At 63.2% G+C, this 57,093-nt stretch carries 48 protein-coding genes, 1 pseudogene and 2 riboswitches (1 of these 51 only partly in view); of the genes and pseudogenes, 32 read left to right on the top strand and 17 right to left on the bottom strand.

The features are described from left to right. The 6 genes from AABB87_RS15815 to AABB87_RS15790 all read left to right on the top strand — a co-directional run. Nucleotides 1–599, top strand: the 3' portion of a protein-coding gene (locus AABB87_RS15815) for an MBL fold metallo-hydrolase (RefSeq protein ID WP_341972147.1). 532 nt of this gene lie to the left of the window's left edge; 599 of the gene's 1,131 nt are visible here — the last part of the coding sequence; the start codon falls outside the window, past its left edge; it ends in the stop codon at nt 597–599. Nucleotides 600–612: 13 nt separating this feature from the next. Then, nucleotides 613–1,803: an acyl-CoA dehydrogenase family protein gene (locus AABB87_RS15810; RefSeq protein ID WP_341972146.1), complete on the top strand. Its 1,191-nt coding sequence runs from the start codon at nt 613–615 to the stop codon at nt 1,801–1,803. Nucleotides 1,804–1,823: 20 nt separating this feature from the next. Then, complete coding sequence (locus AABB87_RS15805; RefSeq protein ID WP_341972145.1) at nt 1,824–2,963, top strand: acyl-CoA dehydrogenase family protein; 1,140 nt, start codon at nt 1,824–1,826, stop codon at nt 2,961–2,963. A gap of 3 nt (nt 2,964–2,966) precedes the next feature. After that, nucleotides 2,967–4,694: a class I adenylate-forming enzyme family protein gene (locus AABB87_RS15800; protein WP_341972144.1), complete on the top strand. Its 1,728-nt coding sequence runs from the start codon at nt 2,967–2,969 to the stop codon at nt 4,692–4,694. A 409-nt stretch (nt 4,695–5,103) separates the two neighbouring features. Beyond that, complete coding sequence (locus AABB87_RS15795) at nt 5,104–6,480, top strand: DUF1329 domain-containing protein (protein WP_341972143.1); 1,377 nt, start codon at nt 5,104–5,106, stop codon at nt 6,478–6,480. Between the two features lie 22 nt (nt 6,481–6,502). Beyond that, the gene (locus AABB87_RS15790; protein ID WP_341972142.1) at nt 6,503–8,224 is read left to right on the top strand and encodes a DUF1302 domain-containing protein; all 1,722 of its coding nucleotides are present in this window, start codon (nt 6,503–6,505) and stop codon (nt 8,222–8,224) included. On the opposite strand, the gene AABB87_RS15785 is transcribed toward AABB87_RS15790, so the two are convergent. Beyond that, nucleotides 8,221–8,571: a hypothetical protein gene (locus AABB87_RS15785; protein ID WP_341972141.1), complete on the bottom strand. Its 351-nt coding sequence runs from the start codon at nt 8,569–8,571 to the stop codon at nt 8,221–8,223. The two genes, AABB87_RS15790 and AABB87_RS15785, sit on opposite strands and share 4 nt — an antisense overlap. A 22-nt stretch (nt 8,572–8,593) precedes the next feature. Here AABB87_RS15785 and AABB87_RS23110 point away from each other — a divergent pair. The 16 genes and pseudogenes from AABB87_RS23110 to cobA form a co-directional block, all read left to right on the top strand. Next, nucleotides 8,594–8,993, top strand: a pseudogene (locus AABB87_RS23110) (transposase); the annotation flags it as partial. A gap of 234 nt (nt 8,994–9,227) precedes the next feature. After that, entirely contained in the window at nt 9,228–11,105 is a 1,878-nt protein-coding gene (locus AABB87_RS15775; protein ID WP_341972139.1) for a bifunctional diguanylate cyclase/phosphodiesterase, read from the top strand. A gap of 264 nt (nt 11,106–11,369) precedes the next feature. After that, nucleotides 11,370–11,617, top strand: a riboswitch (cobalamin riboswitch). A 276-nt stretch (nt 11,618–11,893) separates the two neighbouring features. Continuing rightward, nucleotides 11,894–12,562: an energy-coupling factor ABC transporter permease gene (locus tag AABB87_RS15770; RefSeq protein WP_341972138.1), complete on the top strand. Its 669-nt coding sequence runs from the start codon at nt 11,894–11,896 to the stop codon at nt 12,560–12,562. After that, a complete protein-coding gene (gene cobM / locus AABB87_RS15765) occupies nt 12,559–13,386 on the top strand; it encodes a precorrin-4 C(11)-methyltransferase (protein WP_341972137.1) in 828 nt (275 codons plus the stop codon). Before AABB87_RS15770 ends, cobM begins: the two co-directional genes overlap by 4 nt. Beyond that, nucleotides 13,383–14,387: a sirohydrochlorin chelatase gene (locus tag AABB87_RS15760; protein ID WP_341972136.1), complete on the top strand. Its 1,005-nt coding sequence runs from the start codon at nt 13,383–13,385 to the stop codon at nt 14,385–14,387. Before cobM ends, AABB87_RS15760 begins: the two co-directional genes overlap by 4 nt. Continuing rightward, nucleotides 14,384–15,088 carry a precorrin-8X methylmutase gene (locus AABB87_RS15755; protein WP_445944879.1) on the top strand — a complete coding sequence of 235 codons (705 nt, stop codon included), beginning with the start codon at nt 14,384–14,386 and terminating at the stop codon, nt 15,086–15,088. Before AABB87_RS15760 ends, AABB87_RS15755 begins: the two co-directional genes overlap by 4 nt. Next, nucleotides 15,085–16,185: a cobalt-precorrin-5B (C(1))-methyltransferase gene (locus AABB87_RS15750; protein ID WP_341972135.1), complete on the top strand. Its 1,101-nt coding sequence runs from the start codon at nt 15,085–15,087 to the stop codon at nt 16,183–16,185. The genes AABB87_RS15755 and AABB87_RS15750 overlap by 4 nt, the downstream gene beginning before the upstream one ends. Nucleotides 16,186–16,207: 22 nt before the next feature. Continuing rightward, a complete protein-coding gene (gene cbiE, locus AABB87_RS15745) occupies nt 16,208–17,560 on the top strand; it encodes a precorrin-6y C5,15-methyltransferase (decarboxylating) subunit CbiE (protein WP_341972134.1) in 1,353 nt (450 codons plus the stop codon). Then, nucleotides 17,557–18,372, top strand: coding sequence for a precorrin-2 C(20)-methyltransferase (gene cobI / locus AABB87_RS15740; protein WP_341972133.1), 816 nt, complete (start codon nt 17,557–17,559; stop codon nt 18,370–18,372). The genes cbiE and cobI overlap by 4 nt, the downstream gene beginning before the upstream one ends. 15 nt (nt 18,373–18,387) lie before the next feature. After that, nucleotides 18,388–19,125 carry a cobalamin biosynthesis central domain-containing protein gene (locus AABB87_RS15735; protein ID WP_341972132.1) on the top strand — a complete coding sequence of 246 codons (738 nt, stop codon included), beginning with the start codon at nt 18,388–18,390 and terminating at the stop codon, nt 19,123–19,125. After that, nucleotides 19,122–19,535: a cobalamin biosynthesis protein gene (locus AABB87_RS15730; protein WP_341972131.1), complete on the top strand. Its 414-nt coding sequence runs from the start codon at nt 19,122–19,124 to the stop codon at nt 19,533–19,535. The genes AABB87_RS15735 and AABB87_RS15730 overlap by 4 nt, the downstream gene beginning before the upstream one ends. Nucleotides 19,536–19,539: 4 nt before the next feature. Continuing rightward, entirely contained in the window at nt 19,540–20,544 is a 1,005-nt protein-coding gene (gene cobJ / locus AABB87_RS15725; protein WP_341972130.1) for a precorrin-3B C(17)-methyltransferase, read from the top strand. Nucleotides 20,545–20,553: 9 nt separating this feature from the next. Next, nucleotides 20,554–20,790: riboswitch (cobalamin riboswitch) on the top strand. A 157-nt stretch (nt 20,791–20,947) separates the two neighbouring features. Then, nucleotides 20,948–23,062, top strand: a complete 2,115-nt coding sequence (locus AABB87_RS15720) for a TonB-dependent receptor (protein WP_341972129.1) — start codon at nt 20,948–20,950, stop codon at nt 23,060–23,062. A gap of 10 nt (nt 23,063–23,072) precedes the next feature. Continuing rightward, the gene (locus AABB87_RS15715) at nt 23,073–24,548 is read left to right on the top strand and encodes a PepSY domain-containing protein (protein WP_341972128.1); all 1,476 of its coding nucleotides are present in this window, start codon (nt 23,073–23,075) and stop codon (nt 24,546–24,548) included. Further along, nucleotides 24,545–24,919: a (2Fe-2S) ferredoxin domain-containing protein gene (locus AABB87_RS15710; protein WP_341972127.1), complete on the top strand. Its 375-nt coding sequence runs from the start codon at nt 24,545–24,547 to the stop codon at nt 24,917–24,919. Before AABB87_RS15715 ends, AABB87_RS15710 begins: the two co-directional genes overlap by 4 nt. Beyond that, entirely contained in the window at nt 24,916–25,656 is a 741-nt protein-coding gene (cobA, locus tag AABB87_RS15705; protein ID WP_341972126.1) for a uroporphyrinogen-III C-methyltransferase, read from the top strand. The genes AABB87_RS15710 and cobA overlap by 4 nt, the downstream gene beginning before the upstream one ends. A 553-nt stretch (nt 25,657–26,209) precedes the next feature. Here cobA and AABB87_RS15700 read toward each other — a convergent pair. From AABB87_RS15700 to AABB87_RS15645, 12 genes are all read right to left on the bottom strand, one after another. Continuing rightward, entirely contained in the window at nt 26,210–27,118 is a 909-nt protein-coding gene (locus tag AABB87_RS15700; RefSeq protein WP_341972125.1) for an alpha/beta hydrolase, read from the bottom strand. A 174-nt stretch (nt 27,119–27,292) separates the two neighbouring features. Continuing rightward, complete coding sequence (gene nagA, locus AABB87_RS15695) at nt 27,293–28,438, bottom strand: N-acetylglucosamine-6-phosphate deacetylase (protein WP_341972124.1); 1,146 nt, start codon at nt 28,436–28,438, stop codon at nt 27,293–27,295. Next, a complete protein-coding gene (locus tag AABB87_RS15690) occupies nt 28,435–29,325 on the bottom strand; it encodes an ROK family protein (RefSeq protein ID WP_341972371.1) in 891 nt (296 codons plus the stop codon). The genes nagA and AABB87_RS15690 overlap by 4 nt, the downstream gene beginning before the upstream one ends. Beyond that, nucleotides 29,325–30,026, bottom strand: a complete 702-nt coding sequence (locus AABB87_RS15685; RefSeq protein ID WP_341972123.1) for an N-acetylmannosamine-6-phosphate 2-epimerase — start codon at nt 30,024–30,026, stop codon at nt 29,325–29,327. The genes AABB87_RS15690 and AABB87_RS15685 overlap by 1 nt, the downstream gene beginning before the upstream one ends. Next, nucleotides 30,023–31,027, bottom strand: coding sequence for an ABC transporter ATP-binding protein (locus tag AABB87_RS15680; RefSeq protein WP_341972122.1), 1,005 nt, complete (start codon nt 31,025–31,027; stop codon nt 30,023–30,025). The genes AABB87_RS15685 and AABB87_RS15680 overlap by 4 nt, the downstream gene beginning before the upstream one ends. Beyond that, nucleotides 31,024–32,013, bottom strand: coding sequence for an ABC transporter ATP-binding protein (locus AABB87_RS15675; RefSeq protein ID WP_341972121.1), 990 nt, complete (start codon nt 32,011–32,013; stop codon nt 31,024–31,026). Before AABB87_RS15675 ends, AABB87_RS15680 begins: the two co-directional genes overlap by 4 nt. 19 nt (nt 32,014–32,032) lie before the next feature. Continuing rightward, nucleotides 32,033–32,956, bottom strand: a complete 924-nt coding sequence (locus AABB87_RS15670; protein ID WP_341972120.1) for a dihydrodipicolinate synthase family protein — start codon at nt 32,954–32,956, stop codon at nt 32,033–32,035. An 8-nt stretch (nt 32,957–32,964) separates the two neighbouring features. Next, nucleotides 32,965–33,825, bottom strand: coding sequence for an ABC transporter permease (locus AABB87_RS15665; RefSeq protein ID WP_341972119.1), 861 nt, complete (start codon nt 33,823–33,825; stop codon nt 32,965–32,967). 4 nt (nt 33,826–33,829) lie between these two features. Continuing rightward, nucleotides 33,830–34,783, bottom strand: a complete 954-nt coding sequence (locus tag AABB87_RS15660; RefSeq protein WP_341972118.1) for an ABC transporter permease — start codon at nt 34,781–34,783, stop codon at nt 33,830–33,832. A 75-nt stretch (nt 34,784–34,858) separates the two neighbouring features. Then, nucleotides 34,859–36,415 (bottom strand): ABC transporter substrate-binding protein, encoded by a 1,557-nt coding sequence (locus tag AABB87_RS15655; RefSeq protein ID WP_341972117.1) that lies wholly within the window; start codon nt 36,413–36,415, stop codon nt 34,859–34,861. Nucleotides 36,416–36,440: 25 nt separating this feature from the next. Continuing rightward, a complete protein-coding gene (locus tag AABB87_RS15650; protein WP_341972116.1) occupies nt 36,441–37,226 on the bottom strand; it encodes a FadR/GntR family transcriptional regulator in 786 nt (261 codons plus the stop codon). A 97-nt stretch (nt 37,227–37,323) separates the two neighbouring features. Beyond that, nucleotides 37,324–38,445, bottom strand: a complete 1,122-nt coding sequence (locus AABB87_RS15645; protein ID WP_341972115.1) for a YjhT family mutarotase — start codon at nt 38,443–38,445, stop codon at nt 37,324–37,326. A 678-nt stretch (nt 38,446–39,123) separates the two neighbouring features. Here AABB87_RS15645 and AABB87_RS15640 point away from each other — a divergent pair. After that, nucleotides 39,124–40,275, top strand: coding sequence for an N-acetylneuraminate epimerase (locus tag AABB87_RS15640; RefSeq protein ID WP_341972114.1), 1,152 nt, complete (start codon nt 39,124–39,126; stop codon nt 40,273–40,275). A 118-nt stretch (nt 40,276–40,393) separates the two neighbouring features. Here the strand turns inward: AABB87_RS15640 and AABB87_RS15635 are convergent, their stop codons facing one another. Beyond that, a complete protein-coding gene (locus tag AABB87_RS15635) occupies nt 40,394–41,179 on the bottom strand; it encodes a FadR/GntR family transcriptional regulator (protein WP_341972113.1) in 786 nt (261 codons plus the stop codon). A gap of 575 nt (nt 41,180–41,754) precedes the next feature. On the opposite strand from AABB87_RS15635, the gene AABB87_RS15630 reads away from it, so the two are divergent. Together AABB87_RS15630 and AABB87_RS15625 are read left to right on the top strand one after the other, a co-directional pair. Next, nucleotides 41,755–44,733 carry a TonB-dependent receptor domain-containing protein gene (locus AABB87_RS15630; protein ID WP_341972112.1) on the top strand — a complete coding sequence of 993 codons (2,979 nt, stop codon included), beginning with the start codon at nt 41,755–41,757 and terminating at the stop codon, nt 44,731–44,733. Between the two features lie 157 nt (nt 44,734–44,890). Continuing rightward, nucleotides 44,891–45,400, top strand: coding sequence for a PfkB family carbohydrate kinase (locus tag AABB87_RS15625; protein ID WP_445944878.1), 510 nt, complete (start codon nt 44,891–44,893; stop codon nt 45,398–45,400). Nucleotides 45,401–45,604: 204 nt separating this feature from the next. Here the strand turns inward: AABB87_RS15625 and AABB87_RS15620 are convergent, their stop codons facing one another. Continuing rightward, nucleotides 45,605–46,597, bottom strand: coding sequence for a helix-turn-helix transcriptional regulator (locus AABB87_RS15620; protein WP_341972111.1), 993 nt, complete (start codon nt 46,595–46,597; stop codon nt 45,605–45,607). Nucleotides 46,598–46,639: 42 nt separating this feature from the next. On the opposite strand from AABB87_RS15620, the gene AABB87_RS15615 reads away from it, so the two are divergent. The 7 genes from AABB87_RS15615 (at nt 46,640) to AABB87_RS15585 (ending at nt 55,598) form a co-directional block, all read left to right on the top strand. Next, nucleotides 46,640–48,640 carry a TonB-dependent receptor domain-containing protein gene (locus AABB87_RS15615; protein WP_341972110.1) on the top strand — a complete coding sequence of 667 codons (2,001 nt, stop codon included), beginning with the start codon at nt 46,640–46,642 and terminating at the stop codon, nt 48,638–48,640. Then, nucleotides 48,640–50,223, top strand: a complete 1,584-nt coding sequence (fes, locus tag AABB87_RS15610; RefSeq protein WP_341972109.1) for an enterochelin esterase — start codon at nt 48,640–48,642, stop codon at nt 50,221–50,223. Before AABB87_RS15615 ends, fes begins: the two co-directional genes overlap by 1 nt. Continuing rightward, nucleotides 50,220–51,032 carry a siderophore-interacting protein gene (locus AABB87_RS15605; protein ID WP_341972108.1) on the top strand — a complete coding sequence of 271 codons (813 nt, stop codon included), beginning with the start codon at nt 50,220–50,222 and terminating at the stop codon, nt 51,030–51,032. Before fes ends, AABB87_RS15605 begins: the two co-directional genes overlap by 4 nt. After that, entirely contained in the window at nt 51,016–52,128 is a 1,113-nt protein-coding gene (locus tag AABB87_RS15600) for an ABC transporter substrate-binding protein (RefSeq protein WP_341972107.1), read from the top strand. Before AABB87_RS15605 ends, AABB87_RS15600 begins: the two co-directional genes overlap by 17 nt. Beyond that, nucleotides 52,125–53,147: a FecCD family ABC transporter permease gene (locus AABB87_RS15595; protein ID WP_341972106.1), complete on the top strand. Its 1,023-nt coding sequence runs from the start codon at nt 52,125–52,127 to the stop codon at nt 53,145–53,147. The genes AABB87_RS15600 and AABB87_RS15595 overlap by 4 nt, the downstream gene beginning before the upstream one ends. Beyond that, the gene (locus tag AABB87_RS15590; protein WP_341972105.1) at nt 53,144–53,917 is read left to right on the top strand and encodes an ABC transporter ATP-binding protein; all 774 of its coding nucleotides are present in this window, start codon (nt 53,144–53,146) and stop codon (nt 53,915–53,917) included. The genes AABB87_RS15595 and AABB87_RS15590 overlap by 4 nt, the downstream gene beginning before the upstream one ends. Nucleotides 53,918–54,455: 538 nt before the next feature. Continuing rightward, nucleotides 54,456–55,598 (top strand): GGDEF domain-containing protein, encoded by a 1,143-nt coding sequence (locus AABB87_RS15585; protein WP_341972104.1) that lies wholly within the window; start codon nt 54,456–54,458, stop codon nt 55,596–55,598. A 778-nt stretch (nt 55,599–56,376) separates the two neighbouring features. Here the strand turns inward: AABB87_RS15585 and AABB87_RS15580 are convergent. Both AABB87_RS15580 and AABB87_RS15575 read right to left on the bottom strand, forming a co-directional pair. After that, nucleotides 56,377–56,763 carry a hypothetical protein gene (locus AABB87_RS15580; protein ID WP_341972102.1) on the bottom strand — a complete coding sequence of 129 codons (387 nt, stop codon included), beginning with the start codon at nt 56,761–56,763 and terminating at the stop codon, nt 56,377–56,379. Nucleotides 56,764–56,979: 216 nt separating this feature from the next. Then, the coding region (locus AABB87_RS15575) for an agmatine deiminase family protein (RefSeq protein WP_341972369.1) at nt 56,980–57,093 on the bottom strand (114 nt) is incomplete at its 5' end.

Genomic DNA, 57,093 nt, shown 5'->3' with positions numbered 1-57,093 from the left:
TGGCGCGCATGTTCGAAGCGCTGCGCCGTGACCCCTTCATGCCCGAGGTGCCGCCGAGTTTTGAGCGCATCCGCGAAGGTGAGCTGATCCGCATTGGCAGTCGCGACTGGCGAGTCGTGATCGGTGAGGGGCACTCGCCCGAGCATGCATGCCTGTATTGCGAGGATGAGCGCATCTTGCTGGCAGGCGACCAACTGCTGCCGCGCATCACCTCGAATGTTCTGGTCTCGCCCATCGAGCCCGAGGCCGACCCTTTGCGCCTGTGGCTGGCCTCGCTAGATCGTTTGGATCAGTTAGCGCCTGACACCTTGGTGCTGCCCTCTCATCAGGGTGTCTTTCGAGGCTTGCATGCCAGGGTGGAGGAGTTGCACGCCCACCACCAGCAGCAGTTTGAGCTGCTCTTGGCGGCGCTGGATGAACTGGGTGCCGCCACGGCCTATGAGTTGATGCTGCGCCAGTTCCCCAAGCGTCGCCATCCGGTCGATGACTTGATGGCGCTGGGCGAGACAATCGCGCACCTGTCCTGCCTGCGCTACCAGGGCAGCTTGCGCCGAGTTCTAGAAGAAGATGGATGCCATCGGTTCAGCCGCTTGGTCTGAGGAGACATATTCAGTGAGTGAGATCGAGAATTTCCGCGTCGACATCCGGCAATGGCTGGAGACGAACTGCCCGGCCAGCATGCGCAAGCCCATCGTGCCGGATGAGATGGTCTGGGGCGGTAGCCGCTTGGCTTTCAATAGCGAGGAGCAACGCCTGTGGTTCGAGCGCTGCCGCGAACGCGGCTTCTTCGCACCCGGCTGGCCTGCAATCTATGGCGGCGCTGGGTTCAGCCCCAAGGAGGAGCGCGTCTACGAGCAGGAACTGGCGCGCATCGGCGGGCGCCAGCCACAGTACAACCTGGGCGTGTGGATGTTGGGCCCGGTGCTGCTGGAGTTGGGCACGCCGGAGCAAAAGCTGGAGCATCTGCGCCCCATGATGCGCGGTGAGCGGCGCTGGTGTCAGGGCTTTTCCGAGCCGAATGCGGGCTCCGATCTTGCGAGCCTGAAGACGGCCGCCAAGCTGGACGCAGACGGCACGCACTACGTGATCAACGGCGGCAAGATCTGGACCTCGGACGGCGACAAGGCCGACTGGATGTACGCCCTGGTGCGCACCGACAGCAGCGCACGCAAACAAGACGGCATCAGCTTCGTTTTGATCGACATGCAGGACCCCGGTGTCAGCGTCAAACCAATCGAGCTGATCAGCGGAAAGTCTCACTTCTGCCAGGTCTTCTTCGACAACGTGCGGGTGCCTGTGCGCAATCTGGTGGGCAAGCCGGGCGAGGGCTGGGCCGTGGCTAAGAAGCTGCTGCAGCATGAACGTGCGGCGATGGCCAAATTTGCCGAGGGCGGGGCGCCTTCGCACGACGCGCTGGAAGTGGGGCGGCCCTATCTCTACGCGGCGGATGGAGCGCTGCGTGAGCCCGCCTTGCGCGATCGGCTGGCTCAGGTACTGATGGATGCGCAGGCCTTCGCCTTGACCAGCCAGCGTATGAAGGAGCAAATGATGGCGCGCCAAGACGTCAGCGGCCTGGCTGCCATCATGAAGCTGGTGCAGACCGAGCAAGAGGTCGCCAAGTACGAATTGCTCCAGCAAGCCATGGGCTTGCGTGGCCTGGGCTGGGAAGGGGATGACTTCAGCGCCGATGAGCTCGCGGTGTGCCGCGCCTGGCTCAATACCAAGACCTACACCATCGGTGGCGGCACCTCGGAAGTGCAGCTCAACATCATTGCCAAGCGCGTGCTTGGGCTGCCAGGCTGAGAGATCGAGGGAAACTGACCATGACGATGTTGTTGAACGAAGAGCAGACCATGTTGCGCGACAGCGCACATGATTTTTTGCAAGCGCAGTCGCCACCGAGCTTGCAGCGCAAGCTGCGCGATGAGGGTGCTGACCTGGGCTTTGATCCCGCGCTGTGGCAGCAGGCGGTCGAGCTGGGCTGGACGGCGGCCGTGATCCCGGAGGCCCAGGGTGGCTTGGGCGTCGGCTTTGCCGGGCTGGCGGCTGTGTTTGAGCAGATGGGGCGAAGCCTGGCGGCCTTGCCGCTGCTGTCGCATGTGGTGCTGGGTGGCGGCTTGCTCTTGGCCGCGGGTGACGCGACGCAACAGGCGCGCTGGCTGGGCGCGGTGCTGGACGGAAGTGAACGCTTTGCCTTGGCCCTGGATGAACACAGCGGCCGCCACGCTCCGCAAACCATCGACACCGTCGCCCGGCGTGAGGTGGGTGGCTGGGTGTTGGACGGCGACAAGTGGTTTGTGGCCGATGGCATCGGCGCGCGCTGGTTGATTGTGGCGGCGCAGCAAGTGGACGCCGCTGGCCAAGATGAAGGCCTTGGCCTCTTCGTGGTGGAGCGGGCACGGCCGGGCGTGGACTTAAGCCCCTTGCATTTGGCCGACAGCCGCAACCACGCCCGCTTGCAGCTGCGTGGCGTTCGCCTGGCCGAAGACATGCGCTTGGCCCAGGGCGATGCAGGGCAGGTGCTGGAACAGGTGCTGGACCGCGCCCGTATCCTGCTGGCCGCTGAGACTCTGGGGCTGCTGCGCCAGGTCTTCGAGTCGACCTTGGCGTACTTGAAGGAGCGCATGCAGTTCGATGTGGTGATCGGATCCTTCCAGGCCTTGCAACATCGCATGGCCCGCTTGTTCACCGAACTGGAGTTGCTTGAAAGTGCCGTGCGGGGCGCAGCCGCCGCGATTGATCAATCCGCAGCCGACTTGCCCTTGCTGGCCAGCCTGGCCAAGGCCCGTGCGGCCGACCTTGCGGAGAAGCTGTGCAATGAGGCCATTCAATTGCACGGCGGCATCGGTGTGACCGACGAGCTTGATCTTGGCTTGTTCGTGAAGCGTGCACGGGTGCTGCAGCACAGCCTGGGCGACGCCCATTTCCATCGCTCGCGTTATGCCGCATTGAAGGGTTTCTGAGTCATGAGCAATAGCAATATGCAGGCCACCACCACCTCATTGGCGGCTCAGGCGGCGGGCATGCGCGCGCAGCTGACGGGGCCCGGCGCCCCCTTCGAACTGCAGCAACTGGATGTCGCGGGCCAGCGCTTTTCCGTCTACAAGAATGCGTTCACCGATTTGCCCGCATTGATCCAAGCCGGTCGTGCACATGCCGCGCGTGAGTTCATCGTCTATGAGGGCGAGCGTTGGACTTTTGAGCGCTTCTTCGCTGCCGCCGATGCACTGGCTGCCCGACTTCAGCAGCAAGGTCTGGTGCCTGGGGCGCGTGTGGCCATTGCCATGCGCAATCGTCCCGAGTGGGCGGTGGCTTTTGTGGCCACAGTGCTGGCCGGTGCGGTGCCTGCGCCGCTCAATAGCTTTGGTCTGCGCGATGAGTTGTTGGCGAATCTGCGTGATGTGCAGCCCGCTTGGCTCATCTGCGATGCCGAGCGCCACGCCCATGTGGGCGCGGACCTGGCTGCACTGCGTTGCCGTGCCTTGGTGGTGGATGCACCCGCCGCTTCGGCAGCGGCCGGTGCGACCGACTGGCAGCTGATGACGGCCGCTGCCAATGCGCCCGCCTTGCAGCCGGTTGCGGTCCAGCCCGATGACTTGGCCTTGATCTTGTTCACCTCGGGGGCTTCCAGCCAGGCCAAGGGTGTCTTGTCCAGCCACCGCTCGGTCTGCCAAGCTCTTTTCAATATTGATTACATCGGTGCCATTTCCGCCATGACCTCGCCCGAGATCGTGGCGAAGGTGATGGCCCGAGGCCTGCAGCCAACCACCCTGACGGCCGTGCCCTTGTTCCACGTCAGCGGCTTGCATGCGCAGTTGCTGACCGCGCTGCGACACGGGCGGCGCTTGGTCTTCATGCGGCGCTGGGAGCCAGTCAGCGCGCTGGCCCTGATGCAGGCGGAAAAGATTACGCAGTTCAATGGCGCGCCGGCCATGGTGGGGCAGCTGCTGGCTCAGCCGAGCTTTGCCGAAGTGGCCCGGGACGGCTGCTTGGGCGGCGTGGGCTTTGGCGGCGCCGGCTTGCCGCAGTCGCTGATCGATGCGGTGCTGTCTTTGCAGCGCGACTCCATGTCCGGCATTGGCTTTGGCATGACGGAAAGCAATGGTGTTGGGTCCGCTGCTTCGGGTCGTTTGTTTGCGGCCCGCCCTGAGGCTTCCGGCCTGGTTTCGCCCATCATTGATGTGCGCATTGCAGACTTCGATGGCCAGCCTATGCCTGTTGGGGAGCCGGGCGAGATCTGGCTGCGCGGCGTGAGCGTGATGCAGGGTTATTTGAATCAGCCTGAAGGTGCTGAGGCCGCGCTGCGCGGCGGCTGGCTGCGCACGGGGGACATCGGTGTGCTTGATGCCGACGGCTATTTGCGCGTTGTGGATCGCATCAAGGATGTGATCAATCGTGCGGGCGAGAAGATTTCCGCCGCCGAAGTCGAGTCCTGTTTGCTGCAGCATGCCGCGATCGAAGAGGCGGCGGTGTTCGGTCAAGCCGATGAGCTGACCGGTGAAGCAGTCGTCGCGGTGCTGGTGATCAAGCCTGGCTGGGAACTTGATGCCGTGGGCGTTCAGCAGCATGTGCGCGAGCGCCTGGCTGCGTACAAAGTGCCTGCTGCCGTGCACCTGCGCACCGAGCAGTTGCCGCGCAATCCCGCCGGCAAGATGCTCAAGTCCGCCTTGAAGAAGCTATACGCCGTGCATTGACGGAGCGGGTGTTTCCGGGCGTGGTGCGCCACGCTATTCGGAGCATCAAATTCTGCCTTCGCCGCTCACCTAGCGGCGAAGGCATATCTTCGCTTTAGCTGCTGCTATGGCTGTGGTGTGCGCCTTGCTAATGCTCGGGAACCCACCGACTTCTCTCTCTCCTCTCCCCATGAAGCAACAGGATGGCTCAGGCATCTCAGGTGCCGGCTGCGCTGTGTTCGTTCCCCGCGCGTTTGGGGATTGCCAGTAGTCCCATCAGACGATGGAGATTGCTGCTCGCGCTCAAACAATGAATTGTCACAGAGGGCTCAACGCCGGATGTCCCGCATGCGCGGCCAGGCGGGCGTGCTGAAGCCTTTCAGCCCGAGTTCTGACATTTCTGAAGAACGATCGCCAATAGGAGACACAGATGAAGAGATCGATGATCCATGTGCCGGCAGCCATTGCCGCCAGCCTGCTACTGGCAGCTGGCGCTTCGGCCAAGGTGCCTGCCGCCGAAGCGGACAAGTTGGGCAAGTCCCTCACCTGCGTGGGTGCCGAAAAAGCCGGTAGCGCCAGCGGCGTGCCCGAGTACGTCGGCAAATGGCAGGGCGTGCCGCCTGGCATGAAGTACACGCCTCACGTCGGCCAACATCCAGTTGACCCCTATGCCGGCGAAAAGCCCTTGTTCACCATCAGCAGTGAAAACATGGCCCAGCATGCCGAGCGCCTGACCGACGGTCAGAAGGCCATGTTTGCCAAGTACCCCAAGACCTATCGCATCGTGGTCTATCCCGGGCACCGGGACTTCCGCTATCCGGACAGCATGTGCGCAGTGGCGAAGAAGAACGCGCTGGAGTCGGAGATGAACGCCGACGGCCTGGGCGTGAAGTCATTCAAGGGCGCGGTGGCCTTCCCCATCCCCAAGAGTGGCAACGAAGCCCTGTTCAATATGCTCTTGCCCTTCCGTGCGTTCAACGAGCACACCATCCGTGACACCGCCAACGTTTTGTCCAGCGGTAGCGTGGCTTTTGGGCGTGCCGAAAACAAGAGCATGGATCACACCAACAAGCCCGAAGACATCGGCAAGCCGCTCGAAGGCGTGATGGCGCAAACGCTCAATGTGATCATGCTGCCGGAGCGAGAAAAGGGCACGGTCAGCGTGTCCTCAGAGCCGGTCAATTTTGGTGTCTCTAAACGCCTTGCTTGGTCCTATGACCCGGGCACACGGCGCGTGCGCCAAGTGCCGCTGTTCGGCTTCGACAATCCCATGCCAGGTACCGGCGGCAAGATGACCACCGATGCTGACCGCTTCTTCAACGGTTCGCCCGAGCGCTACAACTGGAAGCTGGTGGGCAAGCGCGAGGTCTATGTGCCGGCCAACACCTTTGGCCTGCACGCCAATACCGTCAAGTACGCCGATTTGCTCAAGCCAGGGCACGCCAATCCGGATCTGATCCGTTATGAGCTGCGGCGCGTTTGGGTGGTGGAGGGGTCGCTGAAGGAAGGGTTCCGCCATCTCTTCGGCAAGCGCGTGCTGTTCCTTGATGAGGACACCTGGCATGCCGTGCTGACCGATCTCTACGACGCTCGCCAGCAGCTGTGGCAGCACGCCGTCGCCGGCTACTACTACACGCCGGACACGCAGGCTTGGCACTCCGGTAACAGCTTCTTCTACGACATGAACTCGGGTGGCTACGTGGCCTACAACCTGTTCCAGGAACGCCCCATCGGCCCCCTGTTGAACAAGGGCAATTTGACGCCCGACATGTTCACCCCAGATGCGGCCCGAGCCGCCGGCAATTGACCGCAATCAGGAGACAACAGCCATGCAAATGAAAAAAACGCTGCCAGCGCTGGCGGCCGCGACCCTGGCCTTGAGTTTGTGCGCTGCCTCGCAGGCGGGTGAGACCATCGAGCTGAGCGACGGCGTGAAGCTGGACTGGCGCCTGACCGGCACTTATACCAACTCGATGCGCATGTCCAAGCCGGATCCGCTCTTGACCAGCCGTGTCAGCAATTCAGGCGGCAATGACGGCGACAGCAATTTCGCGTATCACGCCAACACGGCCAATCGACTGGCTCTCAACTTTGATGCCAAGGTGTTCAGGGGCGATAGCGGCGTTGTGCTGTCCGCCAGCAGCTTCTACGACGCGGCCTATCGGCGCGCCAACGACAACAACCCGGCGGCCAACAACCCAGGGGGCGTGAACAAGCCCGCGCCGTTCAATGAATTCACGCCTGAAGCCAAGCGCTACCACGGCGGCTATAGCCGCATCCTGGATGCTTATGGCTACACATCGGTGGACACAGGCAGTGTCGGACGCTTGACGCTGCGCGGTGGCCGGCATGTGGTGTCCTGGGGCGAGGCCCTGTTCTTCCCCGGCATCTCGCTGGCGCAAGGCCCCGCGGATGGCACCAAGACCGGTGTGCCGGGCACCGAAACCAAGGACCAGTTGCTTCCGGAAGATCAGATCTCCGCCATTCTTGAGGTGAACCCGAATTGGTCCTTGATGGCCCATGCGCAGTTCAACTGGCAGGAAACTCTGGCCGCCGCACCGGGCAGCTTCATGAGTGCGTCCGACGCCACCGGCCCAGGTGCTAACTGCCTCGGCCCCTACACCGCGATTCCGCAGGTGCCGCCCTTGTTTGCAGGCTTCAATGGCTGCTCCTTCGGTGTTCGTGGCGCGGACATCACGCCGAGCAAGACCGGGCAATGGGGCTTGGGGACGCGAGTTCGGATCAGCGATGACACCGAGTTAGGCTTTTACTACCTGAACTATCACGACCGCACGCCGCTGCCCGAGATCAATGCCTTCACCCCTGGCACGGCGATTCCTGCGCCGCTGCAGGCGGCCTTCGGCGGCATCAAGCAGATTGGCAACGGCAGCTATCGCATCCGCTACTTCGACAATATTCCGCTCCTGGGCGCTTCATTCAACACCACGGTGGGTGCGGTGGCCTTTGCGGGCGAGTTGTCGCACAAGCGGGGCGCCCCAGCGCTGGTCAATACGGTGGTGAACCCGGCCACGAATGCCACCATGCCCAGCCCCACGCGCGCTGATGTGACTCAGCTCAACCTGAACGCCTTCTACAACGCCGGGCGTACGCCTTTGGCCGATAGTGCATTGTTGCTGGGTGAAATCTCCTACGTGAAGGTGGGCAATGTAACGGCGCGCAAAGCGCCTGGCGCTGAAGCCTTCCCGGCGAACTTTGGCTTTGGGGAGAGCGATCAGCTGTCCTTCAAGACCAATCGAGGTTTGGCCATCTCGGGCACCTTGTCGCTGAGCTATCCCGGCGTCTTCGAAGGCTGGGATCTGGGCGTGCCGATCAGCGTTTCTCGGCAACTGAAGGGCCGCACCATTCTGGGTGGCGTGGGTGGCGAAGGCGACACGCGCTACGCCTTGGGTGCCACCTTCACCAGGCATGGCAACTTCTCGGTGGGCTTGACCTATCAGGGCTTCCTCGGCTCTCCCTCGTTGGACTTGTTGACCTACCGCCCATTCACTGATCGCAATCAGTTGTCTCTGGTCATGAAGTACGCGCTCTAAGGAGCCATTTGTTGCAAGGCGGTCTCATAGGGACGCAGCTTTTCAGGGCGGCTTGGTAACAGGCCGCCCTTTTTTATTGTGGAATGCGAAGTTTTGGCGCCGTTCTTCTTGGCTGCGTCGGCCAACAACAGCAAGACGAGCTGCACGGCTGAAAACACAGGTTCAGTTGACCCGCGCTGGTTCAAATGACGTATGCGTCTGGCCTCGGCAACTCGCATCGAGCAAGGCCGAGCGCCGCTCTCCACAGTCGGGATCATGCCCATTTTTTTGAAAAAGTCGCTTTGTGTCTTTTGTGGTGCATGTTCTGGGATGAGTTGACCTTTGCCGTTATTGAGATCGCCAACCATGGCTCGATCTGAGAGCTTGTTTGTGGTAGCAAGGCGGCAATTCATCCGGGGGTTCAAAGTGGAGGCGTTGAAGCTGGTCAAGGAGCGCATTGAGTCGATCACGCAGGCAGCGCGTGACTTGGACATTCACCAGACGATGCTGCGGACATGGATACCTGAGGTGGCAGCCGATCCGCAGCAGGCATTTCCAGGTAAAGGCATGATGAAGCCTGAGTAGTCCGAGATTGAGCGGCTTAAGAAGGAAGTGGCCAAACTCAAGATGGAGCGCGACATTTTGAAAGGTGCCGCGGCCTGCTTTGCAAAGGAGTCATTGCGATGTTCAAGTTCGTGGCGGAGCACCGGGGGGCTGGCCGGCGGTGGTGATTTGCGGGGCGCGCGGTGTCTCGCGCAGCGGCTCTTATGCCAGGCTGAAGAGGTCGCGAAGACCTGCTTTTAAGTCTGCAGTGGCCCCATGGAACCCCTTGAAGTTTGTCTAACTTCTTAGGGTCAGTTTAAAAAACTGGGCGATTCAAATTTTCGTTCGTACCCAGCCTGGTGACAGCTTAAAGTTTGGGCGTTTATGCCGAGTGGCGCCGCATAATGAAACGAGGAGCAAACCAAAGTGATTCTCGCCTCAGCAATCCGCGTTAAGAGTCCTTCTGCTAGATCGCGCTGACATGCCTGAAATTGAAAAGCTGAAAAGCAAGCGAGAGAGAACTCCAAGGCTCTTTGCCGCTGGGGCATGCATTCTCATCGGAGCTGTCGTAGGTACCATCTATTGGGCACTTCGTACTAGCTACGAAAGCTATAGCGACCGGGCAAACCAAGCTGCGCAGATACTGGCACAGATGGTTGGCCTGACCGTTGAAACTGAAATACGTCTGATTGACAACGCGTTGGTCACAGTTGTTCAAGCTCTAGAGCACGCATCTCGGTACGACAGAACTGGGCCAGAGGCGCTGAAGATGATCGTCTCGGACCAACTTCGCCTCGTGCCGCAGGTTGACGCGATAAGAGTTACAGATGAGAACGGGTTGGTGCTGAACACCGGGCAAACTGACGATGCTTCTGTGGCAGACCGGGACTATTTTGAGCAAGCGCGCCGTGCTCAAGGGGCGCTGGTGATCTCTGAGCCGCAACAGGGGCGTGTTATCCAGAAATGGGGCATGGTTTTGGCCAGAGCCATAATCTCTGCCGATGGTAAGTTTCTAGGCGTGGTCTATGCGGTCGTCTCTTCAGCGCATTTCGTTGACACCTTTGATGACGTCAAGATTGGACCTCGCGGAACGATTTCACTGCGGTCTGGGACGCTACGACTGATAGCCCGATACACCCCGGAGACCGCAAAACAGGAACTTGGACTCGGGGCTTCCAACATATCCTATGACTTGCGGACCGTTATTTCTCAGTCGCCTAACCGTGGCCTCGTAATTTCGAAGGCAGGCCTGGAAGGCTCCGAAACCGTGTCGGCTTACCAAAGAGTCAGTGGGCATCCCTTGCAGGTTCTTGTTGGAATCGATACTGACCACTATTTCGGGCCGTGGCGCAAGTCAGCTAGCCAGTTGACGGGCATTGGTGTTTTCATTGTCGTCCTTATCGTCACTGTGATTGCATTGTTGGGGCGTCGACAGAAGGAGTTGATTGCGTCGCAAGCGGCCCTCAATCAACTGGCGGCGGAGCAGCACCTCATGCTCGACAACGAATTGGTCGGCATCGCCAAGTTTCACCGCCGAGTGTTCACATGGCACAACCGAGCTTTGGCCGCCATCTTCGGCTACGCGCCCGAGGAACTTGTCGGTCAGTCGGTTCGGCTGCTGTATCTGGATGACTCAGCATATGAGTTGGTTGGTGAGACTTACCCGCGGCTAGCGCTTGGTGAGAGGGCCCGCCTGGAGCTGCCTATGCGGCGCAAAGATGGGAGTACCGTGTGGATCGACCTCAGCGGAGTACAACTGCCTGACGGCCTCTCAATGTGGGTCATGGTTGATATCTCCAGTGTGAGAGCGCGCGAAGTCCAAGCGACACATCTTGCAAAGCACGACTCTCTGACTGGACTCGCCAATCGATCCACGCTAGACGCACTTCTTGGTGCAGCAATTGTTCAGGCGAAGGGTGCAGCGACGCGATTGGCGGTCGTATTCATTGATCTCGACGGATTTAAGGCGATCAATGACGCATGGGGGCATGAGGCAGGTGATCGGCTGCTTGTAGAAGTCTCTCGCCGTATTCAACATTGCATAAGAAGCGGTGATGTCGCGGCTAGGCTGGGCGGCGATGAGTTTGTTGTTCTGCTTTCAGAATTGGAGGGCCCCAGGCAAGTCGAGCAGGTTGTTTCACGGATGCTGGATGCAATTGCAGAACCGGTTCTTTTGGCTTCTGGGCAAAAGGTCAGTGTTGGGGCCAGCGCGGGCGTTTCACTGTTTCCGGACAACGGCACATCCAAAGATTGCTTACTCAACAGCGCTGACCGTGCCATGTACTTTGCAAAACGCAAAGGCAAGGGGCGAATGGAATTCACGTCCGACCAGGCTGAGAGTGTCACCATTTCAAATTGATCGAGGACAGCGTTTCAAGCTGATGCCGGACACTCCGAGAGTGCGCACAACTGACTTTAACCGTGGGCATGCTGACCGACTTTTCGGTCTCGCACGCCCACACCCAGGATTCGCATTCGCCACCCTCGCCAGCCAAAAAACACTTAACGACCTTGGGCTTGCACTTTTATTCATACTTCTCCTTGGGACCCCTTGAAGTTTTCCCAACTTTCTGGGCGTCGTGCAGCCCCCGGAAGTGATTCATGTTGCAAGCTGTGTAAATGCATTACCATTAGGACCGTTGGTGCTTGCTTCGCCTACTCAAGGCGCGCAGTTAAACGGGAATTGGCAAGGTGAGTCTCCGCATGGAGTGTTCTCCGAAAGTCAAGCTGCCCCCGCAACGGTAAGTGGAAGAGTGCGAGCGCAAGCTGCGCCTCAGGCCTGTCGAAGTCCCACTGGATGGCTCAGCCGTCTGGGAAGGGGATAGGTTGATTTCCACGAGCCCGGATACCGGCCAACACAGCGAGTCGTGTGCATGCACGTGCTCATTCTGTGCATGACCTGCGGGGAAGCGGGTCGGCGCGTTTGGTCGGGCTCCATCATGTCCTCAATCATCCAGAACTAGCCCCTGGCTTGTCAGCTTTGCTGACCGGCTGCGCAGCCGCGTTGCTGCGAGTTTCTCATCCCTTTTTTTTTGGATCCATCTTCCCGGGTCTGGCTGCTGCATGGGCGAAGGCCTTGTAAGCGTCGGATTCATTGACAACTGCCGCCTCTTCGTTTTCAAGGGGGGGCGCAAGGAGTTTTGTTCCATGCATATCGAACCCGGCTTGATCGCCCCCGCCAAACTCTTGTTCGCGGCCGTTGCCGCCACCGCTGTCCTGGCTTGTTATGTGCCGCGCCTGCTTAAGCAGCCGGCGCTGGCCTTGCGCACCTTGTTGGCGGCGCTGTTTTTCTCGGTCTTCATGCAGATCTTCCATATGAAGGCGGGTCCGTCGGAGCTGCATTTCCTGGGCGCCATTCCGCTCTACCTGAGCTTTGGTTTTGTGCCCACGCTGCTGGGCCTAGCCCTGGGGCTGCTGCTGCAAGGTCTTGTGTTTGAGCCGCAAGATCTGGTGCATCTGGCCGTCAACTCCCTGTCGCTGATGCTGCCCTTGATGTTGATGCACTACGGTTTGGCTCGCCGTCTCGTGGGCAACAAGGACAAGCCCATCGGCGTGGCCACTTTGGTCAAGCTGGACACCGCGTTTTACAGTGGCGTCGTGGCCATGGTGGGCTTCTGGCTTGCCCTGGGCCAGACTCAAACCGCCTTCGCCGACTGGGCCAGTTTTGCCGTGGCCTATCTGCCCTGGTTGGTTGTTGAGCCTCTGTTCACGCTGGCGATTCTGTGGCTCTTGCGCCCGGCCGGTGCCCTGCGTCGTTATGCCCTGGCCCGTCTGTGCTTTGACTTCAGCTTCACTTCTCGAGCTACCCTGGCGTGAGCGAGCAGGGGGCAAGACCTGGCACCGTCTGGTTTGTTGGTGCCGGCCCGGGCGACCCGGATCTGATCACCGTCAAGGGCCGTGAGCTGATAGCGCGCGCCGGCGCCATTCTGTTCGCCGGTTCCCTGGTCGATGTGGCAGCCACGCGCTGGGCGCCGCCCGGCTGCGAGATCGCCGATTCCAAGGGCATGACGCTCGAGCAGATGTCGGCCTGGCTGATCGAGCGCGCCGCCAGGCATGAAACCGTGTTGCGCCTGCAGACGGGTGATCCAGCTCTGTACGGTGCGCTGATGGAACTGGTTCAGCCCCTGGATGCGGTCGGTGTGCCCTTGCGGGTGGTGCCTGGCGTGTCCTCAGCCATGGCCTCGGCGGCGGCGGCGGTGGAGACTTTCACCTTGCCGGAGCTGACTCAGAGCGTGATCTTCACCCGCGTCGAAGGGCGTACGCCCGTGCCGCCGGGCGAGGATCTGGCGGCCCTGGCCGCGCACCGTTGCACCCTGTGCATCTTTCTTTCCATCACCTTGCTGGGTAAGGTCACGGCCGAGTTGCTTGCCGCCGGCTGGGCCGAGGATGCGCCGATTCTGGTGGTGCACAAAGCCTCCTGGCCGGGTGAGCAGCAGATTGTTCGCGCCACTCTGGCCGATGTGAAGCAGCGCTGCCGCGACGCGGGCATCGTCAGCCAATCCATGATCATCGCGAGCCCCACCCTTGGCTCGCGCCACTGGCCGGAGTTGGCCAAGTCCAAGCTCTATGACTCCAGCTTCACCCACAAATTCCGCCGCGCCTCGGCGCTGCCGCAAACCGCTCAAGAAGAACAAACATGACGACTACAAATCTGCATGGCACGGAAACCGTGCTGCTGGTGGGCCACGGCTCCCGGGAGGCCGGGGCGAACGAGGAAATCGAGCGTTTTGCCGATGCCTGGCGCTCCCGCCAGCCCGGCTGGCGCGTCGAGGTCTGCTTCATCGAGTTCGCACCGGTTATGCTGCACGCCGGCCTGCGGCACGCCGCCCAGGGCGCCCAGCGGGTGCTGGTGCTGCCGCTGATCCTCAACGCGGCCGGCCACGTCAAGATGGACATTCCGCAAGCGATTGACTCGGCTCGCCTGGATTGCCCCGATACACGGTTTCTGTATGCCCCGCATCTGAGCGCCTGCGATCCCATTCTGGCCCTGCTCAAGCGCCGCCTGCGCCAGGCCATGATGAGCTTGGATATGCCCGATCCGCACAGCACCGGCGTCGTGCTGCTGGGCCGCGGCGCCTCGGACCGCCAGGCCAATGGTGATGTGGCCAAGATGGCGCGCTGGCTGCATGAGGAGGGCGACCACGAGTTGGTGGACATCGCCTTCACCGGCATCACCTTCCCGCGCTTGGAGCGAGTGGTGCAGCGCCAGTCCTTGCAGATGATGAGCCAGGTGGTGGTGCTGCCTTACTACCTCTTCAGCGGTACCTTGATCAGTCGCATCCAGCGTCAGGTCGAGCATCTGCGCCAGCAATACCCGCAGATCCGCTTCGCCCTGGGCGACTACTTTGGTGCTGAGAAAGAGATATTCGAGCTGCTGGAACAACGTGCGCAAGACTTGCGCAATGAAGCACCGGCCGCCCTGATGCCTTGCGACGGTTGCAAATACCGCGAGATAGCCATCACCCTGGGCCATGGCGGACACCACCATGGCCAGGAGGTGTATACGCATGATCACAACCATGGGCATTCGCATGACCATGCACACGATCACCCGCACCCGCACCCGCACCCGCACCCGCACCCGCACGCCCACGCCCACGCCCACCCGCATGCCCACCCGCATGAGCATGCCCCGGCATGAGCGCCGTCCTGCCTAATCTCAACACCATCACCGAGCAGCTGACCGCCGCTGGGCGGGCCATCGAGCATGACTCGTTTGCGGTGATCGACCGCGAAGTCGGCCCGCACGCCTATGACGCCCAGCAATGGCCGGTGGTGCGTCGCATGATCCACGCCAATGCAGACTTTGACTTCAACGGCCTGACTGACTTTCACCCCGAGGCGGTGGCGGCCGGTGTAGCCGCTATCTGCAGCCGTGCCAGCCGGGTGGTCGCCGATGTAGAGATGATTTGCGTGGGCCTCTCGCGTCCACGGCTGAGCCACTTCGGCATCGTCGGTTATCAGTTCATCAGCGATGCGGATGTGATTGAACGCGCAACCATCGAGGGCACGACCCGCGCTGTTCAAGCCATGCGCAAAGCCCATGTCCATGGTCTGTTGAATGGCGCCATCGTGGGCATAGGCAATGCGCCCACGGCTTTGATCGAGCTGGTGCGCCTGGTCCGCGAAGAGGGGGCCAAACCCGCGCTGGTGGTAGGCATGCCGGTGGGCTTTGTCTCGGCGGCGGAGAGCAAGGATTTGATGGCCGAGCTGAGCGAGGTGCCGTGGATCATCATTCGTGGTCGCAAGGGCGGCTCCACGCTGGTGGTGGCGGCCATCCACGCCTTGCTGGGTCTGGCCGAAGCGGCTGAGCAGGCAGAGAAGGGCTTGCACCGTTCATGATGGACAAGACCGTCAAGCGCGGAACGCGCACCGGCTTCACCACCGGTGCTTGCTCGGCTGCAGCCGCACGCGCCGCCGTGCTGGGCCTGCTGAATGGCCGTGTGCCTGAGTTGGTGGAATGCCTGCTGCCCAATGGCCAGCGGGTGAGTTTTGCGGTCAATGACGGGGCTTGTGATTTGCACCAAGCCCACGCCATGGTCATCAAAGACGCGGGCGACGACCCTGACTGCACCGACAAAGCCCATCTCACCGCCGATGTGCGGGTGTGCCACGAGTTGCAGGGTCAGGTCTTGCTGCTGGGCGGCGAGGGCGTGGGCACGGTCACCATGCCGGGCTTGGGCCTGGCCGTGGGCGGGCCGGCGATCAACCCGGTGCCGCGCCAGAACATCGAAGACAACGTGCGCGAGGTGGGGGCCGCCTTGCTGGATGAGGTGGGTCTGGAGGTGACGATTTCGGTGCCGCAAGGACTGGAGATGTCCAGGAAGACGCTCAATGCGCGCTTAGGCATCCTGGGTGGTATCTCCATCCTCGGCACCACGGGCATCGTCAAGCCTTACTCCACCGCGGCCTACCGGGCCAGTGTGGTGCAGGGCGTGCAGGTGGCTGGAACGACAGGTGCGGGCATGGTGGCCCTGACGACCGGCGGGCGCACCGAGAAGTTTTTGATGGAGCAGTTTCCTGAGCTGCCGCAAGCCTGTTTTGTGCAGATGGGTGATTTCTTGCGATACGCCTTGGATGCGGCCGTCAAGGCCAAGCTCCCGCATGTGGTGATCGGCGGCATGGTGGGCAAGCTGACCAAGATCGCCCAGGGCGAGACGATCACCCATGCCGGTCGCGCCGAGGTGGACACCGGCTTGCTGGCGGATTTGTGCGCCGGCATCGGCGTGCCGCCCGAGGTCTGCGAAGACATCCGCAACGCCGAGACGGCGCGCTATGCCAGCGAACGCGTCGAGGCCTTGGGCCTGGTGCTGGAGTTCCACCAAGCCCTGGCCGAGAAGGTGGTGCAGACCGTGCTGGGTCGCTACCCCGGGCGCTTCCGCCTGACCGTGTTGGTGTGCGACTTTGATGGTCGCAAGCTGGCCGAGGCGCAGTGCTAATAGAGAAAGACCAGGAAGAGCCATGGATACAACACAAGAAGAAGTGATCGACGGGGAAGACTTGAGCTACGAAGGCCAGCGCTTCACCCGCGGGCCGCGTTGCCGCGTCATCGGCGTGCTGGATGACGGGGTGGCCAGTCTCAGCGGCGTGGCCCTGGGCCACTTGCGCGAGGCTGAGTGCGTCATCGGTGCTCGTCGCACTTTGACGTTGCTGGAATCACAAATCGCGCCCACGGCTGAGCGTCTGGATCTGGGCGTGGGCCTGAGCCAGGTGCCCGACTGGGTTCGGCAGGCGCAGAGCGTGGGCAAGCGCTGCGTGGTTCTGGCTACGGGCGACCCGCTCTTCTTCGGCATCGCCAGCTATCTGGCGGCGCGTCTGTGCGTGGACGCGCTGGAGGTGCTGCCCAATTTGAGTGCCGTGCAGATCGCTTGCGCTCGCTTAGGGCTCCCTTGGCAGTCCATCAAGCTTTGCTCTATCCATGCCCGTGATGCGGGCGAATGGCGGGTTGGCGCCCAGGCCTCGCACGGCCTGTACGAGCTGATGCAGACGCTGCGCTCGCATGAACGCGTGGCCGTGCTGACCAGCCCGGACAACAGCCCCGATCGCATCGCCCGCATGCTGCTGCTTGAGGGCCTGGGCGAAGAGTTTCAGATCGCGGTGGCTGAGTCCCTCCTCCAGCCTGGTGAGCGGGTGCGTGCCGAATTGAGCGCGGCCGAGGTGGCGCAGATGCGCTTTGCCGAGCTGAACATCGTGCTACTCCTGCGCCTCAAGCCGCGGCCCCGGCCGGTCTTGCTGGGTTTGGCGGACAGCACATTCGAGCAACGCCAGCCCGAGAAGGGCTTGATCACCAAGCAAGAGGTGCGAGCCGTGTCCTTGGCTCGCATGCAGTTGCGTTTGAACAGCATCATCTGGGACATCGGCGCCGGTTCCGGCTCGGTGGGTTTAGAGGCCGCGCGCCTGTGCTCCGAAGGTCATGTCTATGCCATCGAGAAGAACGCCGAGGACTTCGCCATTGCCGGGCGCAATCACCGGGCCATGGCGCTGTCCAACTACAGCTTGCAGCAGGGCAAGGCGCCTGCTGGGCTGGAGGATTGGCCGGATCCGGACGCAGTCTTCATCGGCGGCTCCGGCGGCGAGCTGGCCCAGCTGATCGAGCTGATCCTGTGCCGACTCAAGCCTCAGGGCATGCTGGTGATGAATTTCGTCACCATCGAAAACCTGGCCGCGGCGGTCGAGGCCTTGAATGCGGCCGGCGTGCAATGGGATGTCTTGCAGCTGCAGGCTTCGCGCAGCAAACCCATCCTGCATATGCATCGCATGGCGGCGGAAAACCCGGTGTGGATTGTCTGCGCACAGGCGGTGGTTGAACCATGAGCGCGCCGACTTGCCGTTTGATGGGACGATTGATCGGTGTCTCGCTAGGCCCCGGCGCTGCCGATCTGATCACTCGCCGGGCCTGGGACCAGTTGCAGCGTGCCGAGCCGCTGTGGACCTACCCGCTGCGTTCGCTCAAGACCGAAAGCTATGCCCTGGCCATCGCTCAGCGAAGTGGTCTGGCGCTGCCGGCCGACGCCCAGGCCCTGGTCTTCCCGATGACGCATGACGCCGAAAAGCTGGCCCGCGCCTGGCTGCGCGCCGCCACTCAAGTCTTGCCGGTGCTGCAAAGCGGGCGCGATGTGCTCTTCCTGGTCGAGGGCGATGCCTCCACCTACGCCACCTTCGGCCATCTGGAACGCACGCTGCGTGGCTTGGCACCTGAGTTGCAGGTCGAGATCATTCCCGGCATAACTAGCTTTCACGCCTCGTGCGCGCGCTTGCAGATTCCCTTCTCCGAGCAAGACGACACCGTGGCCATCGTGCCCGCGGCCTACGGGGTGGAGATGGTGGAACGTCTGCTGGACGACTTCGACACCCTGGTCCTGATGAAGGTCAAACCCTTGATCGATGAGCTGATCGATCTGCTGGAACGCCGCCAACTGCTGGAAAAAGGCTGCTTTGTTGAAAAGGCCGGTGCGCCGGAGGAGCGGGTGCTGCGCGGGGCGGAGCTGCTGAGCCTGCGCGGAAGCAAGGTCAATTACCTCTCTCTCCTTCTGGTGAAGAACGATCAGCGCCAACGCGGAGAGCGGATCAAGGGCTGCAAGAAGAAGTCTGCGCCCCAGTCCAACAACACGGAGGACGGGTCCTGACCCGCCCACAAGAATATGAGCATCACAAAACCCCGTACCGTCCTCGTCGCCATCACCAAACATGGGGCCGCTCAAGTGGCCAAGCTGGCGGCCCAGCTGCCAGCCGCCGAGCTCTGCGTCTCGGCCAAATTTTCAGCCCAGATGGAGGGGCTGGCGAACCCCTTGCAGGTCTACGACGGCGCCTTCAAGGACGAGATCGCGGGCCTGTTCGAGCGCTTCGATCAGATTGTTTTCTTCGTCTCCCTGGGCGCCGTTGTGCGCCTGATCGCCCCACACCTGAAAAGCAAGGATGAGGACCCCGGTGTGGTGGTGGTGGACGATGCTGGCGAGTTCGTCATCCCGGTGCTGTCCGGCCATGTGGGCGGGGCCAACGCCATGGCGCTGGAGATCGCTGCACTCTTGGAGGCCACTCCCGTTCTGACCACGGCCTCCGATGTGGGCAAGACCATTCCAGTCGACATCCTGGGCCGCGAGCTGGGTTGGACGGTGGAAGCCCCCAAGATCAATATCACCCGCGTTTCGGCCCATGTGGTGAACGAAGAGCCTATCGCGTTTGTGCAAGAGGCCGGCAGCCCGAACTGGTGGACCCGGCCCACGCCGCTGCCGGCCAATATCCACTGTTTCAAGCAGTTGGTGGATGTGGATCTGGCGCGTTACAAGGCCGTGCTCTGGGTGACCCACGCCGAAGTCAGTCCGGAGCTTTGGCAGCACATGCAGGAGCGCTTGGTGGTTTACCGGCCGCCACAGGCATGAAGCTCGGCACTCGCTTGACCCTGGGCCTGGGTTGCGACCGCGGCACGCCGCTGGAGACGCTCGCTCATGCGGTGGACCAGGCCCTGTCCAGTTTGGGCTGCTTGCCTGGCCAGGTCAGCGGTGCGGCCAGCATTGATCTGAAGGCCGATGAACAAGGCTTGCTGCGCCTAGCCGAGCAACGCGGCTGGCCGCTGCAGTTCTACAGCGCGGCCGCGCTGGAGGAGGTGACGGTGCCCAATCCGTCCGAGACGGTGAGGCGCTTCACAGGCAGCCCTTCAGTCAGCGAGGCCGCGGCCTTGTTGCTCGGGCAGGGCGGGCTGGGCGATTTGCTGTTGGAAAAATTCAAATACCAGGGCGCCGATGGCCGCAATGCCACCGTCTCGGTCGCCCTGGATCGACGAGAGGAATGAATCGATGACAGAACCACAGGAACCAAGCCTGGCCCAGGCTGGGAAGATCATGCTGGTGGGCATTGGCCCGGGCAGCGTGGAGCATATGACCCAGCGCGCCCGCGACGCGATTGCCGAGGCCGATGTGGTGATCGGTTATGTCACCTATATCAAGCTGGTGGCCGATCTGCTGGAAGGCAAGGAGATCATCCGCAAAAGCATGACGGAGGAACTGGACCGCGCCATCAGCGCCCTGGAGGCGGCCGAGTCCGGCAAGAAGGTGGCCCTGATTTCGTCCGGCGATGCGGGTGTCTACGGCATGGCCGGGCCGACCTACGAGGTGCTGTTCCAGGCCGGTTGGACGCCAGATCATGCTGTGCAAGTCGAAATCATCCCGGGCGCCAGTGCCATCAACAGCTGCGCTTCGCGCGTGGGTGCGCCGCTTACGCACGACTTTTGCTCCATCTCCTTGAGCGATCTGCTCACCCCCTGGCCGACGATTGCGCGTCGCCTGGATGCGGTGGCCTACGCGGACTTTGTGGTGGCGCTCTACAACCCCAAGAGCGGCCGCCGAACCCGCCAGATCGTTGAGGCCCAGCGCCTGTTTTTGCGCCACCGTCGGCCCGACACGCCCGTGGCCATCGTCAAGAGCGCTTACCGCAGGCGTGAACGCATCGAGTTCACCACGCTGGACCATATGGCCGAGGCCGACATCGGCATGCTCAGCACCGTGCTGATCGGCAATAGCAATACCTTTGTGCGCCACGGCTTGATGGTGACGCCGCGGGGTTATGCCAATAAATACGATCTGGAAGAGGGCGGCAGCACGCTGGCGGGCGAGAAGGCGGGGCGATCCCTAAGCACCGGCTTGCTGGGTTGGTTGGAGACTTTGCAGGCCGACTACGCCGCCGGTGCCAGCCTGGCGCAACTGGCGGCCCAGCATCGCCTGCCCGAGGCCTATATCCAGGCCACCTTGGATGAACCTTTGGAGCCCGCCGCTGCCGACGCGGCGGAGGAGGCCGAGGCCTAGTCAAGAAATTCCATTGAATCCTGCTCAGGTGCTCAGACCGCATGGTGTGAGTTAAACGGGAACGAGGTAGAGGCCGCGTGAATTCGCTGCCTCGCAAGCCTCGGCTGCCCCCGCAACGGTAGGCGAGTGTGGGTGCGTCAGGGGGTCTCCAAATGCGGGGGCGCCAGTCACTGGACTCTTGAGGTCTGGGAAGACGACGCATCAAGTCTCGCAAGCCCGGATACCGGCCAGAGCACAACTCCTGCGCGCCCCAAAAACGGGCGCTGCAGGCCATTAGCGGCGAGCCAAAAGCGGGGAGCGAAAGGCGTCGTATGTGGGCTGGCTGGGCGATTTCTTCGCTCCAGCATGTGGGCTTGCGTGCGTTCATCTTTCCAGGCTTGTGGCGCGCACTTTCTTCTTCAGCATGCAAGTTCAACACCACACCATTCAAGTTTCCGCCGCCATTTTGCTGACGGCCTCTTTGAGCACTCAGGCGCAAGCCAGTGCGCAGCCCGAGGCCGAGGCTCAGCGCCTGCAAACCGTGCAGATCGAGGCCAAAAGGGCCGAGGGCCAAGGCGCCCGGCAAAGCACCGCCTCGCGCCTGGGTCTCAGCGGCTTGGAGCTGCCCGCCAGCAGCGACATTGTCCTGATTGATCAACAAGCGCTGAAGGGCGTGACCGCCACGGCCGACCTGGTGCAACGCACCGTGGGCATGAGTTTTCAGGGCTCGCCCGGCTCGGGCTCGACCTTTCAAAGCCGAGGCTTCTCGGGCAATGACTCCATCGTTCAGGCCGAGGACGGCGTGCGCGTGCCCACCACCTCGGGTACCCAGTCCATGCCGCAAGATGGCTTCGGCTATGAGCGGGTGGAGGTCTTGCGGGGCCCGGCCTCGGTGCTGTTTGGCGATGGCGCGGTGGGCGGTGTGATCAATCTGCTGCGCAAGCAGCCACGCTTCGAGTTCGCGGCCAATGCGGAGGCGGGTGTGGGCAGCTTCGGCGCCTGGCGTGTGGGCTTGGGCCTGAATCAGCCCTTGAATTCTCAACTCGCCCTGCGCCTAGACGTGCTGGACAAGGGCGGCGAGGGCTTTGTGGCGCGCGGCGACTGGCGCCAACGCAAGCTGATGAGCACCCTGCGCTGGCAGGCCAGCCCCGATTTCTATTTGGACGCGATCCTGGACTTGCACCGCGACCGCAACAGCGCCTACTTCGGTACACCGCTGCGCGAGGGCCGCATCGATGCCCGTTTGCGGGAGCAGAACTACAACGTGGAGGATGCTTTCTGGCGGGTACAGCAGGACCGCGCGCGCCTGAAGGGCGTCTGGAGGCTGCCGTCGGACTGGCGTTTGGAGGGCGAGCTTCATCGCTTCACTATCGATCGCCAGTGGCGCAATTTGGAAGAGTACGCGCTGGCCGCAGATGGGCGCTCCGTCGACCGACTCGGTTACTTGGGCATTGCCCACCGCCTGCGCCAGGCCGGTGGTAGCCTGGAGCTGAAGGGGCGCAGCCAGTTGCAGGGCCGTGAGTTGGGCCTGGTGCTGGGCGTGCAAGGCCAGGGCCTGAACTTCACCCATATCAATGACGGCTACGAGTACGACACGACCAGTCGCGTGGCCCTGCTGAACCCGCAGCCCGGCCGCTATCTGCAGGAGGGGCCCTTGGTTCCACGTCAGGCCTCGCAAACACGCCAGTACTCCGCCTACGCCGAGGCCGCGCTGACGCTGGCGCCTGACTGGACCTTGCACGCCGGCCTGCGGGCCGATCGCATGAGCGTGGATCGCCAGGCTCTGCTACCCAGCCGACCCGATTGGAGCGCCAGCTTCCAGCCCACGACTTGGCGCTTGGGGCTGTTGCACGCACTGGATGCGGATCAGTCCGTTTACCTGAACACCGGTGTGGCGACCGACCCGGTGGCCAATATCGCCACCATCTCCAAGGGCAATGCCGATTGGCAGCTGAGCGCCGGCCGCCAGTGGGAGTTGGGTTACAAACGCGCCAGCAAGCAGTGGGACGCGACGGCGGCGCTGTACCAGATCAAGAAGGAGCGCCTGCTCACCAGCGTCAAGCTGCCCCGTCAGCAGGCCTACACGGTGCAGGGCGGCAGCTTGCTCTCAAGCGGCTTGGAACTGACGGCGCAACTGCGCCTGCCGGCCGGCTGGGCCTTGGACGGCAATATCAGCTGGAACCGCACGCGTTACGACAACGTGGTGCAAAGCGGCCTCGATCTGAGTGGAAATCAAGCGCCCTATGCCGCCAAGCAGATGGCCAATCTAGGCCTGAAGTGGGCTCGCTCAGACTTGGATGCGGGTGTGTTGCTGCGCGGCGTGAGTCCCCGCTTCACTAGCATCAACAACAGCATGCGTCTGCCCGGCTATGCGCTGCTGGATGCTTATTTGAACGTGCAGCTGGCGCCCAAGCTGAGCCTGGGTTTGTATGGCCGCAATCTGGCCGACACGGCCTATGCCACCAGCAGTTACAGCGGCTCGCAAGTGATGTTGGGCGAGCCCCGCAACTGGCAGCTCAGCGGTCAGCTGACCTTCTGAGGGGCCAGAGATGAAACGCTGGCTGCATCTGATCCACCGTTGGTTAGGGCTTGGCCTGGGTCTGTTGGTCTTGGCCTGGCTAGTTTCGGGCCTGGTGATGCTGTGGGTGCCGCGCCCGCAGCTGCAGGCGACCGAGGTCTTGCAAGCTCTCTCGCCGCTACCGACTCAGGGTTTGCTCGTGCCGGCCCAGGCCTTCGAGCGAGCAGGTTTGAGCGTGCCGGCCACCGGCGCGCGACTGAGCATGCGGGGCGAGGAGCCGGTCTGGCTGTTTCAGACCGGTGGGCCTGGCTGGCAGCCGGTTTCTGCGGTGTCGGGCCAGCGCCTGCCGCTCTTGCAAGAAGGGCAGGTGCTGGCCTTGGCGCGGACCCATGCGGCCGCGCTGGGAATTTCTGCGGCCAATCCCCGAGCCGAGCTGATTCAGCAAGACCAGTGGAGCATTTACGGCCGCTTCAATCCTTTGCGCCCGCTGTGGCGGGTCGCTTTGCAGGATGAAGCGGGCACCGAGCTCTATTACGCGCAGGCCAGCGGCGAGCTGGTTTTGGACACCTCGCGTTGGGAGCGCGGATGGAACTGGTTGGGCACGGTCACGCATTGGCTTTACTTCACGCCGCTGCGGGCATACGCCGGCCTGTGGCGGCAGCTGGTGTTGTGGAGCAGCGGCGTTGCGCTTTTGCTTTGCAGCCTCGGCTTAATTCTGGGACTGCAACGCCTGCGCCTGCGCGGCTATGCCAGCGGCAGCGTCTCGCCCTACCGTGGGCGCTGGCAGCGCTGGCACCATCTGCTGGGCCTGGGCGCGGGCGGGGTGCTGGCGGCCTGGCTGTTCAGCGGCTGGTTGTCCATGGACCCTTGGGGCTGGCCCTCCAGCAATCCCAAGGATCAGACGCAAGCGCCTTGGCAAGGGGAGAAACAGGCCTTACCCGCTGAGCTGCCGCGCTTGGATTTGCTGCCTGGCTTGAAGGAAATGGAATGGCAGCGCGTGCAAGGGCAGAGCTTTTGGCGCCTTAAGACCGAGCAGCAAAGCCTCTTGCTAGACGGCAGGGGTAAGGTCTTGGCCCATGGCTTGAGCGAGGCGCAACTCTTGGCGGCCCTGCAAGCCATGCATCCCCAGCAGCAAATCCGCAGCCATGACTGGCTGAGCGGCCCCGACCTTTACTACTACGGCCTGCGCCACCAAAGCCGCAGCTTCCCCGTGCTGCGTGCTTGCTTGGCCGACGCCGGCGCCACCTGCTACTACCTGGATCCGCAAGCCGCCCGCATCGCCCAGCGGGTCGATGACTACGGCCGCGCCGACCGCTGGCTGTTCAATGCCCTGCATCGCTGGGACTGGCCGCCGCTGCAGGCCATGTCCTGGCTCAGGGATGCCGTGGTGGTGGCTTGGAGTTTGGCGGCGGCCGGCTTGTGCCTGGCTGGCTGTGTGCTGGGCTGGCGCCGCCTGCGCCTTCAATCCGTTCGCAAAACAAACAAAGCAAAGGAAAGCAAGCCATGAGTATGGACAGTCCCAAGGCCGAGACGGAAATCGTCAAACCCAAAATCTCCAGTTACAAGCGTCATCTGCTGGTTTGCACCGGCCCGCGCTGCACCCAGGACGGCGAAGCCCAAGCCTTGTTTGATAGCCTGGGGGAAAAATTCAAGGCCGCCGGCCTGCACGAGGGGGAGTTGCGCGTCAAACGCAGCCGGGTCAGCTGCTTTGCCGCTTGCAAAGGTGGGCCGGTGATGTGTGTACAGCCCGACGGCATCTGGTACTTCAACGCCCGGGGCGAGAACCTGGACCGCATCATCACCGAGCATCTGCGTGACGGCCAGCCGGTGGCGGAGCTGGTGTTTCACCAAGGTCCCGGGCTGGAAGAGCAGCCATGAACGGGCGTGTGGACATCGTTGGCGCGGGACCTGGTGCCGCCGACCTACTGAGTCTTCGTGCCTTGCGCCGCATCCAGGCGGCCGAGGTGGTGGTGCATGACCGCCTGATCGACGTCGAGGTGATGGTCTTGCTGCCGCTGACTGCCCGCCGCATCGATGTGGGCAAAGCGGCCGGCCACCATGCCGTGCGCCAGGAGCAGATCCATGAAATCTTGATCGAGCAAGCGCGGGCGGGCAGACGGGTTCTGCGGCTCAAAGGCGGCGACCCCTTTGTCTTTGGCCGTGGCGGCGAGGAAGTTCAGGCTTTGCAGGCGGCCGGCATCGAGTGCGAGGTCGTGCCTGGTATCAGCGCGGCAAATGGCTGCGCTGCGGCAGCCGGTATACCGTTGACTCACCGAGGTTTGGCTAGCTCTTGTGTATTCCTATCCGGGCACTTAGCGGATGAGCTCACGCCGTTTGAGCAGCAATTGGACTGGCCAGCCCTGGCCCGAACGGGCCAAACGCGAGTTTTCTATATGGGCATGGAACGCCTTGCCGAGATCGCCCGGCAGCTGCAAGCTCATGGCCTGTCAGCCCAAACCCCTGCTGCGGTGGTGCAAGACGGCACCCGCAAGGGCCAGCAGGTGATCGCCCGGCCACTCGATCAACTGCTTGAGTTGGCTCCGGCCTATGGCCCCCGGCCCAGCCTGCTCATCATTGGAGAGACGGTCAGGCTGAGTCCATACTTCAAGGCATGAGGGAGTCACGGGAATCTATTGGATTGGTGTCCATGAAACCGGCAGTAGCCCTTAGCGCGTATGGCAACAACACTCATACCCGCGACCGAAATCAGCTATGAAACCCGAAAAATCGTTGTCCCTCGACGTTTGCCCGAAGACATCGCCTTGCGCGCGAATGGGTATTACGTAGTGGCAAGTTCTACATAGTGTCTTCGTGAAAGCGCATCCGCATCAAACTTTTCCATAACTCCGATGCTCATCGTAGTGGAATGTCCCTGACTTGTTGTGTGGGTCAGCCCGTTTAGAATCTGCGGCGGGCGCATGCGCTCCCTGCTTTTCCCTCCCTGAGCAGGTGCCCTCCCGTGATGACAGCGCGAGGGCTTTTGCTGCCCCGGCTCCATGCCGGGATTTTTTTCTCGGTGAGCGGCTTCAACCCTGTTGGACTTCAATGGGCTCCTGCTGTGGCCATCGTAAGCGCCCTAACACCAAGAGGCGGCGAATCGTGATCTGACTCGGGGCGCAAGATCTCGATAGGACCGACGCTTGGCGCGGGGCAGGCGGAGCCTTGTGGCTATGCGAATAACTCCGCCCTGAGGTAGGAAAACGTGGCGGCAAGCGCTTCAGGGCCGTGAAAGCCGTGCAGCATGCCGGCATTGAAGCGGTGGGTCACGGCGACGCCGGCGTCGCGCAGGCGCGCGGCGTAGGACTCGCCCTCGTCGCGCAGCGGATCGAACTCGCTGGTCGTGATGAAGGCCGGGGGCAGACCTTCTAGGCTGGTGGCCCGCAGCGGCGAGGCGAGCGGATGCTCGGCATCGGCGGGCGTGCGCAAGTAGTGCTGCCAGCACCAGGCCATGCCACTGCGCGTCAGCACATGGCCCTCGGCTAGGCGCAGGTAAGAGGGGGTGTCGAGATTGCAGTCGGTGACCGGCACGATCAACACCTGGCAGGCCAGCGGCGGCCCCGCGCGGTCCCGCGCCATCAGCGTGACCGCAGCCACCACATTGGCCCCGGCGCTGATGCCCATCAGGGCCAAGCGACCCGCATCGACATTGAGTGCTGCTGCGTTGTCCGCCACCCATTGGGCGGCCGTCAGCCCGTCCTCAGGGGCCGCCGGGAACTTGTGCTCGGGTGCATGACGGTAGTTGACCGAGACGACTACGCAGCCGACCTCCTTGGCCATCATGCGGCAGCTGGCATCTCCCGCATCAAGGTCGCCCACCACCCAACCGCCGCCATGGAAGAACAGGCACACCGGAAACGGCCCCGCCCCAGCCGGCGTGTAGATCCGGAGCGGGATTTCTCCGCCCGGCCCCGGGATGTGGCGATCAATGACGGCGGCGCAGTCCGGGCCCGCTGGCAGGCCCTGGATGAAGGCGCGTGATTGCGCCCGTGCGATTTCCGGTGAGAGTGACTCGACTGGATCCAGTCCGGCAGTGATGCGGCGCTGGATGTAGTCGGCGGCAAGGGGGTGCAGTGGCATGGTTGGTCCTGCTTTAGTGTGAACGCGTGAGCCGGGCTAGCGTGCGTGCTAGGTGGGATAGAAGCCGCACGCCACAGTTAGCGCATCGGCCAGCGGATGAAAACTCTAAATCGCAGCACAGCGCAGAGCGATTCATCGCGAGCGCCGTCGTGCTGCTATAGCCGGGCCTTGGTCTCAGGGCCTTGCTGTGTCAGCGCTTGCAGCGCTGATTTCAATCTCTTCTCCTTCAATCAAGACGCGCCGCAAGCGCAGATCGCGATCGAACACCACCACGTCGGCGGCGGCACCTGGCTGCAGGCGGCCGATTTGCGTCATGCCCAGATAGTCGGCGGCATAGGTCGACACGCGCCTTGCGGCGTCGTCGAGCGCCAGGCCGATGGCGACCAAGTTGCGCAGCGCCTGATCCATCGTCAGCGCGCTGCCGGCCAAGGTGTTGTCGGCCAGGCGCACACCACCCAGGCATTTGAAAACCCGGTAGCGGCCGAGCTGGTACTCGCCATCGGGCATGCCGGCGGCCGAGGTCGAGTCGGTGACGCAATAAGCGCAGGGGATGGCGCGCAGCGCCGCGCGAATGGCCCCGGGATGCAGGTGCAGCAGATCGGGGATCAGTTCGGCATGCTGTGCATGCGCCAGCGCTGCGCCAACCATGCCGGGCTCGCGATGGTGCAGGCCCGTCATCGCATTGAACAAGTGGGTGAAGCCGCGAGCGCCTTGCTCGAGTGCGGCAACGCCGTCGTCGTAGCTGCCTGCGCTGTGGCCGATCTGTACGATGAAGCCGGCCCGGTTCAGTTCGGCTATACGCGACTGATGGTCGTTGACCTCGGGGGCGAGCGTCAGAACCCGGATCGGCGCGAGCCGGCTCAGCGCTTGCAGTTGCTCGAGGTCCAGGGTGATCGCGAAAGCGGGCTGGGCACCGAGTTTGCCCGGGCTGATGTAAGGCCCCTCCAGGTGCACGCCCAGGACGCGCGCACCGCCACTTGGGCGGCGGACGCAGTGGGGGCTCAAGGCCCGCAGCGCAGCCTCGATCTCGGCGAAGGGTGCGGTCATGGTGGTGGCCAGCAGTGCCGTCGTGCCATGGCGGGCATGGCAGCGGGCCACCTGCGCGGCCGCGTCACCGCCTTGCATGATGTCGTGGCCGTCGCCGCCATGGACATGGCAATCGACAAAGCCTGGCAGCACGATCGCATCCGCTTCGCGCAACACGCGCTCGGTCGGGATCGGCGTGCCTTCAATGGCTTCGATGCGGCCCTGCGTATGCAGCAGGCGACCGTGCACAAAGCCCTGCGGTGTGAGGATGTGGCCTTCGATTGCTTGGCTCATGGCTGAACCTCCTGCGTCGCCGCCCAGGCCGCCACGCCCACCAAACCTGCGTCGCCGCCCAGCCGGGCCGGCACCACCTCGGCCGCACAAAGCGCCGGTTGGCGTTCCAGTGCGGCGCGAATGCGTGCCACCATGCCGGCGGCCAGGCCTACGCTGCCACCGACCACCACCGTTTGCAGATCGAGCTGGAGCTGGCTGCTGGCGATGCCGCTGGCCACGGCGGCCGCCGCGTGATCGAGCAGCGTGTTGGCGCGCGGCTCACCTTGAGCGGCCAGCTCGAAAAGCCGGGCCGCGTCCAGCGCCTCGCCGAACAAGACGCGCGACTGGCGCGCCAGGGCTGTGCCCGAAGCCACAGCTTCCAGGCAGCCGAGGCGGCCACAACCACAGCGTGCCGAGGCCTCGCCTTCGTCAAGGGGCGGCACCTCGATCGCCATATGGCCGAAGTGGCCGGCCAGCCCGCGCGGCCCGATGCGCAAGCGCCCGTCAAGCACAAGCCCGCCGCCCACTCCGGTGGACAGGGTCAAAAACAACAGGTCACGGCAATGGGTGTCGGGGCGCTGTAGATACTCGCCCCAGGCTGCCGCCTGTGCGTCGTTCAGCGCCGCCACCGGGCAGCCCAGCAGCTCGCGCAGGCGTGGCATCAGCGGGTAGTCCTGCCAGAAAGGAATCGTCGTGCGGTTGACACCACGAACTGACGTGCCATCGGTGTAACCCGTTAGCGCCACAGCAGCCCGCGTTGTTGCGCCGCGGCCGGACGCCAGGCTCTTGATGGCAGCCAGGAAATCCGGCTCGCTGGCCGGCATGGGTAGCTGCCGCCGATCAGTGCACACGCCGTCCACGATGGTGGCGGCGGCGATCTTGGTGCCTCCGATATCAAACGCGAGCATCACCGGGTCACTCCGCTCATGGCATCGGTAAACCAGCCGGTGATGTGTTCGATGCGCGTGATTGCTGAGCCCACGGTGACGCTGTAGGCGCCGCGCCGCATGGCTGAGGCGGCCTGCTCCGGGGTGCGCATGCGGCCCTCGGCAATCACCCGGCAGCCGGCGCGGGCCAGACGTTCCACCAGATCGAGGTCCGGCTCCGTGCCCGCGCGGTCGGCCGTCTCGGCCGTGTAGCCCGACATGGTGGTGCCGATGAACTCGCAGCCCAGCTGCCAAGCGGCCAGGCCGTCGGCTTCGGTGGCGCAATCGGCCATCGCCAGGCAACCGACATGCCGAGTCGCGGCGAGCAGGGCGGCGACGGACTCCGGCCGCTGGCGCGCCGTGGCATCGAAGGCGATGATGGCGGCGCCGGCTTCGGCCAGATCGCGCACATCTTGCGCGAAGGGGGTGATGCGAACCGGTGTATTGGCCAGGTCGCGCTTGACGATGCCGATCACCGGCACCGAAACGGCCGCGCAAACCGCACGCACCTGGGCCACGCCTTCGATGCGGAGTGCTGCAGCACCACCGTCCACGGCGGCAAGGGCCATCGCCACGATGATGTCGCTGCGGTCCATCGCGCTGCCAGGCAGTGCCTGGCAAGACACCACGAGGCGATGGTCAAGGGTGGCAATCAGAGCGGAGTGGGGTGATGAGGGTGTCATGGCGATTCGAGTGAGTCTGTTGGTTCGTACAGCCAGCACAGCACGCGGTGCCCTGGGCTGGTGTCAATGGCTGGGGGCTCTGTCACCGCGCAGCAGGGCAGGGCCTTGGCGCAGCGCGTGTGGAAGACGCATCCGGGGGGCGGCTTGAGCGGGCTGGGGATCTCGCCAGCCACCAGTGCCTCGTCGAGCATGCGCTGGGATGGATCGGCGAGGGGCGAGCTGCGCCAGAGCGCCTGGGTGTAGGGGTGCCGGCCGCCATCGGCCAGCGCGGCGTGCGGCGCCAACTCCATCAGCCGCCCCAGGTAGAGCACCAGCACGCGGTCGCAAAGCGTCTGCACCAGCGGCAGATCGTGCGAGATGAAGATGATCGAGAGCCCAAGGCGCTCGCGCAATTCCAGTAGCAGATTGGTGATCTGCGCCTTGACTGATGCGTCGAGCGCGGCGACGGCTTCATCGGCCACCAGCACCGTCGGCTTCAAGGCGAGTGCGCGGGCGATCACGACGCGCTGCTTCTGGCCGCCCGACAGCTCGTGCGGGTAGCGCGCCATGGCGCTGTCGGGGAGGCCGACCAGATCGAGCAGGCGGCGGATCTCGGTCAGCTGCTCAGCGCGCGTGCCGCGGCGATGCAGCTGCAGCGGTTCGCGCAGGCATTGCTCAATCGTCATGCGACCGTTCAAGGCGGAATTGGGGTCCTGGAAGACCATCTGCAACTCACAGCGCAGGGCCTTCAGTGCCGCGCCGCGGTAGTCGGCGAGGTCGTGCTGGCGAAAGCGTACCCGGCCCTGGCTGGGATCAAGCAAGCGCAGGGCCAGCTTGCCCAGCGTTGACTTGCCGCTGCCCGATTCGCCAACCACGCCAAGGATCTCGCCGCGCCGCAGCTCGAACGAGATGTCTTTCAGCGCGTGCAGCGGCCGGCTCTTGCTGAACAATCCTCCGCCGGTGGCGAACTGCATGCTGACGGCGTCGAAGCTCAGCATGGTCTCTGATTGATTGGGCATCATGCGGATTCCGGAAAGTGGCAGCGTGCCGGATGGGCGTCGCCGAGGTCCCAGTCGGGTGACCGCTGCGTGCACAGCGGCTGGACGCGCGGACAGCGGTTAGCAAAGCGGCAGGCCTTCGGCTCGCCGAAGACGACATCGATCTGGCCCGGTATGCCGAGCAATGCGCCGCGCCCACCGGGGCGCGGAATCGCCGCCAGCAGCCCTTGGGTGTAAGGGTGGCGCGGCCGCGCGAACAACTCAGTCGTCTCTGCGGTCTCCACCAACTGGCCGCCGTACATGACGGCGACACGGTCGGCGACCTGCGCCACCACGCCCATGTCATGGGTGATGAAGAGCACGCCCATGCCGACTTCCCGCTGCAATTGGCGGATGAGCCGCAGGATCTGCGCCTGTATCGTCACGTCCAGTGCGGTCGTGGGTTCGTCGGCGATCAGTAGCGCCGGTTTGCAGGCCAGCGCGATCGCGATCATGACGCGCTGGCGCATGCCGCCCGAGAGCAGGTGGGGGTACTGCTTCATGCGTAGCGCTGGATCGGACAGCCCCACCAGGGTCAGCAAGTCGAGCGCACGCCGCTGTGCCGCCGCCGCATTGGCGAGGCCGTGAATCTCCAGCGCCTCGGCCACTTGGTCGCCGATGCGCTTGAGCGGATTCAAGGAGGTCATGGGCTCTTGGAAGACCATGGCCAAGTGGCGCCCACGCACGTCCAGCATTTGCCGTTCGCTCAGCGCGAGCAGATCCATCGGGGCTTGGCCGTCGACCCGCAGCAAGGCTTTGCCGCTGACCTGGCCGCCGCGCAGCAGCCGCATCAGCGACATCGAGGTCACCGATTTGCCGCTACCTGACTCGCCGACCAGGGCCAGTGTTTCGCCGCGCCGTACGTCGAAGCTAAGGCGGTTCACCGCCAGCACTTCGCCGCTTGGCGTGCTGAAGCGGGTGCACAGATCCCGGACCTCGAGCACGGCTGCTGCGTCATTCAAGTCAAGCATGGCAAAACCTCAGCGATGCTCAGAGCAGATGGGTGCGGGCCAAGATGGCCTTGATGCGCTCGGCCTTTTCATCGGACAGCACCTTGTTGGGCCGGCTCATATGACGGTGGCTGATCAGGCCCATCAACTGCATCGCGGTCTTGAAGCCGCCAACGCCGGAGGCGTTGGGGCTGGTCTCGGGCACACCCTGGAAGACGATCTGGAAGAGCTCGATCAGGCGCTCCTGCTCCTGCCGCGCAGCCTCCCAGTCGCCGCGTCTCGCCGCGTCGTACAGGCGCACATAGCCGGCCGGGTCGACGTTGCCGAGGCCTGGCACGCAACCGTGGGCGCCGCCCAGCAGCGCGTAGTCGACGGTGGTTTCCGCACCGGTGAGTACCGAGAAGTCCGGTTGGGCAGCAAAGTCGCGCAGCACCATGCGCATATTGCCCTCGTCACCGCTGCTGTCTTTGAGCGCGCAGATCAGGCCGCGCTCATAGAGCGTACGCAACGTGGCACGCTCGAGCTTGGTGTGGACGCAGACCGGCAGGTCATAGGCCAGGATGGGCAGGTCCACGGCGTCGTGGATCATCTGGAAATGGTCGATGGTCTCGGCCTGGCTGGTGCGGGTATAGAAGGGCGCGGTCACGACCAGGCCCTGCATGCCGAAGTCGCGGGCCTGGCGCGCGTTGGTGATCACCCGGTCGGTGGTGGGGTCCATGGTGCCGGCCACCAGGGGCACGCGGCCATTGTTCTCTTCTGCCACGGTGGCCAGCACGTCGGCGCGCTGGTGGGCGTTGAGGAACACGCATTCGCTGGTCGAGCCGAGCACGAACAGGCCATGCACGCCGCCGTCCAGCAAGTGGCGCACGACCTTGCGCAGGCTCGGTTTGTCGACTTGGAAGTCGGGGGTCAGCGGCGTGATGACGGGAGGGACGATGCCATGCAGTTGGAAAGAAGTGCTCATGTGTGCTTTTAAGAGTTGGAGTCGGATTTGGGGTCGAAAGCCTGACGCAAGCCGTCGCCGATGAAGTTGGCCGCGAGGGCCGTCAGAACAATGAACAGGCCCGAGGGCAGCCATATCCACGGGTACTGTTTGATTACCGAGGCCTCGCGCGCGATGCTCAAGAGGCTGCCCCAGCTGGCCTCGGGCAACTGCACGCCTAGGCCCAGGAAGGACAGGCCGGCCTCGGCCATGATGGCGCCGACAAAGCCCAGGCTGGCGAACACGACCAGCACGTCGGTGGTGTTGGGAATGCAGTGGCGGGCGATGATGTAGAGGTCGCCCGCACCCATCACGCGCGCGGCGGCGACGAAGTCGGTTTCGCGCAGGCTCAGCACGCGCGCCCGCACCAGTCGGCAGACCAGTGGCCAGGACAGCAGGCCGATGATGAGAATGGTTTTTTCGGTGCCGGAGCCGATCACCGCGGCCAGAGTCATCAGCACGATCACGGTCGGAAACGTCATCACGATGTCCACACAGCGCATGATTACGGTGTCGATCCAGCCGCCGAAATAGCCGGCCAGTGCGCCCAGCAGGGTGCCGATGACCAACGCCAAGGCAACGCTGGCCAGGCCCACCAGCAGTGAGATCTGACCGGCCGCCAGGGTGCGCGCCAGCATGTCGCGTCCGATATGGTCGGTGCCCAGCCAATGCTGGGCCGAGGGCGGCTGGCGGACCACGGACAGGTCGATCGCGTTCGGCTCGTAGTGGCATATCTGGCGAGCGAACAAGCACAGCAGGGCGATGGCCAGGAAAAGCATGAGGCCGAACATGGCCGTGCGGTTGCTGGCAAAACGACGCAGCTTGCGCTGCAAGGGGCTTTGGGGCTTCATGAGTTCAGCGCAGCGAGATACGCGGATCGATCCAGGCGTAGATCAGATCGGTCAGCAGATTGACGAGCAGGATGGCCAGGGCCATGAACAAGGTGATGCCCATGATCAACGGGTAGTCGCGGGACTCGATCCCGTCGACGAACAAGGTGCCCATGCCGGGCCAGGAAAAAACCACCTCCAGGAAGACCGCGCCGCCGATCAGCGCGCCGAAGTTGGCGCCGATCACGGTCACGATGGGCACCAGCGCATTCGGGAAGGCATGGCTCAGCAGGGCCTGCGTGCGGCTCAAGCCCTTGGCATGCGCCGTTCGCATGAAATCCTGGTTCTGCACCTCCAGCACACTGGCGCGGGTGTAGCGCATCAAGATGGCGATGAATTGGATGGACAGCACGCCCGCCGGCAAAAACAAGTGATGCAGCACGTCCAGCCAATCGCCGCCGCCGGGAGTCGCATAGCCGCCGGTTGGGAACCAACCGAGCTGCAGCGCGAACAAGTACATCCCCAAGATGCCCAGCAGGAAGGCCGGGCTGCTCATCCCTAGATAGGCCAGCAGTGAAAGCAGCTGATCGATCCAGCCATACGGTTTGCGAGCCGCCAGCAGGCCCAGCCCCACACCCAGCGAGGCGCCCAGGCCCAGGCCGGTAGCGCTGAGCATCAGCGTCGGACCGATGCGCGAGACGATGGTGTCATAGACGGAGGCGCCGTCCTTGTAGCGATGGCCCAGCTCACCCTGTGCCAACTGCGCCAGCCACAAACCGAAGCGCACCGGCAGGGGGCGATCCAAGCCCATCTCGTGGCGTAGCTGCTCTTTCTGTTCGACGCTGAGCGACTGGTCCGGGGGGGTGAAGGCATCCACCGGGTCGCCGGGAGCGGCGTTGAGCAGCACGAACACCAGGGCCAGAATGGCCGCGAAGGTGGGGATGCTGACAAGCAGTCGTTTGATTAGAAAAGTTGGCATGAGGGATCCGGCCAGCCCGCCGGCTGGCTTGTGTTTCTCTGGGCAAAAAGGCTGCGGGTGTGACCCGCGCTCACATCAGGGCAGGGTCCAGGACTCGGCGTTGTCTTGGTAGCGGCCACCGCCCGGTGCCGGTGTCCAGACCATGTTCTGAACCTTGGTTGAGATGCCTCCGAAGCGGTTCGACACCCACAGCGGGGCCAAGGGCAGTTGGGCATTGGTGAGCTGGCAGACGTTTCTGTAGATGGCAGGGCGCTTGGCGGGGTTGACCTCTTTGCGACCCGCATCGAACAGTTGATCGAGCTCGGGGATGTTGATCCGCATGCGGTTGAGCCCTTTTGGCGGTACGAAGGCCGAGTCCATCAGCGGCGCCATGCTCTCGGGCTCTGGGCCATTCCCGGCACCGGCAAAGACCAGGGCAAACTTGCCGGCGTCAACCTGCTTGGTAAAGGTTGGTGCATCGACAAAGCGCGGCCGCAGCAGCACGCCGATCTCGGCCAGTTGGGCCTGGATGACCGCCGCCACGTCCTTGGACAGCTGATCGCCGTAATAGGTCAACAGCTCGATGGGGCTGTTCTTGTCCTGCGCCCAGCCTGCCTCGGCCAGCAGCTTGCGCGCCTTGCTCGGGTCATAGGCATAGGGGTTCAGGCTTGCCGGCAGGAACTGCTTCTGGGTGTAGATGCAGTTGCCCGCCTGCGCTTGGCCGCTGTAGAGGTTTTTGATGATGGCCTGGCGGTCGATGGCCATCAGCATGGCCCGGCGGACGCGCACATCATTGAAGCGCGGGTCCTTGTTGTTGAAGCCGAGGTAATTGAGTACCTGCGAGGCGCCCGAGACCGCTTTGAACGAGGCTGGCTGCGGGCTGCCCTTGACTTGGTCGAGGGTCAGATAGCTGAACTGAATCTCGCCAGCCTGCAGCGCGATGGCGGCGGTACCACCGTCCTTGAAATAACGGTTCACCAGTTTGTCGAGCTTCGGGCGGCCGCGATAGTAGTGTGGGTTGGCCGCCAGTTCGACGTACTGGTCGGGGACATAGCTGTGCCAGCGAAACGGTCCCGTGCCCACCGGCGCTTTTTGCCACCAGTCGCTATTACGCAGGTCCTTGGGCGACACATGGGCGAGATGATGTGCCGGCAGGATCATCAGGCTGGTCAGCGTATCCAAAATGGCCGTGTTGGCGGCGGCAAGCTCCAGCACGACGGTCTCGTCATCGGGCACGCGAACCGAGCTAATGCCATCCAGTCGTGCTGCGAAGGCGCTGCCGCTGTCTGGATGGCGGGCCAGGTCGATGGTGAATTTGACGTCTTTGGCCACCAAGGGCTTGCCGTCATGCCACTTCACGTCCTTGCGCAGCTTGAAGGTGATGGCCTTGCCGTCGGGCGAGACAAGCCAGCTTTGCGCCAGATCCCCCGAGATTTGCTGAAAGCCCGCGTCGTAGAGCGCCAGCGTGCCGAAGTATTTGTTGTACCAGGTGAAGCCGGCACTTGCCGTCAGGGGGTTGAACTTCTGAGGGTTGCCGCCTGGGCCCAGGTCGAAGGCGCCCACCAAGACCTTGTCGGCCGCCCATGCCGGCATGGCAAGGCCGAGGGCCAGCGTGAGCCAGCTCGCGGGCAGCATTGTTCTCAGAAAATTCATACCGCTTCCTGGTGGGATTCAAGAACTAGGAGGTTTTGATGCCGTCGAGACGGCCGGTGAGATCCAGTCGGCTCAGGGGCTCAATTTGCGCTTGCGCGGCGGCGGCGGCCGGTGGGTTTGCTTTGTCTTGCCCCTGTTCGAACCGGGCGAACACATCCTTGAAATGCTTCTGATGCGCGAGCACCAGGCCGGCTTTGTCGCCGCGCTCGATCATCTCGACGATGTTCAGATGGTCTTGCGCGGTGCTTTCGAGTGACCATTGCTCCGTGTCGATATGGCTGGCTTGGTTCATGCGTCGGAACACTTGCCAGAACAGATCGACCAAGCGGGATAGAAAGGCGTTGTCCAGGCAGCGGTACAGCGTCGCATGGAACTCGCCGTCCTCGCGCTCGAACGTGCGGTTCTCTCGGGCCGCCTCAAGCATGGCGTGGGCCAACTCGCGCAGCCTTTGCTTGTCCTCATGACTGATGTGGTCGACGATTTGGCTGATCACTCCGATCTCGAGTGCCGCTCTTACCTGGAGCAGGTCGCCAAGCTTCTTGTCGTCGGCCCCGATCGAATAGGGCAGGTTCTCGATGATGGAGTCGAAGGAGAAGGCGCTCACGAACACCCCTTCGCCATGGCGCGCCTCCACAATGCCCAAGGACTCCAAGGACTTCATGCCTTCGCGCAGAGAAGGGCGGCTGATGCCCAACTCCTTGGCCAGTTGAGCCTCTGGGGGCAACTGGTCACCCAGGCCGAGCTTGCGGGCCTCGATGAAGCGTTTGATCTCCATCTGCGTTTGTCGGTAGGCGGGAATACGAGTGGCCATGGCGCTTCCTTGGTTAGGCTGGAGTCGATCAAACATCAGACGGCAGAGGTCTGATTTATCGCTCGACACCAGTGTGCCCCACTCTGACTTGTTTGACTCAGCCATGGCTGACCCGGGCCTTGGCGCCATCCCACTCCAAGGCGATGCAGCTTGCCAGCGCGGTGCCACCCGTGGCCTCGCCGCCGAGCATCAACAACTGCTCGCCGTCGCCCAGGCAGAGGCCGTGGGCACGCCCCTGCGGCAGCCGGCCGGCCCATTGCCAGACGCCGTTCACACAGGCCCAGATGTCATCACGCCAGGTCTTGCACAGCCCTTCGTGGGCGTATCGATGCCCCGCCGCAAATCGCGTTTGCGCACCCGGAAAATTGCTGCCACCCGCCAGCAGCAAGACGCCATGGCTGTAGCCGGCGAAGGCACCGGCCAGGCCTTCTTGCAGCGCTTCACTCGGCCCTGGTGGCAGCTCCGGCATGGCTTGCCAAGTCAAGTCTTCATCACCGAGATGAGCCTGCCAATTGGCGCGACTGCGCAGGCCGGGCTTGAGCTCACCGCCCATCAGAGCAAGCGTGTTGCCGCAACTTGCCAGCGCAGCGCCCACGACCGGAGCACCCGGCACCCGGCCTAGCTCGCGCCAGGTGTTCTCGGTCGGGCTGAAGGCGCAAACCTCGGAACTGAATTTATAGGATGCAATGTCTGCGCCTAGATAGGCATGCGTCAGGCGCTGTCGCTGCGCCTCGTCGGCTGCGAGCGCCTGCTCAGCGAAAAAGCCATCGAACACCGCCTTGCAGATGCCGCCAACAAAGACGACCCGGTCGCCGTTCACCAGGGCTGAGGCACCCAGCAGGGCCCGAGGGCTGTCAACGGGCAATTTGGACCAGGTGTCGCCGTCAACGTCGTAGCGATAAATGTCCGTCAGTGCGCTGGTCGGGCTTCCTGCTTTCGCAATACCGGCGCCACCGAAGACATAGATGTGCGGGCCGACTGTCGCAGCGATGGCTTGCTCACGCAGTGGCCCCGGGAAATCGGCCATTCGCCTCGCGCCGTCCTGGCCCGAACCAGACTCGACTCGCCACCAGGCACGCCCTGCCGAGCCCAGGCCAAAGTACAAGCTCTCGCCGTGCAGGGCGCCCACACCATGCTTGAGAGCCTGAGGCAGGGTTTCCAGGCGAAACCCAGGCTTGGAGGCGCTTGAACCGGAAAATGAATGAGCCGAGGTCAGCATGATGGCACTGAAAGTCGTCGCTAGAGCAGTTGGGAGTATGAAGTCAGTTGTCAGACGTCTTGCGGCAAGTCTAAGGGAAGCGCAGGCGGTGTGCAAGCCGTCGATCTGGGTGTTAACCCGGGAATCTTGGGCGGGGTGCTCGGGCAGCAGCGCTTGTTTCATGGCGCCGGGCTCATTCCGCCGCTAGCCGCTGCTGCTGGTGCGGTTTGGGTCCAGGGTCAAGTTGCCAGTTCGATGAGGGACGAATAGGCACAAATGGCCCCAGGGGGCGGAGCCACTGTGTGGGATGACGCTGGCCCATAAGGAACTCACCGCGTTGATCAAGGGAGTGGCCAACAAAGCCAAGTGGCTGATCTGCTTGATGCGCTAGGATCCGGCCGGCGTCAGCGGCTCATGGCGGGGGCCCTTTCACCTGGTGTACCTGGTGCGCCTGGATCACCCGGAACGGGCAATTGCGAATCGGCCTAAGACCTGACCAAGGCATTGACGGCGTGCGCCAAGAGCTCCTTGGCCTGAGCCGCCCATCCGCCGCTGACGCCTGCTTCTGCGGCGCCCGGCTGTGGGTCACGGATCTTTGCGAACTGCCCGTGGACGCCTGACTCTGGGAACTCTTTTTTTGGCTGATGCACGGTCAGGCCGGTCGGCATCGACATTCACCGACGCACTCGCAATATCAAGATGAAAACAAGACTTGTGAAACTGGGGTTCGGGACCTTGCTCTTGGCTCTGGCATGCGCTGGGCACGCAGGGTCGCGCTGGCCAGAATTCCCCGTTGCCGCCAAGCTGACCGCCGGCGCACGCGTTGGCGATATGGTCTATGCGGGGCTTGGCACGGCGGGCAAATCATGGTTCGGACTCGATCTCACAAAGCCAGGCGCCTCGTGGCGCTCACTCGCCGATTTTCCAGATGCGCCGCGCGACAGTGCCACCGCCGTGACCGTTGGAGGGCAGATTCTCATCTTGGCTGGCCAGGGCAAGACTCATCCGCAGGACAAAGCTCTGCAGATGTTCGACACGGTCTATCGCTATGACCCTGTCAAAGACAGCTGGAGCAAGCTGCCGACCCGCATGCCGCTGGGTGGCTTGGCCAGCGCTGCGGTGAGCCTGGATGAGCAGCGCATTCTGGTTTTCGGTGGGGTCAACAAGGCAATCTTTGATGGCTACTTCCAAGACTACTTTGTGGGTGCCGGCGGGGATGCGGCTCAACAGGAGGCGGTTGCGAATGCCTACTTTGATCAAAGGCCGCAAGATTACCTGTTTACCGCACAGGTATTGAGTTATGAGCCAAGCAGCAATAAGTGGCGATTTGTCGGCATGGATCCTGCCAGGCCGACAGTCGGAGCGGGCCTTGCGGTCAAGGGCTCGCAAATCACGCTGGTCAATGGCGAAATCAAGCCGGGCCTGCGCTCACCTGACGTCAAGCAGGTCACGGTTGACGCTGCGGGCAAACTGACTTGGGAGGTCGAGAAACTGGCTGCACCCAATTCGGCAGAACCCCAGGAAGGTGTGGCAGGTGCCTTTGCTGGCTACAGCGCAAATGCGTTGCTTGTTGCGGGTGGTACCAACTTCCCTGGTGCATGGAAGCAGTTTTCTGCCGGCCAAAATTACGCCCACAAGGGTCTGAAGAAGATTTGGCGTGATGAGGTCTATGCCCGCATCGACGGCCACTGGCGTGTTGTGGGCAAGCTGCCGCAAGCACTGAGCAATGGCGCACATGTGCAGAGCAATGAGGGCTTGCTCATCATTGGGGGCGAATTGCAAGGCGGTGGCGCCAGCAAAGAAGTGATCGAACTGCGTTGGAATGGGACGGCGCTTGAAATCATCCGCTGAACGCGAGTGCCGGGGCTCGGCCATGCCGACGAGCCCGATGCCCTTGTGATCTCGCGAGCCCTTGCAGCAGATGCGCGACCCGTAACTGTCGCCGCACGTTGGTGTTTACGGCCTCGCGTCAGGCTTTTCCCAGCCCATCCAAACGTCCAGAGAGATTCATGGTCGAAATTGGCGCAATCTGCACTTGAGGCGCAGGTGACGCTGAGCCGTCGGTTCGGCCCTGGGCTTGTTTCATGCGCGTGAAGATGCCGTGAAAGTGCTTCTGATGGGCTTTGATCAAGCCGGCTTTGTCGCCGCGCTCAATCATTTCAACAATGTGCAGGTGGTCTTTGGCTGTGCTCTCGAGTGACCACTGCTCGGAGTCGAAGTCGCTCGCCTTATTCATCCGACGGAACACCTGCCAGAACAAGTCGACAAGTCGCGAGAGAAAGGCGTTATTCAGGCAGCGAAACAAGGTGGAGTGAAACTCGCCATCTTCTTGGTCGAACTGCTCGTTGCGTTGGGCCGCCTCAAGCATACGCGTGGCGATATCGCGCAAGCGCTTCTTGTCCTCTTCGCCAATTTGATCGGCAACCTGATCCAGGACGCCAATCTCTAGTGCTGCTCGTACCTGCAGCAAGTCGACGAGCTTTTTTCCGTCCGCAACGATGGAATAGGGCAGGTTCTCGATGATGGTGTCAAAAGAGAAGGCGCTCACAAACACCCCCTCACCATGGCGAGCCTCGACGATGCCTAAAGACTCAAGCGCCTTGACACCTTCGCGGAGCGAGGGGCGGCTAATTCCCAGCTTTTCAGCCAAGACGGACTCGGGCGGCAATGGGTCACCGAGACCCAGTTTTTGCGCCTCGATATAGCGTTTGATTTCCATTTGAGCTTGCCGGTAAGCCGGTATGCGGGTGGCCATCTCGAGTCCTTTGTGAGTGTGTGATTGAAGGCGAGCAAACATCAGACTGCCGAGGTCTGATATGTGCTGAACTGTATCGCCAACATTCGTGATCGAACTAGCCTGCCGTCGGTGATGCTTTGACCATCTTGCGCGGGATCAAGCTCGAGTGCGCAGCTTACTGCCGTTTCCATCGTGCTTTTGCTGCCAACTCGCCCGAGCTTGCCGATTCAATCGCAGCTCAGTCCATCTGGGCGTTCGCGATCATGGTCCGCCCGGTGTTCCGGCCCTTGCGCGATTGCTCCACCAACCGGTGGCCGCGAGCATCACATGCAGGGCGGGAAGAGCTTCTCCCGTTTTTCGGTGCCAACAAGCTGTCGCGTGACGCCAACGCCTGATATCTGCACCGGTCAGGGGCTCTTTGCTGGCGGCTGAGGCCTGGATGTGAGGTGCGGACTCTTGAAGGGCCACTGAAATTTGCGGCCCGGGCAAGCCAATGAGTTGTAAGGGAACGCTCGAACTCGCACTTCCCCTATTGACCATCCAACTGATTTGTTATCAGATTAGAGCTCCGACATCTGACATCTGGAGAATCTATGAGGCGCATCTCGAACTGGGAACAGTTTCAATTGAATCGACTGGCGAGTGCGGTCGCCACCCTCGTGCTGCTGGGCGGAACTCCGTCAGCGATGGCGCAGCAGGCGGTGCCGGACGGCGCAGCGAAGACCGATAGCGAGCGGAGTTTAGCGATGGGCGAGGCGGCCCCCGCCAAGCCGGCCGATGCACTGGCGCTCGACAAGGTGGTCATCACTGGCTCGCACATCCGCAACGCCAATGTCCACTCTTCAGCTCCGATCACCCAGGTGGGACGAGAGAGCCTTGAGGGGATCGGTTCAATTTCGGTCGGGGACGCCCTGAGCCGGATACCGTCTATTTCTGCGGGTTTGTCAGCGTCAAGCAACAACACCTCGGTCGGTGGCGATGCAGCCAACGTGGGTGTGTCATCAATTTCCCTGCGCAATCTGGGCACGGCACGCACGCTTGTGCTGGTCAACGGCCGCCGCTGGGTATCCGGCGTTTCGGCCAACACCGGCTACGGTGTCGATTTGAACAGCATCCCCGCCGCCATGATTGCGCGGGTCGACGTTCTTACCGGCGGGCAGTCGGCGATTTATGGCTCGGACGCGATCGCTGGCGTGATCAACATCATTACCAAGACCAACTTCAACGGTCTTGAGTTGAATGCGCTGGCCTCTGACTCGGCCAACGGCGGTGCCGGCAAAAAGAGCTTCGATCTCACCTATGGCCGCAATTTTGATGCCGGGAATGCCTGGGTTTCGGTCGGTCATTCTAAGCAGGAGGCCTTGCGCTCGCCCGATCGGCCATTCTCGGCCAACGAATTGAACTTCATCGATACCAATAAGGACGGCATCCGCGAGTCCATCGCGGTGCGCAATGGCCCGGCGCATATTCCGGGCGGCGCGCTTTTCTTCGACAAACTCGCCCTGCACGGCTCTGGGAAGCCCTTCAATACCAATCAGCCGCTGCTTGATTCGGGCTTCAATCGGCAGGGGACGACCGATTACGACAACCAATTTGCCCGTCGCTATCTCGTCGCACCTTACTCGCCCACCTACATTGCCTCGGGCTTGAATGTCGATCTCAACGATAAGTCGAAGCTCGAGTTCGAGTTGAACTACACCCGAACCACTTCTTCCGTGGCGCTTGAACCTGCGCCAGTCTCTGCCGTAGCCGATGTGTTCCGCGTGGCCCAAGGCGGAAGTACCGGAATCGACGTTGCTACGAGTCCGTACTTTGTCGGCAGCAGCGCTGGGGCCCAGTTGGTGGCCGCGATGGGCGCCAACACCTCGCTTGACCGCGTGCAAACCTTCCGACGCGTGGCGGAACTGGGCGACCGGACTGTTTCGAACCGCAGAGAAACGCTGCGGACTGCCGTCAGCCTTTCCCACGACTTCAGCGACACCTTGTCCTTGAAGTCCAGTGCGGTTTATGGCGCGACGACGGCACTCCAGACCAATACCGGCGACTTCAGCATCCCCAATTTCCGCAATGCCTTGACGATCGAGGCCGATGGGAAAGGTGGGTATCGCTGCGCCAACGCGCAAGCCCGCATTGAAGGTTGCGTTCCAGTCAACCCGTTTGGCACGACCGACAGCCTTGCAGGCAAGGCAGGGATCACCGGCATTTCACCGGAAGCGGCCAAATATCTGGGGATTTCCACCGGGCAATCAGGTGAAATCAAGCAGCTCGTCGTCAACTCCGTGCTCTCCGGTCAATTGCCTTTCTCGATTGCTAGCAACGCCCCAGCTAGCTTTGCGGCAGGTCTAGAGTTCCGGCGTGAAGAGGCCGAAGAAATTCCCGATGCTTACCGCCAGAAAGGCCTGTCGCGGGATCTTCAGGTATCCGCGATTTCCGGCTCCTTCGATGTCAAAGAGGCATTTGGTGAAATCGAAGTCCCCATCTCGAAGCGCTTGGTCCTGAGTGCTGCGGGACGGTTCAGCGACTACTCCAGCGTTGGTAAAAACTTTACCCACCGCTACGGCTTCAATGCGCCGGTTCTGGACATCTTGCGCCTGCGCGGCAGCTTCTCACCGCGCTCGGTTCGTGCCCCCAATATCAATGATCTGTACTCCAACGGGGTCACCAATGTGGCGCCGACGAATACCGATGTTTGCAACGGGGTGACCGCCGCAAGTACCGGAAACATCGCCGTCAACTGCCGTTCGATCCCGGCCATCGCCAACCGCATTGCGAACAAGGGCTCGTTCACCTTGGTTTCTTCCGAAGCCAACAATACCCGCTTGTTGCTCGCCGGCTCGCCGACCCTCTCTGAGGAAACTGCAAGAACGGTCACTCTGGGTGGCGTTTTGACTCCTTTGCCGGGCCTTTCGCTGTCGGCGGACTTCTACGATATCGACATCAAGAACGGCATTACGCGCATGACGCCAGATGCGTTGACGAAGAATTGCTATTCGTCTGCGTCGACGTCCTTTGACCCGACTTGCGGTGGAATTCTGGTTCGTGACGTGAACGATGGTCCGGTGCTGAGTCTGCGCTCCCCGCTCGTCAACGCGGCGAGCATCAAGACTCGAGGTATCGACCTTGAAGTCGGCTATGTTGGCCGCGGGTTCAATATTGGCGTGTATGCCAATTACCTGAATCATTACGACGTTGTGGATGCGACCGGTACGAGCACGCCGTTCGCGGAGCGTCCTCTGTACCCGAAATGGCGAATCACGACCAATGCAAGCTACAACGTTACGGATCGCCTCAATCTCTTCGGTCAGGCACGTTTCCGCAGCGCAACCAAAAATTTCCTGACGAAAAACGACTTCTCGGACGACCTCAACCAAATGAAGTCGGTCACTTACGTCGATTTGCGCTTGAACTACAAGGCGACTGAATCCATGAGCTTCTATGTTGGCTCAAACAATGTGTTCAACGTCCAGCCTGATATCAACGTGCGTGATGCGGCGGTCGGAACGAATACTGAGCCCGGCGCCTACGATGTGATCGGTCGCCAGTATTTCCTCGGGATGAAGGTGAAGTTCTAATCTTCTGACTGGGCCACCCCGCGCTCGCGGGGTGGCATTAGGTTGGTTTTTTGACATCAGTCCGTCTTGTCTGCCTGAGGGTAGGTGGCTAGACCCGTGAGACTCTTCACCCAGTTCAGTGCCTGTTTTGAAATCCTGGCGACCCTCAAGGGCAAATATGCCCGAACGCATTCCTCCATTCCTCGCCGTCGGGGAGGCGCTGACCGATTTGATTCGGGTCGAGGGCGAGCATTGGCTGAGCAAGACCGACGGCTCCACCTGGAATGTAGCCCGGGCTGCCGCCGCGCTAGGCCTGCCCAGCGCATTTGCCGGCGCCATCAGCCAATGTCATTTTGGCGATGCCTTGTGGCAGGCCAGCCAGGCGGCCGGCCTGGATCTGCGCTTTTTGCAGCGGCTCGATCGCTCACCCCTGCTGGCCGTGGTGCCGAAAAGTGCGCCGCCCAGCTACTTCTTCATCGGTGAGAACAGCGCCGACTTGCACTTCGACCCGCAGGCCTTGCCCACGGGCTGGCAGGCCGGCTGCCAATGGGCGCACTTCGGCGGCATCAGCCTGGCACGTGAACCGCTGGCGCATCGCTTGATCGCTTTGGCCGAGCAATTGCATGCGGCCAAGATTCCCCTCAGCTATGACCCCAACTTTCGCAATCGGATGGGGCCGGCCCTCTGACGCGCCGCCCAACCATCTGGCCTACGCCGTGGCGGCCGGCACAGCCGCTTGCATCCAAGCGGGCGCCACCCCGCCCCGGCCCGATGCCGTGCGGCGCCTCCAGGCGCAGATTGTCGTAGCAGAGCGCCTTTAGAACTTATCCGTGAATAGCTGGGCCTGGCGTGCGGACGCTTTGAACGGGCATGTTCTTAGACGCCAGCAATTTCAGCCGCGAGCTCTGAGGGCGCTGGGGCTGCAGCCGAAGCGGCGCTTGAAGGCGGTGGCGAAATTGGCCGCATTGCCGTAGCCAGCCAACGCCGCCGCCTGGCCCACGCTCAGGCCCTCGCGCGCCAGGGCCTCGCGGGCTGCATCCAACTTGCGGCCACGCAGATATTCGAACAGACCTTCACCGGCAAATGCCTTGAAAGACCGCTGCAAGCTGCTAACGCTCATGCCTACGCTGTTGGCGATTTCGGCCAGGCCGCCTTGCTCGAACTCACCCGCATCCAGCCGACCCTGTAGTTCGCGCAAGCGCCGGTGCTCGCGCAGGCTCAAGGCTGCCTGCGGCGGCGCTTCGCCCGCCACGACGGCCAGCCCTTCGGCCACGATTTCCATCACCCGCGCCTCCTGATACAGCTGTTCGATAAGGCCGGGCCGCTCCGGCCCATGCACGATTTGATGCGCCAGCGCGATGGCGCGTGCCGAGGGCCGCCAGTCCAGCCGCGCCAGATGGCGGGCGCCGAAGGCCTGAATGCGAGCCCGCGCACGCGCATCCTCGCCGCCAAGCTGTTCCAGCCAATCGGGTAGCAAGGTCAGCACCAGCTTGTGCTCCGCCTGCCCCCGGTGAGCTTGGCGGCGGTAGGCGTCGGGTTCGGCCACCGCCACCAGCATGGCACCGGCTTGCGCGCCGGCCTGCGGGCCCAGGCGGAAGGAATGCGGCCCGAGCCAGAAGTCCGAACGCCCCCCGACGACCAGGCCGATCTTCACGCCCGGCAAGACCGTGCCCTGAGTTTCCTTGTCCGCCAGATCCTGCACCCGCATGCGCTGCAGAACCAGGCCGGGCTTGATCTCCCGCATCTCCACCAAACCGGCAATATGGTGCTGCCCGCCGCCGGTGCGCGCCTGCAATTGCGGCTTGGCCGGCGGCTTTGACGCGACCGCAAAGGTTTCCGACCGGGGCGCAAAGGACTGGGGCATGGGCTCTGGTGATAATTGCATTTGAGAATCATTATCATTCACTCGTCCACCATGCCCGCCAAAATGCCCCTCATTTCTCCATTCCGCCTGAGCCCCGTGGCCGCGTTGGTCTTGTCCGGCCTGGCCGGCGCGCAAACGGCGCCCAACAAGCTGCCCGATGTGGTCGTCACCGGCGCCGCGATCGAAAAGCGCCTAGAAGATGCACCCGCCAGCGTTTCCGTCGTCACCCGCGCCGACTTGGAGCGCCGCCCGGTGCAGGAGTTGGCCGAGGTACTGGGGACAGTGCCCGGCGTTACGCTGACCCGCAATGGCAACGGTGTGCCGGGCGTTCAGATTCGCGGCCTGGGCAGCGCTTACACCCTGGTGCTCGTGGATGGTCGGCGTGTCAACTCCGGCTCGGCCGTGTTCCGGGGCAATGACTACGACTTGGGCTGGGTGCCTGCCGAGGAGGTGGAACGCATTGAAGTGGTGCGCGGGCCGATGTCCTCGCTCTATGGTTCCGATGCCATTGGCGGCGTTGTCAACATCATCACGCGCAAGGTCGGCACGCGCTGGCGCGGCAGCGCGCGGCTGGATGCCGTGCACCAGGAGAACCGGCTGGCCGGCGACAGCCAGATTGCCAGCTTCTCGGTCTCCGGCCCCTTGATCGCCGACCAACTGGGCGTGAAGCTCTATGGCGGCGCCGACAAGCGCGAGGCCGACGACCCGGCCCTCAACCCCGCCGCCGCCAACGGAACCCGCCAGGCTGCCTTGCCTGGCTTGAAGAACCGCTACCTAAGCGGCCAACTGGCCTGGACGCCCAACGAGCAGCATGCCCTCACGCTCGACCTGGACAGCAGCCACCGCGACCACGGCGGCTTTGAGCTAGAACGCGAGGCCCTGTCGCTGCGCCACCAAGGGCGCTTCGACTTTGGCCGCAGTGAGCTGCGCTTTTACCGCGACAACACTCGCAATCTGACCGGCACTGTCACCGGCCAGGTCAATCCGAACAAGTCCACGGTGCAGGTGCTGGACGGCAAGCTCAGCCTGCCGCTTGATCTGCTGGATCAACACCTGACCCTGGGCGGCGAGCTGCGCCACGAAGAGCTCTGGGACCCCGCAAACCTGGCCGGTGCCCCCGGCAGCGCGGTGCGCGCCAATCCCAACACCAAGGTGAACCAGAAGGCGGTCTTCATCGAGGACGAGCTCAAACTGCTGCCCGGCTTCACGCTGACGGTGGGCGATCGCTACGACCGACACGAGAACTTCGGCGGCCACCACAGCCCACGCGCCTACGGTGTTTGGCACCCGGCCAAGGCGTGGACGCTGCGGGCCGGCTGGGCGCGCGCCTTCCGCGCGCCTACGCTGCTGATCAACAGCCCCGACTGGGGTTCACCTTCCTGCGGCAGCGCCACCGTGGGCTGCTACATCATCGGCAACCGAGATCTCAAGCCCGAGACCAGCACCAGCAAGGAGCTCGGCGCGGCCTTCGACGGCGGCAGCTGGCAGCTGGGACTGACCATCTTCGACACCGAGCTGAAAAACATGCTGGACATCAGCAATCGCACGGCCAACAAAAAGCTGGCGCCGAGCTATGACAATTTTGTCGGCTTCCTGGCCGACGGCCGGCCCATGTTCCGCTACCAGAACATTGCCAGCGTCAAGAGCCGCGGGGCCGAGCTGAGCAGCCGCTTCACCCTCAGCCCGACGCTGAATCTGCGCGCCAACTACAGCTACACCGACGCCCGCAACAGCAGCGGCGCCATCGAGCTGCCGCTGACCTACCGCTCCAAACATGTGGCCAATCTGCGCGCCGATTGGCAGGCTTTGCCGGCCTTGGGTCTGAGTCTCTCCGGGCGCTACAACGGCGCGCAATACATCAGCGTGCCCGCGAATGGCCAGAATACGTTGCAGGCGCCGGCCTACGCGGTCTTCGATGCCAGTGCCGCCTGGACCGTGAGCCCCATGCTCACCGTTCGCATGGGCCTGGCCAACCTGGCCGACAAGACGCTGGACCGCGAGACCAGCAATGAGTTCAATGAGGACGGGCGCCGCATCTATGTGTCGGCCACCGCACGCTTCTGATGCGGACGTTCTTCTGCACGCTCTTGCTCGCCCTTGCGCTGCCGGCTGCGGCGACCCAGCCTTTGCTAATAAGTGCAGCAGCGGGTGATTACGTCGTCGCCAGCCTCAGGCTGGCCGAGGCCGGCGTGCTGGAGTTGCGCGGCCCCGGCCAGCAGTTGCTGCGCCGCCAGGCAGCGCCAGCCGGCGAGTCGGACTTCCGCTTCGTTGCCGGCGAGGCAGGTAGCTATCTCGCCAGCCTCGCCGGCCCGCAGGCGCAGGCCAGCTTTGCCCTGATCGAGCAGCGCCCGCTGGCCGGGCAAGTGCCCGAAGCCGCGCCGCCCGAGGCGCCGTTGGACAGCCCCAAGCTGCAGGCCTTGGCCAGCGAGCTGGGCGCTGGAACACCGGCCTTCTGGGCAGCGGTCGAGGCGCTGGGCATGCCCCTGATCGAGCCGCTGTCGGACAATCCGCAGGGTTGGCGGGTGAGCTTTCTATGGCGAGGCCATGCCACCACGCGCAGCGTGCGCTTGTTTTGGCCGGTGCGCCAAGGCGACCAAGAGCGCTTTGCGCGCGTGGCCGGCACCGACGTCTGGCACTACAGCCTGCGCCTGCCCTCGGGCACGCGCCTGGCCTACCAGCTGGCGCCCGATGTGCCGCAGCTGAAGGGGGGCAGTCGGCAGGCCCAGCGGCGTGCCATCCTGGCGCGCGTGCAAGCTGACCCGCTCAATCCGAGGCGCTGGACGGCCGGCACGCCGGCGCTGCCCGGCTTTGACAATCGCTTGGCCGAACATTCCCTGCTGGAATTACCCGGTGCGCCGGCGGAGCCCTGGCTGGCGCCGCGCGCCGAGGTGGCACGCGGCAGCCTGGAGCATTTTCCCTTCAAGAGCCAGCAACTCGGCAACGAGCGCCGCCTGACGGTCTACCGGCCGGCTCAGGCACCGGCCGGGCCGCTGCCGCTGCTGCTCTTGTTCGACGAAGACGCCTACCTGAGCCGGGTGCCGACGCCCACCATTCTGGACAATCTGATCGCAGCAGGGCGCATCCCTCCGCTGCTGGCGGTGCTGGTGGGCAACCCGACGCGCGACTCACGCTCTGACGAGCTGCCCTGTAACCCGCGCTTCGCCGACATGCTGGCCGGCGAGTTGCTGCCTTGGCTGGCGGCGCGCTACCCCATCACCGCCGACCCAGCGCGGACAGTGGTGGCCGGCTCCAGCTACGGCGGCCTGGCCTCGGCCTGGCTGGGGCTGCGCCATCCGCAGCGCTTCGGCCGGGTGCTGAGCTTGTCGGGCTCTTTTTGGTGGGCGCCGGCGCGGCCACCGGGCTTTGTCAGCGGCGGCCTGGATGATGTGGCCGAGGGCGAATGGTTGACGCGGCAGTTCGTGGCCGCGCCGCGCAGCGAGGTGCAGTTCTATCTGGCTCCCGGCCTGCTGGAGCGCAGCGCGCCGGCGGATGGCCCCGGCATCTTGGAGACCAACCGCCATCTGCGTGATGTCTTGCAGGCGCGCGGCCAGCACGTCATTTACCGTGAGTTCGGTGGCGGCCATGACTATGTGAACTGGCGCAGCGAACTAGCCGAAGGCTTGATTGCGCTGCTGGGCCAACCATGAACGGGCTGATCTACCACCCGTTGCGGGCGCGCCTGCTGCGGGTAGTGAGCGTGCAGGCGCTGTCGCCGCGGCTCCGTCGCATCACCCTGGGCGGGCCCGACCTGGCGGGCTTTGTCAGCCCGATGCCTGACGACCATGTGAAGCTGCTCTTCCCCCACCCGGGCGAGCGCCTGCCGGTCTTGCCGAGCTTTGGCGCACATGGCCTTCGCCTACCCGAAGGCGCGGCGAGGCCGGTGGCGCGCGACTACACGCCGCTGGCCTTCGACCTGGAGCGTCAAACGCTGACGCTGGATTTTTTGCTGCACGGCGACGGCCCTGCGGCCCGCTGGGCGGCGGCGGCCAAGCCCGGGGATGCGCTCGGTGTGGCGGGCCCGCGCGCCTCGCGCCAGGTCGACCGCCACGCCCACTCAGACTGGCTGCTGCTGGGCGATGAAACGGCTCTGCCCGCCATCGCACGCTGGCTGGCCTGGATACCGCCACATGCTGGCGTGCGCGTGCAGGTGCGTGTGGAAGTGGCCAGCCCGGCCGACCGCATGACCTTGCCTGCGCATGCGGGCCTGGACCTGGCCTGGGTGCAGCGCGCGGCTGCTGGCGAGCCCTGTGCGCTGCTGGCCGCCTTACGCGGCCTGGCCCTGCCGGCGCCCGTTGCCAGGCCCGATGCCAAGCCTTATGCCTGGCTCGCTTGTGAATCCGCCCAGATGCGAGGCCTGCGCCAGCATCTGCTGAACGAACGCGGCTGGCCGCGCGAACAGCTCTACGCCGCCGGCTACTGGAAGCGCGGCACCTCGGACCATGATGATGAACATTGAACTCTCGCGCCGCCAGTTGTTGCTGGCCACACTGATGGCGCCCACCCTGGCCCGTGCCCAGACCGTGACCGACCTGGCCGGCCGCCGCGTCGACCTGCCCCGCAAGGTCGAGCGCATCGTGCTGGGCGAGGGCCGCCAACTCTATACCCTAGCGCTGCTGGAAGACCCGCCGCTGGCCCGGGTGGTCGGCTGGCAAGGCGATATGGCGGCCTTCGATCCGCAGACCTACCAGCAATACCGGGCCCGCTTTGCGCAAATCGACGCCATCGCCAAGATCGGCAGCACCAGCGAGGCCAGCGTCAGCCCGGAAAAAGTCTTGTCGCTGCGACCTGACCTGGCCATCTTCAGCCTCAGCGGTCATGGGCCCGGCCGGCGCCATCCGCTGGTCGAACAATTGCAAAAGAGCGGCGTACCGGTGCTCTTTATCGACTTCCGCGAACACCCACTGGCAAACACCATTCCCAGCCTGCGCCTGCTGGGCCAGGCGCTAGGGCGCGAGGCGCGGGCCGAGAAGTTCATCGCCTTCTACGAGGCCCAGACGCGCCGCGTCACTGAGCTCACCCAGGGCGTCCCCATCAACCAGCTGCCACGGGTGCTGCTGGATGCACGAGCCGGCGATGTGGCCGGTGTGCTGACGGCCGGCCGTGGCAGCCTCGGCGAGTTGATCGAGATGGCGGGCGGCATCAATGCTGGCGCGGACCTCATTGCCTCGCCGCTGGGCGAAGTCAGTCTTGAGGCCGTTATAGCCGCCCGGCCAGAGGTCTATATCGCCACCGGCTACCAGCATCCCGGCGCCAGCGCTGCAGGCCTGCGCATGGGCGCCCAGGTGAGCGAATCGATGGCCCGCGAGAGCTTGCTGCAAGTGGCACGCCGCCGCCCCGAGATCGCCACCCTGCCGGCCGTGCGCGCCGGCCGCATCCACGGCGTCTGGCACCATTTCTACAACACGCCCTACCACGTCGTCATGCTGCAAGCCATGGCCCGCTGGCTGCACCCGCAGCGCCTGGCCGGCGTCGATCCGCAAGCGACCTGGCAACTCATGCACCGCGAGTTCTTGGGCATGGCGCCAAGCGGGCAATACTGGATTTCCGCATGAAGGCTCACTACGCCAGCCTGTTGCGGCGCCGCTTGGGATTGCTGCTGCTTCTGAGCTTGGCCATTGTCGCCAGCTTTGTGTGGGACTTCACGACCGGGCCCGCCGGTCTCAGCCCAGCGCGCCTACTTGACCTGCTGCTGGCGCCGCTGGACGGCACCGCCGGCATGGACGGCGACAGCGTCATCGTCTGGGACATACGCCTGCCGCAGGCGCTCATGGCGGTGCTTGTCGGGGCCGCGCTAGGCCTGGCCGGCGCCGAGATGCAAACCGTCCTGGACAACCCCTTGGCAAGCCCCTTCACCTTGGGTTTGTCGGAGGCAGCCGCCTTCGGCGCGGCGCTTGCCCTGGTGCTGGGGGCCGCCAGCGCGTGGGTGGTGGCGGCAGCGGCATTTGCCTTCGCCCTGCTGGCCTCGCTGCTGCTAGACCAAGTGGCCAGCCGACTGGCGATGAGTGCCGGCGGTGTCGTCCTGTTCGGCATCGCCTTGGTGTTCAGCTTCAATGCGTTGTTATGGCTGCTGCAATACATGGCCTCGCCCGAGACCCTGCAGGCCATCGTGTTCTGGATCATGGGCAGTTTGGTGCGCGCCAACTGGCCCATGCTGGGCGGCTTGGCGGCGGTGCTGCTGATCTGCCTGCCCTTGGCGCTGCGCGACGCTTGGAAGCTGACTGCCTTGCGCCTGGGCGAGGAGCGCGCAGCCAGTCTGGGTATAGCCGTGCTGCGGCTGCGCCGCTGGAGCTTGTTGCGCGTGGCCTTGTTGGCCGGTACGGCGGTGTCCTGCGTCGGTACCATCGGCTTCATCGGCCTGGTGGCGCCGCATATCGCGCGCCGCCTGTGCGGGGAGGACCACCGTTTCTACCTGCCTGCCAGTGCCCTTGTCGGCGCGCTGGTGCTGTCAGCCGCGGCTATTGCAGCCAAGCAAATCCTGCCCGGTGCCGCCCTGCCAGTTGGCGTGGTCACTGCACTGGTGGGCGTCCCCTTCTTTCTGGGCATCGTGCTGCGCCGCGGAGGGCTGACATGAGCCTTGAAATTACCAAGCTCGCTGCTGGCTACCCCGGCCGCCGCGTTCTGCAAGGCGTCAGCCTGCCCGAATTGAATGGCGGCAGCCTGACGGCCTTGCTCGGTCCCAATGGCAGCGGTAAATCAACCTTGCTCAAGGCCCTGGCGGGCCTGCTGCCCCATCAAGGCAGGATCAAGCTCGATGGCCAAGACCTGCACGGCCTGCCACCCGCGCAACGCCTGGCACGCCTGGCCTATTTGCCGCAGTCACTGCCACGCGGCGTGCATCTGCGCGTCGTGGAGGCCGTGCTGGCCGCCTTGCGAGCCGGTGGCCACAGTCGGGCCGATGACCTGAGCCGAGTCGAGGCCGTGTTGCAGCGGCTTGGCTGCGAGGCGCTGGCCCTGCAACATCTGGATGTGCTGTCCGGCGGGCAACGCCAACTGGTCGGCTTGGCCCAAGCGCTGGTGCGCCAGCCGCGCGTGCTGCTGCTGGACGAACCACTCTCCGCCCTGGACCTGCGCCACCAACTGCGCACCATGGCTTTGTTGAGCGCATTGGCCGCTGAGAGAGAAATGCTTGTGCTCATCGTGCTGCACGACCTCAATGTGGCACTGCGCCATGGCAGCCAGGCTGTGCTGCTACAAGCCGGCCGCGTCGCCGCCGCCGGCACCCCGGCCGAGGCCATTACCCCGGCCACCTTGGCTCAGGTCTACGGTGTGCAAGCGCGGGTGGAGGCCTGCTCGCAAGGGCATCTTCAAGTGCTGGTGGACCACGAGTTGACTGGGATGTAGCTCTAAGCCCTCATGCAGGGTCGCTGATCAGGCGTGCGGGCGGGGCAGAAGAGGCCGAAAGGACCACCTGGGCCTCAACCAGCCGAACCTGGAAACTCGCCCCTCCCCGCCTACGCGCCGCGAGCCAGACATGTCGTTGAACGGCCGGCGGCTCAAATCCATCGGTCTTGCTGGCTAGGCGCAGGACCATTCATAAAGCTCCCGAACCCTCAACGTGATTGACGAAGCAAACCGAGAGGCGCTGTCCATCGAGGTCGGCATCTCGATCTTGTCAGCTCGGTTGATGCCAGCCTTGGATCGCATGAGCGATTGGTTTGGCGGACCCGACAGCGTCCGCATGGACGACGGCCTGGAGATGACAAGCTATGTCTTCGTCCACTGGGTGGCGGCCAGTGCATCAAGCTCAATCACATTGAACCGGCCGAACCCAACCAAATCGCCTACATCGAAGGATTTAGCCGGGTCTACCGGCACGAAGTCTTGGACGCCTTGCTGCGGATGACTTAGAGTGTTCGCGACAGCGTCAGGAATCTACTCAATGGGAGCAGTGGTGGTGAGGTGGGGGGCAACGATCCGGGATCAACTGGTCGATCCGCATGACACCGGCCCGGATGCAACCATCGAAGGCATCCGACGCTTGCGACTCTTCCTGCCGCTCGTCATGGCGATCAACTTGGGCTATGCCCTGTACTTCTGGTTGCTCATTCCGCCAGCCACTAACGCCATCACCCTGCGCTACAACAACCTGATCGGCTTGATCCACGTCTGCAGCGGCTTGATGCTGTTAGTGGCCTATCCTTTCACGCAGTATTTCCATCAGCGACCTTGGCGCTTGCCCAGGTTCCAAAAGCTGTTGCAGGTTCTGCTCTGCGTTTGGGCACTGGCCTTTGGGATAAGTCTTGCCTTGACCGATCAACTGGTGGGCAGTAACACCACGAACTACGTGTTAGCTGCGGTGGTCGTCGGGATGATGGGCCTGCTGAGCCCTCTCATGGCCCTGGCGATGTTCGGAGTTAGCTATCTGGCGATGTTCCTGTTACTGCCCTTGGCACAAACCGATGCTGAAATGCTCGACATGGCGCGCAGCCACAGTTTCAGTGCCGTGCTGATCAGTTTTGCGGCGTCCCTCATGCTGTGGCGTCAACACGTTTCCGCGACCCTGCTTCGGCGCCAACTGACTGAACTGGCACAGCGAGACCCCCTAACAAGCCTGCTCAATCGTGGCGCCTTCATGCAAAGAGCGGCCTATGAACTCGTGCGTGCACGACGCTATGCCAATCCCACGGGCTTGCTGCTCCTGGACCTTGATCACTTCAAGAAGGTGAACGACCAGTACGGGCATCCGGCAGGCGATGCGGTGCTATGCGGCTTTGCCGCGCTGCTCAGGGAGCGGCTGCGTGAGGCGGATATCGTGGGCCGGTTGGGCGGCGAGGAGTACATCGTCATGCTTCCGAGCACTGATGTGGCGGGGGCAGCGAGAGTCGCCGAGAAGATTCTGCTGGGCGCGCGGCGATTGCGAATCGTGCATGACGGCGTTGTCATCTCTGTGACGACGAGCGTGGGCTTCACCGTCAGTTTGCCGACCGACGAGGTGGCCACGCTGGAAGAGCTATATCTGCGCGCGGACCAAGCTTTGTATGCCGCCAAAACTGCCGGGCGCAATTGCGCCGAACGTGGCTGATGGCTGAACGTCGGCCCTCAGGAGGAGGCGAGAAGCGCTTTACTGCACGTCTGCAACCACCTCGCGCAGGAGCCAGCAGGCGGCCGTTTGAGCGCCCCTCTGCCACAGGGGTGTTTCTCCCATTTGTTTATTCATGACCACTTCAACTGCCGCAATCTTCAAAGGCAAGTCACGCCGCAGGCAACTGACCCGCAACTGACGCCCGCATGACAGGCTCTCAGCCGTAGCTAAGTTTGGTGAACTGAAGGGTCAAATTGGGGGCCGGCGGAAGGCGGCTCCAGGCACCTTGCTTGCCGGCCTCCACTGTAGGGATCGTGCCGATGCCTTTGATCCGACCGCTACTGCCAACAAGTCCAGTAGGCTAGCCGTTATGAGCTACGGCCGTTCAGAACGTTCATTTGGTCAAGGTCTTGGGCGCCACTCATTCGCACACTGCCTTGCTCTTGGCTAGCCGACGAGCCAATCGCATGAAAGTGCTGGTGCAGGATCGCATCGGCATCTGCTTGGCCTAGCTGTTCGATTCCGTTGTCCAATCCGTTTCAGATCTGCATCGATCATTAAGGGAGTTCGCACTTGTCCAGAAGCGCAGCAAGGTCACATTAGATCGTCCTTCAGGCGGCTTTTTTACGTTAGCTCGCTTGATGGTGTCGACGCGCTGGCTCGACTGATACGAGCCGGCGCGCAACAACTGGTCGGTCCAGCCTGTGCATTAGCCCCGAGCGGCTCCGTGTCGGCGCACTAGCCAGCCAAGTGCCAGCAGACCTGCGGCCATCAAGGCTTAGCTTTGTGGCTTTGGTAAGGCGGTGATGTTCTCAAAGCTGATGCGATAAACCTCACTGTCAAATCCTAGCGGGCTGTTGAAGACGTAGTCGGCACCGGTAGCCAAACCGTTGAACCAGGCTAGCTCGGCAAAGTTGAAATTGACCACACCACCCTGGTCGGTGAGCAGGGCGTTATTGCCGACGAAGGCGGCTGCGGCGGGGTCGAAAACCTCAGAGCCGCCGTCCCAAATTTCGCGCGCCTTGATCGTGATGTCGCCCAGTTGCAGCCCGCCTTGCGCGTTGAACAAGCGGTATTCCGTGGGCGAATCATTGCCAATGATGAAGTCGTTGCTCCGCACCACCATGGCGCCGAAACTGAAGAAGGGGTTCAGCGCCGTATCCACACTGAAGCTCAGGCTGCGGGTTTAGCCGGGCTGCAACAGGCCGCTCACGGTGCGGCGCGTGGCGGTAGGGTCAGCCGCCGCGAAAGCCGCTTGCCAAGCGGTGGCACTGCAGCCTTCGGCGATGGATTGAATCGCTGCGGTCGACTCGTGACCGAGATTGAATACATCGAAACTGACGCTTTTGGTGGGGGCTAGCAGATCGAGGGCAGGTCGGCGTCAAGAAGTTCGGCAGCAGCCCACTTGCTGCTGAGTTGTGCAATGAATTCCTCCGCCTCCAGCGGCAATGGCGTCGATGTTGAGTTGAACCACTTCGCGACCGTGGAAGTGCTC

The organism is Roseateles sp. PN1, assembly GCF_038419725.1.
In the GTDB taxonomy this organism is placed as follows: domain Bacteria; phylum Pseudomonadota; class Gammaproteobacteria; order Burkholderiales; family Burkholderiaceae_C; genus Paucibacter_A.
This window is presented reverse-complemented; position numbering and strand designations above follow the sequence as displayed.

Coding starts and splice junctions, on each gene's coding strand:
- AABB87_RS15805 (WP_341972145.1), top strand. CDS start 1,824: ATGACGATGTTGTTGAACGAAGAGCAGACCATGTTGCGCGACAGCGCA.
- AABB87_RS15800 (WP_341972144.1), top strand. CDS start 2,967: ATGAGCAATAGCAATATGCAGGCCACCACCACCTCATTGGCGGCTCAG.
- AABB87_RS15795 (WP_341972143.1), top strand. CDS start 5,104: ATGAAGAGATCGATGATCCATGTGCCGGCAGCCATTGCCGCCAGCCTG.
- AABB87_RS15790 (WP_341972142.1), top strand. CDS start 6,503: ATGCAAATGAAAAAAACGCTGCCAGCGCTGGCGGCCGCGACCCTGGCC.
- AABB87_RS15785 (WP_341972141.1), bottom strand. CDS start 8,571: ATGGTTGGCGATCTCAATAACGGCAAAGGTCAACTCATCCCAGAACAT.
- AABB87_RS15775 (WP_341972139.1), top strand. CDS start 9,228: ATGCCTGAAATTGAAAAGCTGAAAAGCAAGCGAGAGAGAACTCCAAGG.
- AABB87_RS15770 (WP_341972138.1), top strand. CDS start 11,894: ATGCATATCGAACCCGGCTTGATCGCCCCCGCCAAACTCTTGTTCGCG.
- AABB87_RS15760 (WP_341972136.1), top strand. CDS start 13,383: ATGACGACTACAAATCTGCATGGCACGGAAACCGTGCTGCTGGTGGGC.
- AABB87_RS15755 (WP_445944879.1), top strand. CDS start 14,384: ATGAGCGCCGTCCTGCCTAATCTCAACACCATCACCGAGCAGCTGACC.
- AABB87_RS15750 (WP_341972135.1), top strand. CDS start 15,085: ATGATGGACAAGACCGTCAAGCGCGGAACGCGCACCGGCTTCACCACC.
- cbiE (WP_341972134.1), top strand. CDS start 16,208: ATGGATACAACACAAGAAGAAGTGATCGACGGGGAAGACTTGAGCTAC.
- cobI (WP_341972133.1), top strand. CDS start 17,557: ATGAGCGCGCCGACTTGCCGTTTGATGGGACGATTGATCGGTGTCTCG.
- AABB87_RS15735 (WP_341972132.1), top strand. CDS start 18,388: ATGAGCATCACAAAACCCCGTACCGTCCTCGTCGCCATCACCAAACAT.
- AABB87_RS15730 (WP_341972131.1), top strand. CDS start 19,122: ATGAAGCTCGGCACTCGCTTGACCCTGGGCCTGGGTTGCGACCGCGGC.
- cobJ (WP_341972130.1), top strand. CDS start 19,540: ATGACAGAACCACAGGAACCAAGCCTGGCCCAGGCTGGGAAGATCATG.
- AABB87_RS15720 (WP_341972129.1), top strand. CDS start 20,948: ATGCAAGTTCAACACCACACCATTCAAGTTTCCGCCGCCATTTTGCTG.
- AABB87_RS15715 (WP_341972128.1), top strand. CDS start 23,073: ATGAAACGCTGGCTGCATCTGATCCACCGTTGGTTAGGGCTTGGCCTG.
- AABB87_RS15710 (WP_341972127.1), top strand. CDS start 24,545: ATGAGTATGGACAGTCCCAAGGCCGAGACGGAAATCGTCAAACCCAAA.
- cobA (WP_341972126.1), top strand. CDS start 24,916: ATGAACGGGCGTGTGGACATCGTTGGCGCGGGACCTGGTGCCGCCGAC.
- AABB87_RS15700 (WP_341972125.1), bottom strand. CDS start 27,118: ATGCCACTGCACCCCCTTGCCGCCGACTACATCCAGCGCCGCATCACT.
- nagA (WP_341972124.1), bottom strand. CDS start 28,438: ATGAGCCAAGCAATCGAAGGCCACATCCTCACACCGCAGGGCTTTGTG.
- AABB87_RS15690 (WP_341972371.1), bottom strand. CDS start 29,325: ATGCTCGCGTTTGATATCGGAGGCACCAAGATCGCCGCCGCCACCATC.
- AABB87_RS15685 (WP_341972123.1), bottom strand. CDS start 30,026: ATGACACCCTCATCACCCCACTCCGCTCTGATTGCCACCCTTGACCAT.
- AABB87_RS15680 (WP_341972122.1), bottom strand. CDS start 31,027: ATGATGCCCAATCAATCAGAGACCATGCTGAGCTTCGACGCCGTCAGC.
- AABB87_RS15675 (WP_341972121.1), bottom strand. CDS start 32,013: ATGCTTGACTTGAATGACGCAGCAGCCGTGCTCGAGGTCCGGGATCTG.
- AABB87_RS15670 (WP_341972120.1), bottom strand. CDS start 32,956: ATGAGCACTTCTTTCCAACTGCATGGCATCGTCCCTCCCGTCATCACG.
- AABB87_RS15665 (WP_341972119.1), bottom strand. CDS start 33,825: ATGAAGCCCCAAAGCCCCTTGCAGCGCAAGCTGCGTCGTTTTGCCAGC.
- AABB87_RS15660 (WP_341972118.1), bottom strand. CDS start 34,783: ATGCCAACTTTTCTAATCAAACGACTGCTTGTCAGCATCCCCACCTTC.
- AABB87_RS15655 (WP_341972117.1), bottom strand. CDS start 36,415: ATGAATTTTCTGAGAACAATGCTGCCCGCGAGCTGGCTCACGCTGGCC.
- AABB87_RS15650 (WP_341972116.1), bottom strand. CDS start 37,226: ATGGCCACTCGTATTCCCGCCTACCGACAAACGCAGATGGAGATCAAA.
- AABB87_RS15645 (WP_341972115.1), bottom strand. CDS start 38,445: ATGCTGACCTCGGCTCATTCATTTTCCGGTTCAAGCGCCTCCAAGCCT.
- AABB87_RS15640 (WP_341972114.1), top strand. CDS start 39,124: ATGAAAACAAGACTTGTGAAACTGGGGTTCGGGACCTTGCTCTTGGCT.
- AABB87_RS15635 (WP_341972113.1), bottom strand. CDS start 41,179: ATGGCCACCCGCATACCGGCTTACCGGCAAGCTCAAATGGAAATCAAA.
- AABB87_RS15630 (WP_341972112.1), top strand. CDS start 41,755: ATGAGGCGCATCTCGAACTGGGAACAGTTTCAATTGAATCGACTGGCG.
- AABB87_RS15625 (WP_445944878.1), top strand. CDS start 44,891: ATGCCCGAACGCATTCCTCCATTCCTCGCCGTCGGGGAGGCGCTGACC.
- AABB87_RS15620 (WP_341972111.1), bottom strand. CDS start 46,597: ATGCAATTATCACCAGAGCCCATGCCCCAGTCCTTTGCGCCCCGGTCG.
- AABB87_RS15615 (WP_341972110.1), top strand. CDS start 46,640: ATGCCCCTCATTTCTCCATTCCGCCTGAGCCCCGTGGCCGCGTTGGTC.
- fes (WP_341972109.1), top strand. CDS start 48,640: ATGCGGACGTTCTTCTGCACGCTCTTGCTCGCCCTTGCGCTGCCGGCT.
- AABB87_RS15605 (WP_341972108.1), top strand. CDS start 50,220: ATGAACGGGCTGATCTACCACCCGTTGCGGGCGCGCCTGCTGCGGGTA.
- AABB87_RS15600 (WP_341972107.1), top strand. CDS start 51,016: ATGATGATGAACATTGAACTCTCGCGCCGCCAGTTGTTGCTGGCCACA.
- AABB87_RS15595 (WP_341972106.1), top strand. CDS start 52,125: ATGAAGGCTCACTACGCCAGCCTGTTGCGGCGCCGCTTGGGATTGCTG.
- AABB87_RS15590 (WP_341972105.1), top strand. CDS start 53,144: ATGAGCCTTGAAATTACCAAGCTCGCTGCTGGCTACCCCGGCCGCCGC.
- AABB87_RS15585 (WP_341972104.1), top strand. CDS start 54,456: ATGGGAGCAGTGGTGGTGAGGTGGGGGGCAACGATCCGGGATCAACTG.